This is a genomic window from Pseudomonas serbiensis (genome assembly GCF_030580745.1).
In the GTDB taxonomy this organism is placed as follows: Bacteria; Pseudomonadota; Gammaproteobacteria; order Pseudomonadales; family Pseudomonadaceae; genus Aquipseudomonas; species Aquipseudomonas serbiensis.
In genome coordinates, this window is sequence record NZ_JAUQOO010000002.1 from 228,143 (window position 1) to 283,551 (window position 55,409).

Sequence of the window (55,409 nt, forward strand, 5' to 3'; positions counted from 1 at the left end):
CCATGGTATTTCTCCTGCTGTGATGAGTACGTGTGTTGTTTCCGACTGCGCAGGTTTTGGAAAGTGCGATGGGATTTATGCAAAGTGCTGAACTTTTGTCCGCATTTTCCTGACAGAACCAATGAGCGTCGCCACTGCTACGCTCCTGAAGGCTACCAAGGAGAACTGCCATGAGTGATCACCACACCTACAAGAAGATCGAGCTGGTTGGCTCGTCTACCACCAGTATCGAAGACGCCATCAACAATGCGATTGCAGAGGCCAGCAAGAGCCTTCAGTTACTGGAATGGTTTGAAGTGACCGAAACCCGCGGACACATCGAGAACGGCAAGGTTGCGCACTATCAGGTAACCCTCAAGGTGGGCTTTCGCATCGCCGATAGCTGACAGGTTCTGACGCTTTTAACTGGCCGTTTGCCATAAATTCCGCTACAGATAGAAACCGCTGCCACGCATCAATGCGTGGCGGTTGCCATTGAGCGCTTCATTTTGGAGTGCCTGTATTTGTCAACACGAGGGAGTGTCATTGATGAAGAAGCTTCTATTGGTAGTAGGCTTGCTGAGTTTTGCTGGAACCACCATGGCGGCGGGCAAGAATTGCGAAGAGCTGAAAGCGGAGATTGACGCAAAACTCAAGTCGCTCAAGGTTTCGTCCTACACGCTGGAAATTATCCCGACCGACGATCTGAAGGATCAGAAAGTCGTAGGCTCCTGCGATGTGGGCAGACACAAGATCATCTACACCCGCAACTGATCCGGGTACGCGCCACCGCCGTGCAGGAGCGGATTCATTCGCGAAAGGCCGATCCTTACCGTCAGGTATGCCGCCTTCCCGGATAAATCCGGTCCTGCACTGTGCGGTGTCCTTATCCCTGCGCAACCTGCGCCAGAATTTCATACGAACGTAGACGATCCTCGTGTTCGTACATGTCGCAGGTGAAGATCAATTCATCGGCATCGGTCTGCTCCAGCAGCACATCCAGCTTGGCGCGGATCTTTTGCGGACCGCCCACCATCGCCAGCCCCAGAAAACTCGCCACGGCCTCTCGTTCGTGAGGCAGCCACAGCTTGTCCATGGATTCGACGGGCGGACGCTGCACCAGGCTGTGCCCACGCATCAGCGCCAGAATGCGCTGATAGACCGAAGTCGCCAGATACTCGGCACGCTCGTCAGTGTCGGCCGCCGCCAGCGGCACACCCAACATCACGTAAGGCTTGTCGAGCACCTCTGAAGGCTGGAAATGATTGCGATAGACGCGAATCGCTTCATGCATGTAGCGCGGCGCGAAATGGGAGGCAAAGGCATAAGGCAGCCCACGCATCCCGGCGAGCTGGGCACTGAACAGGCTCGAACCCAGCAACCAGATCGGCACATCGGTGCCGGAACCCGGCACAGCGATCACTTTTTGATCAGGCGTGCGTGGCCCGAGGTAGCCCATCAGCTCGGTGACATCATCAGGGAAGTCATCCGCGCTACCGGAGCGCTCGCGTCGCAATGCCCGGGCCGTCATCTGGTCCGAACCCGGCGCACGTCCCAGGCCCAGATCGATACGACCGGGATAGAGACTGGCAAGGGTGCCGAACTGCTCGGCAATGACCAATGGCGCATGGTTGGGCAGCATGACGCCACCAGCGCCTACGCGAATCGTCGAAGTACCGCCAGCCAGATAGGCCAGCAGCACAGAAGTCGCCGAACTCGCGATGCCATCCATGTTGTGGTGCTCTGCAACCCAGAAACGGTTGTAACCCAGCTTCTCGACGTGCTGAGCCAGGTTCAGGGAATTACGCAGTGATTCTGCGGGACCTTTGTCCTGACGCACAGGCACCAGATCAAGGGTGGAAATCTTTACATCCGTCAAACGTTTCATAGGCCGCTGCTTCTCCTCGAAATGTGTTGGGCTGAGCCCATGATGAAACAGCAGTGCGGGCGCAAGCGCTGCTTTTCAATGGCAACCCCGAAAAAGACCTACCAAAACACTAGGACTTATACGTTGAACTTTCCAAGACCGTCTATCCTCAGAAACTTGGTTACGGCCGGAACATTACCGATTTAATCAGGAGGCACCATGAGCATCGTCAAGAAAGCATCAGCCCATTGGGAAGGTGATCTGAAGAGTGGCATTGGCAGTATCTCCACTGAAACGGGCGTACTGCGCGAAGCGCCTTACGGTTTCAAGGCCCGCTTCGAGGGCGGCAAGGGCACCAACCCGGAAGAACTGATCGGCGCAGCCCATGCTGGCTGCTTCTCCATGGCCTTGTCGATGATCCTCGGGAACGCGGGCTTCACTGCTGAAAGCATCGATACTCAGGCTGAAGTGACCCTGGATCAGGACAGCGGCGGATTTTCGATCACAGCCGTTCATCTCGTGCTCAAGGCCAAGGTCCCGGGTGCAAGCCAGCAGCAGTTCGATGATTTGACCAGGCAAGCCAAAGAAGGCTGCCCGGTTTCCAAGGTGCTGAACGCCAAGATTACCCTGGACGCCACGCTGCTCGGTTGATCGATAGCGTGACACCTGATGACCCGTACAACCCGGTTGTACGGGTCATTTTTTTGCCCGTCAGAACCAGATGCGGGGCCGGACGGTCGTATGAAGGACTACAGCACAGACAAGGTTCTGTGCGTCTTATCGAAGGAATCGGGCATGAAACGTTTTGTTTTGGCTATGAGCTGTATCCTGCTGACGACCGGCGCCCTGGCTGCGCCGAAATCCTGCGAAGAACTCAAGGACGAGATCGAGGCCAAGATCCAGGCCAACAACGTCACGTCCTATACGCTGGAAATCGTCCCCAACGCCGAGGTCCACGACCAGAACATGGTGGTGGGCAGCTGCGAAAACGGCACCAAAAAAATCATCTATCAAAAAAACGATAGCTGATCAGATGCAGCGGACATCCCCTTCATGGGCCAGCACCTTGCGCTCGGCGTCATAAAGTTTGGCGGTAATGTCATTGGCAAGCGTGCGGGCTTCGATCATGTAACGCTGCCCGGCGACAAAATGGTCGTACTCGATATCGATGAAACAGGTGATGTCGGTGTAGTCATCACTTATCAGGCCCAGCCCGCCCGAGCGATATTCATAATCGAAGCGTATCTGTAGCTCGTGGCGACCGGGAGTGACCTGAAAGTAGCGGCCATCATAGGTATTCTTGCCATCAAGCTTGTCTGCCATCACCAGCCTGCCGGTCATGGTGCGCATGTCGATCCAGGCCATGTCCGGGTCCACGGCAGGTAAAGGCGTAGTACACCCCAGAAGGGTGCCAAGGGCGAGAGTCAATGCTATCAGGCGCATGTCAGGCTCCGAAGATGGGCGGATGACGATGATAGTTGCGTAATACCCTGGCTGTCCTGCATAACCCGTTCTATCCCTGTCTTGAAGGCCGTGTATGCCACGACTCAATGTTTTACGTCTCTGGCACAGTTTGCCGATAGCGACGATGGTTTTGCTTTGTGGATGCTCCAGCCTTTCGTATTACGGCCAGTTGGCCAGTGGTCAACTGCGACTGCTACAGGCTCGGGAGCCGATCCAGGACATCATCTCTGACCCTGCGCGCGACCCGAAATTGCGTCAGCGTCTGGCATATGCCCAGGAAGCTCGTACCTTCGCCAGCGAGCATCTGCATCTGCCGGACAACAAGAGTTATCGCCTGTACGCCGATCTGGGCCGTCCTTATGTCGTCTGGAACGTATTCGCGACCGATGAGTTCTCTCTGGACCCTGTCACTCATTGCTTTCCGATTGCCGGTTGCGTGGCCTATCGCGGTTATTACAGCCAGGGCGGTGCGCGAGGTGAAGCCGCTTTACAGCGTCAGGCCGGCAAGGACGTGTACATGAGCGGCGTCGAAGCGTATTCAACGCTGGGCTGGTTCAACGATCCGATTCTCAGTTCCATGCTGGGTTGGGGTGACGAGCGACTGGCAACGCTGATCTTCCACGAACTGGCCCATCAACGTTTCTATGTGAAGGACGACACCGAGTTCAACGAATCCTACGCCAGCTTCGTGGAGCAGGAAGGCACTCGCCAATGGCGTGCTGCACGAGGCCTGGCACCGGAAAACGTCTCACAATCCACACGCCGGGATCAGTTCATTCGATTGGTGCTCGATACCCGGGAGCGGCTCAAGACCTTGTATCGCCAGCCGCTGACAGCCGAGCTGATGCGTGAGCGCAAAGCCGCCGAATTCGAGCGCTTGCGCCGTGAGTACCGGCAATTGCGTGATGAGCAATGGAGCGGCGACAAACGCTTCGACGGGTGGATCAACTCACCGATGAACAACGCCAAGCTGCTGCCCTTCGGGCTTTATGACCAGTGGGTGCCAGCGTTTGAGGCGTTGTTCAAGCAAGTGAATGGTGACTGGGTGGCGTTCTTTGATGCCGTGGAAAAGCTGGGGGATTTGCCTGTGGTGCAGCGCAAGGCCAAGTTGCAGGAGCTCAGCGGCTTTCGCGAATGAATTCGCTCCCACACCGTAGGAGCGAATTCATTCGCGAAAAGCCTCATGCATCTGGGCCATCGTCACAAAATGATAGGTCGGCGATTGCGCTGTCAGTTCCTCATGGCTGCCAAAACCATAACCTACTGCTGCCACATCCAGCCCGTTACGCGACCCGCCGATCAGGTCATGCTTGCGGTCGCCGATCATCAAGGTCTGGCTTGGGTCCAGACGCTCCTGCTCCAGCAGATGGGCGATCAGTTCCACTTTGTCGGTGCGGGTGCCGTCCAGCTCACTGCCGTAGATCACCTTGAAATGCCTGGCGAAGTCGAAGTGCCGGGCGATTTCATGGGCGAAAACCCAAGGCTTTGAAGTCGCGATATACAGCGTTCGACCTTGACCACCCAAGGTTTCAAGCAGCTCGGGCACGCCATCGAAAACCAGATTTTCATAAAGCCCGGTGACTTTGAAGCGCTCGCGATAGAAACCCACAGCCTCCCAGGCACGGGCTTCGTCCATCTCATAAAACTGCATGAAGGCTTGCAGTAGCGGTGGGCCGATGAAGTGTTCCAGTTTAGTGATATCCGGCTCGTCGATGCCCAGACGCCCCAAGGCAAACTGGATCGAGCGAGTTATCCCCAGGCGCGGGTCAGTCAGTGTGCCGTCGAGGTCGAACAGAATGTTTTTGTAATGCATGGGTTCTCGCCAGTGAATGCGTAAAAAGGTCTGTGGATAACTCAGGGCTGGTCGTAACCTTCGGCCAGGTGCTGATCCTTGAGCTTCACGTAATTGGTCGCGCTATAGGGGAAAAAGGCGATCTCCTTTTCAGTCAGTGGCCGTGCCTGTTTGACCGGACGCCCCACGTACAGAAACCCGCTTTCCAGCACTTTACCCGGCGGCACCAGGCTGCCAGCGCCAATGATGACTTCATCCTCGACCACCGCGCCATCCATGATGGTGGTGCCCATGCCGATCAGGATCCGGTTGCCGATGGTGCAGCCATGCAGCATCGCCTTGTGGCCGATAGTCACTTCGTCACCGATCAGTAGCGCAAAGCCGTCAGGGTTGAACGGCCCTGCGTGGGTGATGTGCAACACGCTGCCGTCCTGCACGCTGGTACGGGCACCGATACGGATGCGATGCATGTCGCCACGGATGACGGTCAGTGGCCAGACGGAGCTGTCGGCACCGATCTCGACATCGCCGATCACCACAGCGGAATAGTCGACGAACGCTCGCTCGCCAAGGGCTGGGGTGTGGTCCTGGAACTTGCGAATGGCCACGATAGGCTCCTTCTTTGGTGGTGATAGATGCGCGATACCGGTTTGAGTGCTGCGGTCGGCGTCGATTGTAATTAAGATGCGTGAGTGTTTCTTCCAGCCAAGGTGCAAAACCGTGAGCGCGAACAACCCTCTTTTGCAATCGTACGACCTGCCTCCTTTCTCGGCGATCCGTGCCGAGCACGTAAAACCTGCCATCGAACAGATCCTGGCCGATAACCGCGCCGCGATTGCCGACATTCTTGCCAGGCAGGGTTCGACACCCACCTGGGCCGGACTGGTCCTGACGATGGATGAATTGAATGACCGCCTGGGAGCCGCCTGGAGCCCGGTCAGTCACCTGAATGCCGTCTGCAACAGCGCAGAACTGCGCGAAGCCTACGAGTCGTGCCTGCCTGCATTGAGCGCTTACTCCACCGAAATGGGCCAGAACCGTGAGCTGTTCCAGGCCTATGAAGCCCTGGCCAACAGCCCGGAAGCGGCAAACTTCGATGTTGGCCAGAAGACTATTCTGGAACAATCGCTGCGCGACTTCCGCCTTTCGGGTATCGACCTGCCACCCGAGCAGCAGAAGCGTTACGCCGAAGTGCAAAGCAAGCTGTCGGAGCTGGGCAGCCAGTTCTCCAACCAGTTGCTCGATGCAACCCAGGCCTGGACCAAACTGGTCACTGACGAATCTGCCCTGGCGGGTCTGACCGAATCGGCCAAACAGCAAATGGCTGCCGCCGCCAAGGCCAAGGATCTGGAAGGTTTCCTGATTACCCTGGAGTTCCCGAGCTACTACGCGGTAATGACCTACGCCGAAGACCGCGCCCTGCGCGAGGAAGTCTATGCGGCGTACTGCACACGCGCCTCGGATCAAGGCCCGAATGCGGGCAAGAACGACAACGGCCCGGTCATGGCGCAGATCCTCGACCTGCGTCAGGAACTGGCACAACTGTTGGGCTTCGCCAGCTTCTCCGAACTGAGCCTGGCGACCAAGATGGCCGAGTCCAGCGATCAGGTGCTCAGCTTCCTGCGCGATCTGGCCAAGCGCAGCAAGCCTTTTGCCGAACAGGACCTCAAGCAGCTCAAGGCGTATGCCGCCGAACAGGGTTGCCCGGATCTGCAAAGCTGGGACAGCGGTTTCTATGGCGAAAAACTGCGCGAACAGCGCTACAGCGTTTCCCAGGAAATCCTGCGCGCCTATTTCCCTATCGATAAAGTGCTGAGCGGCCTGTTTGCCATTGTTCAGCGCCTGTACGGAATTGAAATCGCCGAACAGAAAGGTTTCGACACCTGGCACCCGGATGTTCGTCTCTTCGAGATCAAGGAAAACGGCCAGCACGTCGGGCGTTTCTTCTTCGACCTGTATGCCCGCGCCAACAAGCGTGGCGGTGCCTGGATGGATGGTGCACGCGACCGTCGCCGTACCGCCGAAGGCCGTATGCAGAACCCGGTGGCGAATCTGGTGTGCAACTTCACGCCAGCAGTCGGCGGCAAGCCTGCCTTGCTGACTCACGATGAAGTCACCACCCTGTTCCACGAATTCGGCCATGGCCTGCATCACCTGCTGACCCGCGTCGAGCATGCCGGTGTTTCCGGGATCAACGGCGTGGCGTGGGATGCAGTCGAACTGCCAAGCCAGTTCATGGAAAACTGGTGCTGGGAGCCTGAAGGCCTGGCCCTGATTTCCGGTCACTACGAGAGCGGCGAAGCACTGCCTCAGGACCTGCTGGAAAAAATGCTCGCAGCCAAGAACTTCCAGTCGGGGCTGATGATGGTTCGTCAACTGGAGTTCTCGCTGTTCGACTTCGAGCTGCACGCCACCCATGGCGACGGCCGTAGTGTGCTGGAAGTGCTCGAAGGCATTCGCGATGAAGTCTCGGTCATGCGACCGCCAGCCTATAACCGCTTCCCGAACAGCTTCGCGCATATCTTCGCGGGTGGTTATGCAGCCGGTTACTACAGCTACAAGTGGGCTGAAGTGTTGTCTGCCGACGCTTTCTCCAAATTCGAGGAAGACGGTGTACTCAACGCCGAAACGGGTCGTGCCTTCCGCGAAGCCATTCTGGCGCGTGGCGGTTCCCAGGCGCCGATGGTGTTGTTCGTCGACTTCCGCGGACGCGAGCCTTCAATTGACGCACTCTTGCGCCACAGTGGCCTGAGTGAGGAAGCGGCAGCATGACCGATACACCGGTAGTCATTACCAAGAAACGCTTTATCGCCGGGGCTGTCTGCCCGGCGTGCAGCGAACCCGACAAGTTGAAGATGTGGAGCGAAGACGACGTGCCCCATCGCGAATGCGTGGGTTGCGGCTACAGCGATACGCTCAATGAACAGGGCCTCTCGATTCCCAAGGAACTGGGAACGCGGGTCAACAAGGCCACGCCAAAACCGGCAGATCCAAAGGTTCAGGGCGTGCAGTTCTTCCCGAATCCAAAGCTGAAAAAGCCGGTTGATCCGAGTTGAATGGCTGATGATGAAAAGGGCGCTCTACTGAGCGCCCTTTTTATACGATCAAGAAAAAATCGCCTTATTGTTTGCCATTGAAATAACCAAACGAGATCTTGCCATCAATCGATTTGCTGGCCTCGACTTTTACATCACTGTTTTCATAAGAGGAATTAAACCCTGGAATCGTGACCGGCCATCTAATATCACGTTTGATAGTGACGATTGTCCGGCCCTGTGAAAAATCACCATAAGGATGGCCGACCAGCGTAAAAGACGTACCCGCTCCGGCCTTGAGAATTCGGGCAGAACGAATCTCGTCGTTTGAGCAGCCAAAACTGTTGTTTTTCATCTTGACGTTATGCACACGATTGAAAGGAACCGTACAGTCGAGATTTTTTTCGAGGTTGTTTCCCTCATAGAATGCAATGGCCGCATCAGAGAAGTTACCCGGCGTCCGACCTACTTCAATACGGGAAATCTTCCCGTTCAAACCATTATTGCGAACATGGATGATCTGATAGTCTGCGTTATTGCGATTCTGTTCAAAACCTGAAACCACAACATGCTCTTTGATCCCGATGTCTCGCTTCACGTCGATAATGGCGTAATCATCTTCGCGGCTACCACCGCCATTGTCGAATACCGTGATTCGGGTGCCTTTGGTAACGCCGGATAACGACATGGATTGAGCCTCATCGTTTTCACAGCCTTGGGTCGGCAGAAGAAGAGTCCGGGAACCGCTGGGAATGGCGCAGACGGTGTCTCTTTTCCTGTCGGCATCAGAGCCCTCCCATAAATAAATGCCACCCTGGCTCAAGGTGCGAGCATAGGAAAAGGCATCGCCGTTCTGGTAATTATTGATACCGATGAAATTCGGCTCATTCCCGCAGTTGGCCGTACGCCGCATCAGGTAGGTCAGGTTATTGTCGTACTTGGCAGAATCAGGAATGGTAGAAGTGGCGGTATGAAACTGGTTCATCAGGAACAGGCGATTCCATTGCTTGCCTGTAGAGCTGGCGACTTTTCTGGTATTCAGAGGTACATCTGACCAGCGTGTGGAGCAGGAAAAATTGTGGGCGGCATAAATATTGGAGGCCGCCCCACCCAAGGTGTCCCACTTGTTCTGCGTCAACCAGTCCTTATCGAACAGGACGGTAATGGTCTTTGATCCGACCCGGTACTGCCCACTGACTTCACGCTTATCGGTCATCATGATAAGACGGTTATTTTTCTGGGTCATGGCGGCCAGGGTTGGCCAACCCGAGGTATCGAAATTCGCCGGGTTGAACGAGTAGTCTGCAAGCTCGGGTATCGCATTGAAGACTTCCTGCAAATCGTCACGGCTGACATAAGTCTCGAAAAATATAGTCACAACTTCCGACGTGTTGTTTTTCAGAAAAGGAATGAACTCATTCTTTAGCTGATTGCCCAGCGGGCCGTAGCAAGCAATGGTTTTATGGCAGACCTTGATACGGTTGAAGCCTGACTTCTTGTCGGTATAGAGATCCAGCATGAAACCCCGAACACCGTCTTTCAGTTGCCTGGGCAGTTCTGCCAGATTCTGATTGATCTTCTCGTAGGAATTATGGGTTGTGACCCAGTGATACTGATCAAAGGGTTTATTCTTATCCGCGAAGCCGGACGCTTGCGCAGTTGTCAGTGCAAGAGACAGGAGCGATGCCCCAACCAGGGTATTAAATACATATTTCGTGTTCACGATTGAAATCCTTTTCAATAGTTGTCAGTTTCTATAACAGGAACTGCCCAAGTGCTCATCCATGAGTGTTGCTGGCGACAATTAATAAATTAATAAGATGTTCAGTGGAACCGGCTTATTGTTACAACGCTTTAAGAAGCGTTTCTCGGCAGGCAGAACCACCGGTCAGGTGGGAAGCATTTTTTCCTGGGCGATGTGAATTTTGATGTACTGTATGCATAAACAGTATTCGAGTCGTTCCTCATGGTCAGCACACCCCCGATTCGCGGCCGCGGTACCGCCACCAATCCGCACAATCGCTTTGCTCCCAGCAGGTCCGTCGCCGAGGACGATGGCTGGTATCAGGAGGTTCCGCTGACCCAGGGCACTCAGGTCATCAACGAAACGGCCAAGACCATCATTACCCGCAACACGTCACCGGACATTCCCTTCGATCGTTCCATCAACCCTTATCGCGGGTGTGAACACGGCTGCATCTATTGCTTCGCAAGACCCAGCCATGCCTATTGGGACATGTCGCCAGGGCTGGATTTCGAGACCAAACTGATCGCCAAGACCAATGCAGCAGCCTTGCTGGAGCAGCAGCTTTCCAAACCTGGCTACCGTTGCGCGCCAATCACGCTGGGCGCCAATACCGATCCGTATCAACCTATCGAACGCGAGCACCGGATCACTCGCGCCACCCTCGAAGTCCTGCTGCGTTATCGCCATCCGGTATCCATCATCACCAAAGGCTCGCTGATCCTGCGCGACCTCGATCTGCTGGCCGAAATGGCGAAGTTGAATCTGGTTTCAGTGTTCATCAGCCTGACCACGCTGGATGACGAACTCAAATGCATTCTTGAGCCCAGGGCGGCGGCCCCCAAGGCTCGCTTGAGGGCGATTCGGGTACTGCGGCAGGCCGGCGTGCCAGTGGGCGTGTTATGCGCGCCGATGATTCCAATGATCAACGACAGCGAGCTTGAAGCGCTGCTCAGTGAGGCCAAGGCGGCCGGGGCACAAAGTGCGAGCTATGTGATGCTGCGCCTGCCGCTGGAGGTGGCGCCACTGTTCGATGAATGGCTCAAGACACATTATCCGCAACGTGCGGAACATGTGATGAGTCTGATACGTCAAAGCCGAGGCGGTGAGGTCTACAACAGCGAGTTCGGGTCGCGCATGCGGGGTGAAGGGCCTTTTGCCGATCTGTTGGCCAGGCGTTACGCCATAGCGACTAAACGTTTAGGCCTCAATCGTCGTGAGAGTTTTCATCTGGACTGCAGCGCTTTTTGCCCGCCGGGAGGGCAGATGTCGCTCCTTTAAATACAGGAACTGCGTCCTAGAGCTGTCGCATTCAGTTTCACTTAAGCTTGGGTGGCTAATCTGTAAATCGGAGTGATGCCCGCGATAGCGTTCAATGGACTTGTTCGCTATGCCACACAAAGAGGGCTCAGGTCCGTTTCCGTTTAGATAACGCATGAAAAATCCACATCAATCCGTCAGAGAGGATGAAGACATGAGAGACATGGATAAACAGCAGTCGGCTACCTCAGCCAGTGAGCAGCCTGCATTGAATAGTGCTGAGGTAGCGCTGCAGCAAATCGTGAGTGGCTTCGTGCATTTCCGTCATGAGGTCTTCCCACAGCAGGAAGAACTGTTCAAGAAACTGGCCACGGCGCAATCGCCTCGCGCCATGTTCATCACCTGCGCAGACTCGCGCATCGTGCCTGAACTCATTACCCAGAGCTCTCCGGGCGATCTTTTCGTCACCCGTAACGTCGGTAACGTCGTTCCACCTTACGGCCAGATGAATGGCGGGGTTTCAACAGCCCTCGAGTACGCGGTTTCGGCTCTGGGCGTGCAACACATCATCATCTGCGGTCACTCCGATTGCGGCGCAATGCGTGCCGTACTCAACCCTCAAAGCCTCGATAAAATGCCGACGGTCAAAGCCTGGCTGCGTCATGCAGAGGTTGCCCGTACGGTGGTAGAGAACAATTGCAGTTGCGGCAGCGAAAAGGAAACCATGCACGTCCTGACTCAGGAAAACGTGATCGCTCAGCTCCAGCACCTGCGTACCCACCCTTCGGTTGCATCAAAACTGGCCAACGGTCAGTTGTTCATCCACGGCTGGGTCTACAACATCGAAACCAGTGAAATCCTGGCTTACGACTCGGACCGGGATGCGTTCCTGCCACTCGATGGCGAGGGTCCGACACCCATGGCTACCCCGAAACCGCGTTTCTAGTCGCCTGACTTAATTCACGACTGACGGTAAACCCCTCTTTGAGCCTATGGCGGTTGCGCAGGATGCGCGCCGCCAGGCTTTGTTACATCTGAAGAGATCCCGGAGAAGCATCATGGGTACTACAGAACTGAAATCCGTTTTACCACGGGAGCTGCTCGCTTCCGTGGTGGTGTTCCTGGTTGCCCTGCCGCTGTGCATGGGGATTGCAATTGCTTCTGGCATGCCTCCGGCCAAGGGATTGATTACTGGCATCATCGGTGGCCTGATCGTCGGCTGGATCGCGGGGTCGCCCTTGCAGGTCAGTGGCCCTGCCGCAGGTCTGGCCGTATTGGTATTCGAGCTGGTACGTGAGCATGGAATGGCCATGCTTGGCCCGATTCTTCTGCTGGCCGGCCTGCTTCAACTACTGGCCGGACGCTTCAAGCTCGGCTGCTGGTTCCGGGTGACGGCACCGGCTGTGGTGTATGGCATGCTGGCCGGCATCGGCGTGCTGATCGTCCTTTCACAAGTGCATGTGATGTTTGATAGCGGCCCGAAACCGTCCGGGCTGGATAACCTGTTGGCATTCCCTGAAACTCTGGTACAGGCCATCGGGCCTGGACCGGCCATGCAGGCAGGCCTGCTGGGTCTGGGAACCATGCTGGTGATGTGGTCCTGGGAAAAAATCCGTCCACAATCACTGCGTTTCGTTCCGGGAGCACTGCTGGGTGTCGGTCTTGCAACAGGCATAAGCCTCATCATGGCGCTGGAGGTCAAGCGCGTGGAGGTCCCTGACAATCTGGCCGACGCCATCGACTGGCTACGCCCTGCGGACCTCATGAACCTCGCCGATCCTGCGATCCTGATTGCTGCCATCGCCCTGGCCTTCATCGCCAGTGCCGAAACGCTGCTTTCGGCCGCTGCCGTCGACCGCATGCACAACGGCACGCGCTCTGACTTCGACAAGGAGTTAAGCGCACAAGGCATAGGTAACATGCTGTGCGGCCTGGTGGGTGCGCTGCCAATGACCGGCGTTATCGTGCGTAGCTCGGCAAACGTTCAGGCAGGTGCCACAACCCGATTCTCGACGATTTTCCATGGCCTCTGGCTGCTGGCTTTCGTGCTGATTCTGTCGAGCGTACTGCAAAGCATTCCGGTGGCGAGCCTGGCGGGTGTGCTGGTATACACGGGCCTCAAGCTGGTAGATCTCAAGGCATTTCGCGGTCTGGGCCGTTATGGACGCACGCCGATGTTCATCTATGCCGCCACGGCTTCGTCAATCATCCTCACTGACCTGCTGACTGGCGTACTGGTTGGTTTCGGTCTGACTCTGGCCAAGCTGGCACTCAAGGCTTCGCGCCTGAAGATCAGCCTGGTTCAACTGGAGGGTGACGGTGAAATGGAGTTGCGTCTGGTGGGTGCGGCTACCTTCCTCAAGGTTCCGGCGCTGACCAAAGTGCTGGGCAGCATCCCTCAAGGCAGCACCGTGCACGTGCCGTTGAACAACCTGACCTATATCGATCACTCTTGCCTGGAATTGCTGGAAGAGTGGGGGCGGACCAATGCCGCTCAGGGGACGAAACTGCTTATCGAGTCGCGGGGCTTGAAGCGTCGTCTGGAAGGTCGGATCTATACGACAACCGGTATCGGAGCTGCTGCCAGGTAGCTCGCGTCAGCGGTGGGCGTCTTCGCGAAGCAGCGGAGCGCCTGCCGACTCTCCTTCCTTTGCTCGCAAAGACATTATTACAACGACCGACAGCATCAGGCCTCGGGGCGATCCAGCTCCAGGCCGATGCCCAGTTGACGTGACAGACACGGCCAGCGTTTCCATGCTTCTTCGGTGTCGGGGCTATCAAGGCGCTCACGGTAGGTTTCGACCGATTCCAGTGCAAAGCTCTCATCATCGAGTAACTGGTCAACTGCATGATGTACGGCTTCATCGAGCTGGTTGGCGAACTCTTCGCCGATCAACTGGTGGGCAATCACACTGGCGACGACAGTGTTCGAAGGGATCAACGGCCGGCCGAAATGCTTGATGTAGAGGTCATTCACCTCTTCTACAAGGCGATGTGCCAGATACGCTTCATCCAACAGACTGTCGAGCCCTTCATGACCGGCCATGATGGCTGGCGGACTAACGAAAAACTGCTCGGCAATTTTCAGGACAGGCTTTATCTGTCCTTCTATACCCGCCTGAACTGCAACTTCGTGAGCAGCGTCCAGCAGGTCCGGTACCAACTCGATATAGGCAGAAACAAAGCGCGTCAGCACACCTTTTGCGTCGACATCCGGAAGATCAATCGCGGGATGCAGATGGGGTAGCTGGATTTCCAGTTGTTGTAGCAATTGGCCTGTTTCGGCTTCGTGTTGATGTGCACGCTGAATCTGCTCGCGCAATGCGGCGGTGTTCATGAAGGCTCCTGAGGGCTTAAAACCAGGTAGTTATTAGGGGAAGTCATACGTTAGCCTGATTGGCTGACTCCCTAAGACGCATTTTTCATAACTAAGTAACATTTATGTGTATTAGTTATTAAAAGACTCTTTCAAGACCTTTATCTTACGATCTTAATAAAACCCCATACATCTATATGGATGGTTCTCCCATCGCGTTGCGCACTCTCTGGCTATGTCTATACTCGGCTGTGAGAGAAGTTGGCTGAAGGCCGCAACGCTGTAGACCTGGGTCATCCGGGCATGATGTCAGTGAATTCGCAAGCCGCTCCTTGGCCGCAGACAAAGTCTGCCGGATAACAAGCTGGGGGACCCCGCGATGAAGCGACGTCCATACGTTTGGATGGGGCTCGTGTTGTGGCAAATATTTGCTCAGGCGCAAGCAGCCTGGACAACGAATATGGCGCCTGGCGCCTCTGCCGTCAGCAACGCGGTGTTCGATCTGCACATGACCATCTTCTGGATATGTGTCGTGATCGGCCTTGTGGTGTTCGCTGCCATGTTCTGGTCGATGATCATGCATCGACGCTCCCTCGGGCAGAAAGCCGCCCACTTTCACGAAAACACCACCGTCGAAATTCTCTGGACCATCGTCCCCTTTCTGATTCTGGTCGCCATGGCGATCCCGGCGACCCGGACCCTGATCAGCATGTATGACGCCAGTGAGTCTGATGTCGATATCCAGATCACGGGCTATCAGTGGAAATGGCACTACAAATACCTGGGACATGATGTCGAGTTCTTCAGCAACTTGGCGACCCCCGCCGACCAGATCCAAAACCGTGAAGCCAAGGGCGAACATTATTTGCTGGAGGTCGACCAACCGCTGGTGCTGCCGGTTGGCGAGAAGATCCGCTTTCTGGTGACCGGCGCCGACGTGATCCACTCCTGGTGGGTACCCGCTTTCGCCGTCAAACGCGATGCCATTCCGGGGTTCGTCAATGAAGCCTGGACCCGTATCGAAAAACCCGGCATTTACCGAGGCCAATGCACCGAGTTGTGCGGCAAGGACCACGCCTTCATGCCCATTGTGGTGGAAGCCAAGGCCCCAGCGGATTACCAGGCATGGCTGGCCGAACGCAAGGAAGAAGGCGCCAGGCTCAAGGAACTCACCGACAAGAACTGGACCCGGGAAGAACTGGTCGCCCACGGCGACAAGGTCTATCACACCGTTTGCGCCGCCTGCCATCAGCCTGAAGGACAGGGCATGCCGCCACTGTTCCCGGCGCTCAAGGGCTCGAAAATCGCCACCGGCCCCATCGAAGATCATTTGAAGATTGTGTTCAACGGCAAGCCGGGGACAGCCATGGCTGCCTTCGGCAAACAACTCTCGGAAGTCGATATCGCCGCAGTTGTGACCTACGAGCGCAATGCGTGGGGTAACGACAAGGGCGACATGCTGAGCCCCAGGGATGTACTGACCCTCAAGCAGTCACAGCAATGAGCGCGCAGGAGACCGGAACATGAGTGCAGTGATCGATGACCATGGCAAGACAGACCATGAGCATGCGCATGGACCCGCCAAAGGCCTGATGCGCTGGGTACTGACCACCAATCACAAGGACATCGGCACGATGTACCTGTGGTTCAGTTTCACGATGTTCCTGCTGGGCGGTTCATTCGCCATGGTGATTCGCGCGGAACTGTTCCAGCCGGGCCTGCAAATCGTCGAGCCTGCCTTTTTCAATCAGATGACCACCATGCATGGCCTGATCATGGTTTTCGGCGCGGTGATGCCAGCCTTCGTCGGCCTGGCCAACTGGATGATTCCGCTGATGATCGGCGCGCCGGACATGGCCTTGCCACGCCTCAACAACTTCAGCTTCTGGCTATTGCCTGCCGCGTTCCTGTTATTGGTTTCCACGCTCTTTCATCCTGGCGGCGGCCCCAACTTTGGCTGGACCTTCTACGCACCGCTCTCGACGACTTATGCACCCGAAAGCGTGACATTCTTCATATTGGCCATCCATATGATGGGAATAAGCTCAATCATGGGCGCTATCAATGTCGTCGCGACCATCCTCAACCTACGGGCACCGGGCATGACGCTGATGAAAATGCCGCTGTTCGTCTGGACCTGGCTGATCACGGCGTTCCTGTTGATCGCGGTCATGCCGGTGCTGGCAGGCTGCGTGACCATGATGCTGATGGATATCCATTTCGGCACCAGCTTCTTCAATGCTGCCGGGGGCGGCGATCCGGTGCTGTTTCAGCACGTATTCTGGTTTTTCGGCCACCCCGAGGTGTACATCATGATCCTGCCGGCCTTCGGCGCGGTCAGCTCGATCATCCCTGCTTTCTCGCGCAAGCCGCTGTTCGGCTATACCTCAATGGTCTACGCCGTGGCGAGCATCGCCTTCCTGTCGTTCATCGTGTGGGCACACCACATGTTCGTGGTGGGAATCCCTTTGGTGGGCGAATTGTTCTTCATGTACGCGACGATGCTCATTGCCGTGCCGACGGGGGTCAAGGTGTTCAACTGGGTCAGTACCATGTGGCAAGGCTCGCTGACGTTCGAGACGCCCATGCTGTTCGCCGTGGCGTTCGTGATCCTGTTTTCCATTGGCGGGTTTTCGGGGTTGATGCTGGCGATAGCCCCGGCAGATTTCCAGTACCAGGACACTTACTTCGTGGTCGCGCACTTCCACTATGTATTGGTGCCCGGCGCGATCTTCGGCATTTTCGCCTCGGCTTATTACTGGCTGCCCAAGTGGACCGGACACATGTATGACGAAACCCTGGGCAAGCTGCATTTCTGGCTGTCATTCGTGGGGATGAACATGGCGTTCTTTCCGATGCACTTTCTTGGCCTGGCAGGCATGCCGCGTCGTATCCCGGACTACAACCTGCAATTCGCGGACTTCAACATGGTGTCGTCCATCGGGGCTTTCACCTTTGGCGCGACACAAGTGTTCTTCCTGTTCATTGTGATCAAGACCATTCGCGGCGGGCCGCCTGCGCCTGCAAAACCCTGGGATGGGGCTGACGGGCTGGAGTGGACACTGCCTTCGCCCGCGCCTTATCACACCTTCAGCACACCGCCCGAAGTGAAGTGAGTACCGCCATGAGCAACGTGCATTCGATCAAAGGCCTTGTCACTCGCCTGCTGCTGATAGTGGCCGTGATGTTCGCCTTTGGTTTCGCTCTGGTGCCTCTGTATGACGTGATGTGCAGGGCATTTGGCATCAATGGCAAGACCGGTGGCCAGTATCAAGGCTCGCAGGTGATCGATCAGCAGCGGCTGGTGCGTGTGCAGTTCATCTCGACCAATGCGGTGGACATGGTCTGGGCGTTTCATCCCCGGACCGAAGAGATCGAGGTTCACCCAGGCGCAGTCAACGAGATGATTTTCGTGGCGCAGAACCCCACCGACAAAGCGATGACGGCGCAGGCCGTGCCGAGTATTTCCCCAGGTCAAGCGGCGGCTTATTTCCACAAGACCGAATGCTTCTGTTTTACCCAGCAAATGCTGCAACCGGGAGAGCGGATCGAAATGCCGGTGCGTTTCATTGTTGATCGCGACCTGCCCAAAGACGTGAAACACCTGACCTTGGCCTACACGCTGTTCGATATCACTGCACGCCAGCCCCCCGTTCTGCCTGTCGTGAAAAACGGTGGCTGAAGGAGACGCTCAAATGGCTACGCCCCATGAGCACTACTACGTTCCGGCGCAAAGCAAATGGCCCATCATTGCCACGCTGGCCTTGCTGGTCACGATGTTCGGCCTGGGTACCTGGTTCAATGACCTGAAGGCGGCGCGGCCCGAATCCAACGGGCCTCTGATCTTTTTCATTGGCGGCCTGCTGGTGGCCTACATGATGTCTGGCTGGTTCAGTACGGTCGTCAAAGAAGGACGGGCCGGACTGTACAGCGCGCAGATGGATCGTTCGTTCCGCTGGGGCATGGCCTGGTTCATCTTTTCGGAAGTGATGTTTTTCATGGCCTTCTTCGGGGTGCTGCTTTACGTGCGGGTCTGGACAGGTCCGTGGCTGGGCGGCGAGGGCGCCAACGGTATATCGAACATGCTGTGGCCGAACTTTCAATTCCAGTGGCCGCTGCTGGAAAACCCGGACCCGAAACTGTTCCCCGCCCCAAAGGGCATCATTGATCCGTGGCATTTACCGCTGATCAATACCATTTTGCTGGTCAGCTCCAGCGTCACCATCACCTTTGCCCACCACGCCTTGAAAAAGGCCCATCGCGGCGCATTGAAAGGCTGGCTGGCCGTCACCGTGCTGCTGGGCTGCAGTTTTCTGGTGCTGCAGGCTGAAGAGTATGTACATGCCTATAAGGAGCTTGGCCTGACTCTGGGCTCGGGCATCTATGGCGCGACCTTTTTCATGCTTACAGGTTTTCACGGCGCCCACGTCACCATCGGCACGATCATTCTGTTTGTAATGCTGGTGCGGATTCTGCGCGGGCATTTCGATGCCGAGCATCAGTTTGGCTTCGAGGCCGCAAGCTGGTACTGGCATTTCGTGGATGTGGTGTGGATCGGCCTGTTCACCTTTGTGTATGTCTTGTGAGCCCGTCACCAGTTCACATGTGAAACCAGTTGGCCGCTGTAGAAGCCCCAGGTAATCAGCGCCAGGGTGAGGGCGGCGAGAATGACCCGCAGGGCCAGGACCTTGAGCAGGCGGGTCGACTGGTTGTCGTCCTTGATAAGAAAGAACAGGCCGCTGAACAGGCAAGTCACGGTGGCCGCCAACATAAAAACAATCGCTGCTTTGAGCATGAGAAGACTCCAGGAGCAATCGCCATGATGCAATGGAGTATAGGCATGGCCCTACGGCCAGAACGGACGGCAGGATGAAACGCTTCATCCTGCGTTCGGGGCCTGCACTGCTGATGCTGGCAGTGCTGCCACTGCTGGTCATGCTCGGTTTCTGGCAATTGAACCGGGCCGAAGAAAAGCGCGTGATTCTCGACCATTACGCCGGGCACCGTGCGGCTGCGCCCGTCGATATCGCCCGCTTGCTGGATATCGAAGAACCTGCCTACAGGCGCGTGCAACTGCATGGGCAATTCGATGCGGCCCACAGCCTGCTGCTCGATAACAGCACTCGCGACGGCAAGGCTGGCGTCGAGTTGCTCCAGCCATTTAAGGACCAGCCCAGCGGATTATGGTTGTGGATAAATCGTGGCTGGTTGCCCTGGCCGGATCGACGCACGCCGCCGGTATTCAGCACCTCAAACCAGCTGCTGAACCTGAATGCCTGGGTCTATGTCCCCCACGGCGAGAGCTTTCACCTGCAAGCCGATGCGGTGAGCAACTCATGGCCCAGGCTGGTGACCGCCTTCACGCCAGGCAAGCTCTGGGCTGAGCTGGATCGCCAGGGTTATCCCCACGAACTGCGTCTTGAACCGGGCGAGGCAGCCTATCGCACTGACTGGCCGGTGGTGGCAATGGAGCCGCAAAAACATATGGGTTACGCCGTGCAATGGTTTGCCCTGGCCACGGCCCTGCTCGGTTTTGGTCTGTACCGGGGTTGGCGCAACAGAAAACACCGGGAGAAGAATCATGAACACCGTCGGCGTATCTGAATTTCGCAAGCAACGACGAGGACGCCTGCAACTGTTGGTCTTGGTGCTGGTGGCTATCGGGCCAATGATCCTGGCCACCTGCATGTACCGTTTCAACTTCTGGGTACCGGACAGCCGCAGTTATCACGGCCAGTTGATCGGCAACGGCCAAAACCGCGCCGACCTGGGTGTACAGGCCGATGAACAGCGCTGGCAATTGCTGGTCAGCGCGCCTGGGCAATGCGATGCCGATTGCCAGCAACTGGTCTATCTGGCGCGGCAAGTCCAGATCGGCCTGGGCCGCGATGCAACCCGCGCCAGTCATGCCCTGGCCACGACGACGCCGCTCAGTGACGACTATGCCGAGAAACTTCGGCAGGACTATCCACAATTACGGCGATATCCACTGGATCTTGCCCGCTATCAGAAACTTGCCCCCGGGCTGAATGCGCCGCAACTGTGGATCATCGATCCCCACGGCAACCTTGTGCTGCGCTATGACGCCAGGGTCAAAGGCAAGGATCTGCTGATCGATCTGCGCCAACTGCTGAAACTGTCGAACATCGGATAAAGGGAGGTCGTCATGACCCGACCCGGATTTCGTATCGCCTTGCTTGCCACGCTGCTGGCGTTGTTCGTGGTGCTACTCGGTGCTTACACACGACTGACCCATGCCGGTCTGGGTTGTCCTGACTGGCCGGGCTGCTACGGATTTATCAGCGTACCCGCCAACGACCGACAACTGGCTCATGCGCAGCTGCATTTTCCAGACTCACCCGTGCACCGGGGGAAAGGCTGGAGCGAGATGACCCATCGCTATTTCGCAGGCGGGCTGACCCTGACCATTATTCTGTTGGCAGTAAAGGCCTGGCAGCGTCGGCACCTGGCCGGGCAACCGTTGAAGCTGCCCTTGCTGCTTCTGGGCGTGGTTTTCGTCCAGGCGGCATTCGGCATGTGGACCGTAACGCTCAAACTCTGGCCGCAAGTGGTCACGGCGCATTTGCTGGGAGGTGTGGCCACCTTGAGCCTGCTGTTCCTGCTGACCCTGCGCCTGAGTGGCGCCTTCGTGCCCTTGCCCCAACTGCCCACCCATTTAAGACGCTGGGCGGCGCTCGGGCTGATGCTGGTCACGCTACAGATCGCCCTGGGTGGCTGGGTCAGTGCCAATTATGCAGCGCTGGCCTGCACCGACTGGCCAACCTGCCAGGGCCAATGGTGGCCGGATGCGGACTTCGCCAATGGTTTTCACCTGACCCAGCATATCGGTCCCGATTATCTGGGCGGCAAGCTCGACAACGAAGCGCGCACAGCGATTCATCTGGCCCATCGCGTCGGCGCCATGCTGGTTGCGTGCTCATTACTGACTCTGGCCTGGCAACTCAAACGCGCCAGGCTCAAGGGGCTGGCGACACTGCTGGTGCTGGCGCTTGGAATACAGATCAGCCTGGGGTTCGGCAATGTGCTGCTAAGTTTGCACTTGCCCGTTGCACTGGCCCACAACGCAGGAGGCGCGGGTTTGATGTTGACGCTGACATTGATCAATTTTTGTACACGCCGCACGCCTGACCGAATCCGCCTGCCTGTCCCGTGGGCAAACGTGCTACCTGTGAAGAAGGACACGATGCAATGAGTGTACTGAGCCAGGAGCGTCAGGCGTTGTGCCGTGATTACCTGGAACTGACCAAGCCCAAGGTGGTGGCGTTGATGTTGATCACTTCGCTGGTCGGCATGCTGCTATCCAGCCACACCCATGTGCCATGGACGATTCTGCTGTTCGGCAATCTGGGGATAGGGCTGTGTGCAGGCAGTGCGGCAGTCATCAATCATGTGCTGGACCGCCATATCGATGCGCTGATGGCCCGCACGCATAAACGACCGGTTGCCCAAGGGCGGATCGCACCGGAAAACGCTTTGATCCTTGCCTTGCTGCTGACGCTTCTCGGGCAGTTTCTGCTGCTGGCATTCACCAATCCGCTGACCGCCTGGCTGACCCTGGCGTCGTTGATCGGCTATGCCGTGATCTACACCGGTTTTCTGAAACGCGCCACACCACAGAACATTGTCATTGGCGGGCTGGCCGGGGCTGCGCCACCCTTGCTGGGCTGGGTGGCGGTTACCGGGCAGGTTACCGCCGAACCCCTGTTGCTGGTGCTGATCATCTTCGCCTGGACCCCGCCGCACTTCTGGGCTCTGGCCATTCATCGCAAGGCCGAATATGCCAAGGCCGATATCCCGATGCTGCCGATCACCCATGGCGAGCAGTACACCAAGGTGCATATCGTGCTGTATACCTGCATCCTGTTCGCGGTCAGTCTGCTGCCTTACGTGATTCACATGAGCGGCCTGACGTACCTGTTTTGTGCATTGATACTGGGTTTGCGCTTCCTGCACTGGAGCCGGGTGCTGTACCGTGGCACTCGACCGCACGTGGCAATCGACACCTTCAAGTACTCTATCCATTACTTGTTCCTGCTGTTCATTGCCCTGCTCGCAGATCACTACCTACTGTTGAAACCATGACTCGAACCCAGAAAACCGTATTCATCCTCGTCGCCATCGTGGCCTTGATCCTGGGCCTGACCTTCAACCGTGTGCTGTCCGGCAAAGGAGCAGCCGATCAGACAGCCCTGATCGATGCGGGCATTATCCTGCTGCCGCAAAGCCGCAACCTGCCTGACCTGACGATGATCGACCAGAACGGCGGCTCGGTAGCCATCAATCAGTTGAAGGATAAGTGGACGCTGCTGTTCTTCGGTTACACCTTCTGCCCGGACATCTGCCCGACCACGCTGGCGCAGATCCGCCAGATCAAGAGCGAACTGCCCAAGGACGTCGTCGGTAACTTGCGCGTGGTGCTGATCAGCGTCGACCCGAATCGCGACACGCCGCAACAGCTCAAGCAATACCTGGGTTATTTCGACAAGGAGTTCGTCGGGCTCACCGCCTCGGTGGCGGATCTTCAGAGGCTGGCCAATGCGGTGAGCATTCCGTTCATTCCTGCCGATACCAGCAAGCCGAACTACACCGTTGACCACAGCGGGAACCTGGCACTGCTGGGGCCGGACGGCACTCAGCGGGGCTTCATTCGTGCACCGTTGAGCAGCCAGAAGCTGGTGGTGCAATTGCCAGGGTTGTTGCAGAGAAACCAGTAGGAGCGAATCGGGCGGCGCTCCGCCCGATTCGCTCCTACTCGGTTTTTATCAGAACGCCGGAACAACAGCGCCTTTGTACTTCTCGACCAGGAACGCTTTCACTTCAGGAGTGTTCAGCGCAGCAGCCAGTTTCTTGATGGCAGCTGAATCCTTGTTGTCCGGACGGGCAACCAGAATGTTGGCGTAAGGCGATTCAGCACCTTCGATCACCAGCGCATCCTTGGTTGGATCAAGCTTGGCGCCCAGCGCGTAGTTGGTGTTGATCAGCGCCAGATCGACCTGGGTCAGCACGCGCGGCAGGGTTGCAGCTTCCAGCTCGCGGAACTTCAGGTTTTTCGGGTTGTTCGCAACGTCTTTAGGCGTAGCCAGGATGCTGGTCGGGTCCTTGAGGGTGATCAGACCGGCCTTGGCCAGCAACAGGAAAGCACGGCCTTCGTTGGTGGCATCGTTTGGCAGCGCGACGGTTGCGCCGTTTGGCAGGTCTTCCAGTTTCTTGAACTTGTCCGAGTAAGCGCCGAACGGTTCTACGTGAACCTTGGCAACGGTAACCAGATCGGTGCCTTTACCCTTGTTGAACTCATCCAGGTACGGCTGGTGCTGGAAGAAGTTGGCGTCCAGGCGCTTTTCGGCAACCTGTACGTTCGGCTGGATGTAGTCGGTGAAAACCTTGATTTTCAGGTCTACGCCTTCCTTGGCCAGTGTTGGCTTGATGAACTCCAGAATCTCGGCCTGCGGTACAGCAGTCGCGGCGATACTCAGGGTTTCGTTGGCCTGCGCAGACAATGCTGTAACGGCGGCAAATACGGCCAAAAGTTTTTTCATGCAACAGCTCCTTTTATGAGGCCCGCACCAAGCAGGCCCTTACCAACAAATTCGGTTAACGATGGGTGAAATGGGCAACCAGCTTGTCGCCGACGGTTTGCAGTATCTGCACCAGCACCAGCAGCAGTACGACCGTCACGAACATCACGTCGTTCTGGAAACGCTGATAACCATAGCGGATCGCAAGGTCACCCAGTCCGCCAGCACCCACGGCGCCGGCCATGGCAGTGAAGGACACCAGCGCAATGGCGGTCACGGTAATGGCCGCCAGAATGCCGGGGCGCGCTTCGGGCAACAATGCCTTGACGATGATCTGCCGGGTCGTGGCACCCATGGCCTGGGTCGCTTCGATGATGCCTTTGTCCACTTCACGCAGAGCGGTTTCCACCAGACGGGCGAAGAACGGCGTGGCACCGGCAATCAGCGGCGGCAGCGTACCGAGGATACCCAGCGATGTGCCGGTGATGACTTCGGTCAGCGGCATCATCACGATCAACAGGATGATGAAGGGCAGGGCGCGCAGCATGTTGACGATCAGCCCGACCGTCGCATACAGCTGCTTGTGTTCCAGCAACTGACGCGGCGAGGTCAGGAACATCAGCACGCCCAGAGGCAGGCCCAGCAAGATGGTGAAGCCCAGCGAAACACTGAGCATGATCAGGGTATCGCCCGTGGCGACCCAGATTTCATACCAGTCGACGTTGGAAAACAGATTCAGGAAAGCGTCCATCAGCGCAGCACCTCCATGTGAACGTCAGCGGCGGTGAAGCGAGCGAAAGCGGCGTCAATGTCGCCGCCGGTAATGGCCAGCGTCAGTTGACCATAAGGTGTGTCCTTGATGCGGTCGATACGGCCCGCCAGGATGCTGTAATCCACGCCGGTTTCCCGAGCGACCGTGCCCAGCAATGGCGCGTAAGTCGATTCGCCCTGGAAGGTCAGGCGCACGATACGACCCTGAACATGAGCAAAATCGTCACGCTGCTCGTTCTCGTCGATCTGCTCATGCTCCTGCACGAAACGCTTGGTGGTCGGGTGCTGCGGATGCAGGAACACGTCGGCCACATTGCCCTGTTCGACAATCACGCCGGCGTCCATCACGGCCACCTGATCGCAGACACGGCGAATCACGTCCATTTCATGGGTGATGAGCACGATGGTCAGTTTCAGCTCTCGATTGATCTCGGCCAACAGCTGCAAGACCGACGCAGTGGTCTGCGGGTCCAGGGCGCTGGTGGCTTCATCGCACAGCAGAATCTTTGGCTTGGTCGCCAGGGCGCGGGCAATGCCAACACGCTGCTTTTGTCCGCCGGACAATTGCGCCGGGTATTTCCTGGCATGGGCAGACAGTCCGACCCGCTCCAGCAGCTCGGCGACACGCTTGTCGATCAGCTCACGGGACAGGTCGCCCGCAAGTGTCAGCGGCATGGCCACGTTGTCGGCCACGGTCTTGGAAGCCAGCAGATTGAAGTGCTGAAAAATCATCCCGACCTGCTGACGGAAACGCCGAAGGCCGTTGGCGTCGAGTGCCGTGACATCTTCGTCGTCAACCACGATCTGCCCGCCACTCGGGGTTTCAAGGCGGTTGATCAGGCGCAGCAAGGTACTTTTGCCCGCGCCGGAATGGCCGATCAGGCCGAATACCTGGCCGTCTTCGACACGCAGGCTGGTGGGATGCAGAGCCGGAATATCCTTGCCTGCAACCCGATAGGTTTTGTGGACGTTATGAAACTCGATCACGGAGCGAACCTTGTGGGGGCGCGTTAAAAAATCAGCGCAGTGACCTGGGGCAGCCACTTGCTTCGTTACCTCGGCGGGGTAAGCCGGGCGCGCATTTTAGCCTGTCCGCACAGCACTGCTTAGCATTTATTTGCCAGCACACATGCTCAATTGGCATAACGCGACCGGTGGTGCCAATGACCGGAAAATTTAATGAACGGCACTTTTCCAGACGGGTCACTCCTTTAACGCCGTGATTCCCTTGGCTTGCCAAGGGAGTTGAATCATAGAGCCTGACATGAAAGCCGGGCCAGAGAATGAGGAGCATGTCTGATGTCTACCCCGAGAAAACCACCCCTTACCTCTACGCCGAAAAGCGAACTGGCAGGAACAGACACTCTTGACCGAAGCAATACCAACGAAAAACTGGAAAACCTTGAGCCGTTTCGCTCCGATGCCACGGAGCAGGCGCTGCGCACCAATCAGGGCGTCAAGATCGCCGACAATCAGAACACGCTCAAGGCAGGCAGCAGAGGTCCTTCGTTGCTGGAAGACTTCATCATGCGCGAAAAAATCACCCACTTTGACCATGAACGCATCCCGGAGCGGATCGTTCATGCGCGAGGTACGGCCGCGCATGGCTACTTCCAGAGCTATGACGATCACGCCACCTTGAGCAAGGCCGGCTTCCTTCGCGACCCAGGCAAGAAAACCCCGGTATTCGTGCGCTTCTCCACCGTGCAGGGGCCAAGGGGGTCGGGCGATACGGTACGGGATGTTCGCGGCTTTGCGGTCAAGTTCTACACCGACGAAGGCAACTTTGATCTGGTCGGCAACAACATGCCGGTGTTTTTCATTCAGGATGCGATCAAGTTTCCTGACTTCGTGCATGCGGTAAAACCCGAGCCTCACAACGAAATCCCGACCGGGGGCTCGGCTCATGACACCTTCTGGGATTTTGTGTCGCTGGTTCCTGAGTCGGCGCATATGGTGCTGTGGACCATGTCCGATCGCGCCATCCCGAAAAGCCTGCGCACCATGCAAGGCTTCGGTGTCCACACCTTTCGCCTGATCAATACCGAGGGCAAGTCGACCTTCGTGAAGTTTCACTGGAAACCCAAGTACGGCGTCTGCTCACTGGTGTGGGACGAGGCCCAGAAACTGGCGGGCAAGGACACCGACTATCATCGCCGGGACCTGTGGGAATCCATTGAAACGGGCGATTACCCCGAGTGGGAGTTAGGCGTACAGATCGTGGCCGAAGAGGATGAACATGCCTTCGACTTCGATCTGCTGGACCCCACCAAGATCATTCCCGAAGAGCTGGTACCGGTGACGCCACTGGGCAAGATGGTGCTCAACCGCAACCCGGACAACTTCTTTGCCGAGACCGAACAGGTTGCGTTCTGCCCTGGGCATATCGTGCCCGGCATCGATTTCTCCAATGACCCGCTGCTACAGGGTCGACTGTTTTCCTATACCGATACCCAGATCAGTCGCCTGGGCGGTCCGAACTTCCACGAAATTCCGATCAACCGCCCGGTTTCGCCCAACCATAACGGGCAGCGTGATGCGCAGCATCGCATGACGATCAACAAGGGGCGGACATCCTACGAACCGAACTCAATCGATGGAGGCTGGCCGAAAGAAACGCCTGCCGCTGCGGTGGACGGCGGTTTCGAGTCGTATCCGGAGCGCATCGACGCCCACAAGATACGCGAGCGCAGCGAGTCCTTCGGGGATCATTTTTCACAGGCCACGCTGTTCTTTCAGAGCATGAGCACACACGAGAAAGAACACATCATCTCGGCTTACAGCTTCGAGTTGGGCAAGGTTGAGCGTGAGCATATCCGCGCCCGGACGGTGAACGAGATTCTGGCCAATATCGACCTGGAGCTGGCCAGCCGCGTGGCACAGAATCTGGGGCTGCCAGCGCCAAAGGCCGGGACTGTGGCCGCCAGATCCTCGTCTGTCAAACAGTCACCTGCATTGAGCCAGGCCAATCTGCTATCCGGCGACATCGCATCGCGCAAGGTCGCAATCCTGGTGGCCAATGGCGTGGACGGGAAAGCTGTCGAGGCCATGAAAGCCGCACTGCAAGCCGAAGGTGCTCACGGCAAGGTATTGGGGCCGACTTCTGCCCCCGTGGTGACCGCCGACGGCAAGAGTCTGCCGGTGGATGCGTCGATGGAAGGGCTGCCATCGGTGGCGTTCGATGCAGTGTTCATCCCCGGCGGCAAGGACTCGATAAAAGCCTTGAGCACCGATGGGGTTGCCTTGCATTACGTGCTGGAGGCTTACAAGCACCTCAAGGCCATCGCGGTATCCAGCGATGCCAAGGCATTACCGGATTTGCTGCATCTGGATCAAGACGCTGGATTGCTGGTCGTACAAGACGGCTCATACGATGCGTTCTTCAAGGCCATCGCACAGCATCGAGTGTGGGATAGAGAACCGAAAGCCAAGGCTGTACCTGCCTGATTGCGCAGGTTTTTTTCGCAAATGAATTGGCTCCTACATCTGTAGGGGCCAATTCATTCGCGAATAGGCCTGGCCGGCGTCAAGACAATCTGCGCTGACTCATTACGCTCGATCTGACGGCGCAGTTCCAGCTCGAAATCAGGATTGATCTTGACCACGCGCTTGGTCAGCAATGTTGCCAGCCATGGGTAGTCATCGGTGCGAGGAACCTGCAACAGCACTTCGCAATTGAATGCCACGGTATCCGAGGCAATCGCATCCAGTTGGCGACGCAATTGCGGCATATCGCCGATCTTGAGATCGATGGTGGTGCTGTCGGCTGCCGGGTCGATCAGTTTCGCAATGCGTCTGGCTTCGGCAGCGCGCAGTTCGGCTTCGGCCTTGTCCAGCTCGGCCTTGCGGGCATGAGCGATGGCGCCATTGACGCCGCTGGTGAGCGCCGGAGCCTTGGGCATCAGCGCACGGGCACGACTCAATGCAGCGGCGGCAGCATTCATGTCGCCCTTCTGCAAACCGATCTGGCTACGACTCAAATAGGCTTCCGCCAGCCGACGCTGAAAGGGCTCCAGCCGGATATCGGTAGGCGCCGCAGCTTGCAGAGCCGTCAACTGGTCTTCAGCAGTCGCCAATTCATTGCTGGTAATGCTTTGCTCAAGCTGTGCAAACCCGTCTGGCTTTGCTTCGGCCACAGGTGTTTCAACGGTTGGGGCACTCTGGCAGGCACCCAACAGGATGGAAAATGCGACAAGCAGCAGATAACGGGAGGCGAGCGGCTTCATTCCTGCGATTCTCTAAGTTGCGCAAAAAACGAGCAAGTCTACACCGCTCGCTTGGGGAGAACAAAGCTGAGCAAGAACAGTGCCGCAGCGGATACCACAATAGACGGTCCTGCCGGGGTGTCCTTGAACCATGACAACGATAGCCCAATACACACAGCCGTCACGCCCAGCACGCTTGCACCCAGTGCCATTTGTTCAGGCGAACGGGCGTGACGCTGTGCCGCAGCGGCGGGAATGATCAACAACGAAGTGATCAGCAGAACCCCGACGATTTTCATTGCGACGGCAATCACCACGGCAATCAGCAGCATCAGCGTCATGCGCAACGAGGCCACCGGCAGGCCTTCGACCCTGGCCAGTTCCTCATGCACGGTTACCGCCAGCAGCGGTCGCCACAGGCAGACGATCAGCACCAGAACCAGTGCGCTACCACCCAGAATCCAGGCCAGATCCGTCGGGCTGATCGCCAACAGGTCACCGAACAGGTAAGCCATCAGGTCGATACGCACTTCATGCATGAAGCTCAGGACCACCAGCCCGAGTGACAAGGTGCTCGGAGCAAGAATCCCCAGCAGCGTGTCCGAGGCCAGCGGCTGGCGCTGTTGCAGGGTGACCAGCAGAATCGCCAGCAGCAGGCAACCGACGGTCACGGCAATCGTCGGGCTGACGTCCAGCAGAAAACCCAGCGCCACGCCAAGCAGGGCGGCATGGGAAAGGGTGTCGCCAAAATACGCCATGCGCCGCCAGACCACGAACGACCCGAGAGGCCCCGCGACCACTGCCAGGGCCAGACCTGCGAGCAAGGCGTAGAGAAGAAAATCAGCCATGCTTGCAGTTGTCTCCGTGGACATGGGTGTGAATAGGGGATGCAGGCGCTGCATCGCCACTCACGACTTCGCCATGCAGGTCATGGGCGTGGTCGTGATGGTGGTGATAGATCGCCAGGCTTTGTGCGTTCTTGCCGAACAGTTCGACGAACGCCGGATCGTTGCTGACCTGTTCAGGATGGCCGGAGCAACAGACGTGGCGATTCAGGCACACCACCTGATCGGTGGTGCTCATCACCAGATGCAGGTCATGGGAAACCATCAGCACGCCGCAACCGTGACGATCACGCAAACGGGTTATCAGGCTGTACAGCTCGGCCTGACCTGCCACATCGACGCCCTGCACCGGTTCATCGAGAACCAGTAGCTCAGGCTCGCGCAACAAGGCACGGGCCAGCAGGACGCGCTGCATCTCACCGCCGGAAATACCCTGAAGCGGGCTGTCGATGACTTTTTCGGCACCGACTTCCTGTAGTGCTGCCAGCGCGGCCGCCCGATCCACACCCGGCACCAGACGCAGAAAGCGCAGCACCGAGAGCGGCAGAGTCTGGTCCACATGCAGCTTTTGCGGCATGTAGCCCACTCGCAAGCCGGGCTTGCGCCAGACCGTCCCGGCATCGGGCTTGAGCAGCCCCAGCACGGCACGCACCAGCGTCGTCTTGCCTGCGCCGTTGGGGCCGATCAGGGTGACGATTTCGCCGGGGCGAACATTCAACTGAATGTTGTGCAGAACGTTTTGCCCGGCAAGCGTGACGCCAACCTGCTCCAGGCGAATCAACGCATTACTCATCAGGCGGCCTTGCAGCCGGAACAGATGCCGACGATTTCGACGGTCTGGCCTTCAACCTGAAAACCGACTTCTTTGGCAGCATTGATCACGGCATCGCTGATGGAAGCATGCTGCAGTTCAATGGCGGCGTGGCACTCGCGGCAGATCAGGAACTGGCCCTGATGCGCGTGAGTCGGGTGATTGCAGCCGGTAAAGGCGTTGAGGGATGCGATCCGGTGGACCAGGCCGTTTTCCAGCAGGAAATCCAGCGCCCGGTAGACGGTTGGCGGCGCGGCGCGACGGCCGTCTTCGTCGCTCAACACGGCAAGAATGTCGTAGGCACCCAGCGGCTTGTGGCTTTGCCAGACCAGTTCCAACACGCGACGACGCAAAGTCGTCAGGCGCAGACCTTTGCTGGCGCACAGCGCATCGGCTTCTGTGAGCGCAGAATGCACGCAATGAGAGTGATCATGAGGACGGCTGGCCAGCGGTGTAATAGGCATGAGCGGCGACGATATTTGCTAGAGACGTTATTATGTTACCCGTTCCTGTCTTATATGAGTGGTCCAAGTGCGCCGTCTTTTTAACCTTTTTGTCGTTTTGTCGGCCAGTTGGCTGGCTGTTGCCCCCGTCCAGGCAGAGGTTCGGGTCCTGACCAGCATCAAGCCCCTGCAGTTGATTGCAGCGGCTGTACAGGATGGCGTGGGTACACCAGAGGTGCTGTTGCCGCCCGGAGCATCACCGCATCACTATGCCTTGCGTCCATCCGACGTACGGCGTCTGAACGAGGTCGAACTGTTCTACTGGATCGGCCCGGACATGGAGAGTTTCCTGCCGCGTGTCATTCAGGGTCGCAAACTGCCTGCCGTTGCCGTGCAGTCCTTGCCCGGCATGCATTTGCGTCATTTCGAGGCAGACAATGCGTCACATGACGATCACGATCATGACCATAGTCATGGTGCAGACGAGCACGACCACGATCACCGACCGGGCAGCCTGGACTCGCATTTGTGGCTGTCCTCGTTCAACGCCAGGGTGATTGCCGCGAAGATGGCCACCGACCTCGGTACCGCCGATCCGGACAACGCTGCTCGCTACAAGAGCAATGCCGAAGCCTTCGCCAAGCGTCTCGATGCGCTGGATACCCGGATCAAAAGCCGCGTCAGCGCTGTGGCAGGCAAGCCGTATTTCGTCTTCCATGAAGCCTTTGATTACTTTGAAGAGGCTTATGGGCTCAAGCACACCGGCGTGTTCAGCGTCGCAGCAGAGATCCAGCCGGGTGCCCAGCATGTCGCAGCCATGCGCGAGCGTTTGAAGGAAGTGGGCAAGACCTGTGTGTTCAGCGAGCCGCCATTGCGTCCGCGCCTGGCCGAAACCCTGACAGCGGGCTTGCCGGTGAAACTGGCTGAACTGGATGCGCTGGGCGGCTACACGCCAGCCACTGCTCAGGGATACGAGCAGGTATTGCAGAAGCTGGGTGATGATCTGGCGGGGTGCCTGGAAGGTTTGTAGCTTGCTTCGCGAATGAATTCGCTCCTACGCCGGTAGGAGCGAATTCATTCGCGAGACGTCATTCCAGACGATGCATTTGCTGGGGATGTACCGGCCTCTCGCGAATAAATTCGCTCCTACGGAAATTTCATTTAATTCATGATGTTGTGTTTTGTGGTGATAGCGACTTCATTCGAGAAAAGCCCGTTTACAAGGCAAACGGCAACGGCAGATGAACATCCTGTCGCTGTGCCAGACGCTTCTCGAACTCTGCCGGGTCATGGATCAGCACGTCCTGTCCGGCAAAGGACTCAGCCGCAATCAGGCGTGACAGCCAGAAACGTACGCATCCCACGCGCAGCATGGTTGCCCAGAGTTTCGTTTCAGCCGCCGTAAACGGCCGCAAGGCGGCGTAAGCGCCCAGCAAAGCTCTGGCGCGTACCGGGTCGATCTGACCGCCTTCCAGCGAGCACCAGTCGTTCAACGCAATGGCCAGGTCATACAGCATCGGGCCGGAGCAGGCGTTGTAGAAGTCGATCAGCCCGGTCAGGTGCGTACCTTCAAACAGGGCATTGTCACGGAACAGGTCAGCGTGCAGGTTGGCGCGAGGCAGCGCCATGATCTGCGGCTTGAGCTCTTCGATTTCCTGCAAGACGTTTTCCAGCAGTGTTCTTTGCGGCTCGTCCAGGTGCGAAAGGAAATTCCTGCCCTCGCTGAGCATCCAGTCCAGGCCACGATCGGTCTTGCGCTCCAGAACATTGGCACGTGTCGCCAGATGCAGGTTGCCCAGCAGCTCGCCGATCTGCACGCAATGCTGAGTGTTGGGCTCGCTGATGTGCTTGCCCGGTAAACGCGGTTGCAGCAGCGCCGGCTTTTCCGCCAGCTCACGCAGCGCCTGGCCGTCAGTAGTGCGCAGGGCGTAAGGCACCGGCAAGTCGGCGTCGTGCAGTACGTCCAGCAGTTCGATGAAGAACGGCAAATCCTGAATCGGGCCACGCTCAACGAGGGTCAGGACGAATTCGCCCTGTTCCAGGCTGATGAAGTAATTGGTGTTTTCACTACCTGCGGCAATGCCTTGAAAGTCGAGCAAACGGCCGAGCCCGTACGGGGCAAGAAATGTTTCCAGCTCGGGCCGAGCCAGTGGGGTAAAAACGGACATATCAGGACTGCCAGCAAAATTAAGTGAATTTAGGGTGTTACCAGCTGAATATTTCCCATTGAGGGATCAGCATGTCCGGTTGGTCCGAACGGATGAAATTGGGACTCGTACCATCGGCGCGCACCAGAAAATAAGGTTTCCCGTTCTTGGGCGTGATTTTCACCGCATAAAGAAAGCCGTTCTGGCGGTACTCCTGAATGGTCTTGTCGCCGTCGGTGCGAATGGTAACGTCTGGAGCGTCCGCAGGAGAATCCTCAGCTGCAACCACCAGGGGACAAAACACCAACAGCCCAGCCAACAACAGTCGATTTGCCGTGCGCATGATAACCTTGTCCCTTTGTCGTCAATGGTCCTCGCATTCTAGCGCCGACCCCGCCGAAAAGGTTGATTCTGCTCATGAGCCAAGCGCCCCTCGTCCTGGTGGACGGTTCTTCTTACCTGTACCGCGCCTTTCATGCGCTGCCACCTCTCACCACGTCCAAAGGTTTGCCGACGGGTGCGGTCAAGGGCGTGCTGAACATGCTCAAGAGCCTGCGCCGGCAATACCCGAAAAGCCCGTTCGCGGTGGTTTTCGATGCCAAAGGCGGGACTTTCCGGGACGAACTGTTCGCCGAGTACAAAGCCAACCGTCCGAGCATGCCGGATGATCTGCGCGTACAGGTCGATCTGCTGCATGCCTGTGTCAAAGGCATGGGTTACCCGCTGCTGTGCGTGGAAGGTGTCGAAGCCGACGACGTGATCGGCACCCTGGCGCGCAGCAGCGCGGCGGCGGATCGACCGGTCATCATCTCCACCGGCGACAAGGACATGGCGCAACTGGTCGATGGGCACATTACGCTGGTCAATACGATGACCGGTAGCGTGCTGGATGTCCCTGGCGTTAAAGAGAAGTTCGGTGTCGGCCCTGAGCACATCATCGATTATCTGGCGTTGATGGGCGATAAAGTCGACAATATCCCCGGTGTTCCCGGCGTTGGTGAAAAGACAGCCGTAGGTCTGCTGGTCGGTGTGGGCGGTGGCTTGAAAGAGCTGTATGAAAATCTCGACTCGGTGGCGGGCATGGCGTTCCGGGGGGCCAAGACCCTGGCACCCAAGCTTGAAGAGCACCGTGCCATGGCGTTTCTGTCCTATGAACTGGCGACCATCAAGGTCGATGTGCCACTGGACATCACTCTCGACGACTTGCAGGTGGGTGAGCCAGATCTGGAAAAGCTCACGGAGCTTTACACCGAGCTGGAATTCAAGAGCTGGCTTGAGGATCTGCAACGGCAAGCCAAGCGCGCAGGCGTGGAAATCGTCAAGGAAGAAGTGGTTTCCGAGATCAAGCTGGACTATGTCACGGTCCTCACTCAGGAACTCTTCGACGTCTGGCTGGAAAAACTGCGCACCGCCAAACTGATCGCCTTCGATACCGAAACCACCGGGCTGGATGCGCAGAAGGCGCAACTGGTGGGCCTTTCCTTTGCGGTCAAGGCCGGTGAAGCCGCCTACATTCCGCTGACCCATTCCTACATGGGCGTGCCGGACCAACTGGACCGCGACACCGTGCTGCTGGCGCTCAAGCCGCTGCTGGAAGACCCGGCCATCCTGAAGGTCGGGCAAAACGCCAAGTTCGACATGAACATTCTGGCCAACTGTGCCATTGGTGGTGATCAGGAAAATGGCATTACCGTCCAGGGCGTTGCCTTCGACACCATGCTTGAGTCCTATGTGCTGAATTCCGTAGCGACCGCCCATGACATGGACAGCCTGGCCAAGAAATATCTCGGCCACCAGACCACCAGCTTTGAAGACATTGCCGGCAAGGGCAAAAAGCAGCTGACGTTCGACCAGATAGCTCTGGAGCAGGCCGGCCCGTATGCCGCTGAAGATGCTGACGTGACCCTGCGCCTGCATCAGACCCTGATTGAAAAGCTGGACGCTGCGCCGGAGCTGCGCCGTGTCCTGAGCGAAATCGAAATGCCACTGGTGCCGGTACTGGCGAAGATCGAACGCGAAGGTGCAAAAGTGGATGCCAACCTGCTCGGCATTCAAAGCGTCGAGCTGGGCAACACCATGGTCGACCTGGAGCGTCAGGCTTTCGCAGTTGCGGGTGAGGAGTTCAACCTGGGTTCACCGACTCAACTCGGGAAAATCCTCTATGAAAAACTGAACCTGCCGATTCTGGGAAAAACGCCCACGGGCAAGCCTTCAACCTCCGAAGATGTGCTGGTCAAACTGTCCGAGCAAGGCCACGAACTACCTACCGTGCTCTTGCAGTACCGCTCGATCAGCAAGCTGAAAAGCACCTACACCGACAGCTTGCCAGGGCAGATCAACCCAAGAACCGGGCGCGTTCACACGTCCTATAACCAGGCGGGCGCTGCAACGGGACGATTCTCATCCAGCGAGCCCAACCTGCAGAACATCCCGGTGCGTACCGCAGAAGGGCGCCGGATTCGTCAGGCGTTCATTGCCCAGCCGGGCTACAAACTGCTGGCAGCGGACTACTCGCAGATCGAATTGCGGATCATGGCGCATCTGGCCAGCGACGAAGGGCTGCTGGATGCCTTCCGCAATGGTCTGGACGTACACCGTGCGACAGCGGCCGAGGTTTTCGGGGTCGAACTGGATCAGGTCACCAACGATCAGCGCCGCAGCGCCAAGGCGATCAATTTCGGGCTGATCTACGGTATGGGCGCATCGGGCCTGGCCCGGCAGATCGGCGTAGATGGCAAGCAGGCCAAGGCGTATATCGAGCGTTACTTCGCTCGCTACCCAGGCGTGCGGGAATACATGGAACGCACTCGGGAGAAAGCCAAGGAGCAGGGCTACGTCGAAACATTCTTCGGACGTCGGCTCTACCTGCCGGACATCAACTCCGACAACGGCATGAAACGCGCCGGAGCCGAACGCACAGCGATCAACGCACCGATGCAAGGTACAGCCGCCGATATCATCAAGAAAGCCATGGTTGCAGTGAACAGCTGGCTGGAAGAGTCGGGCCTTGATGCCCGGGTCATCCTGCAGGTTCACGACGAACTGGTACTGGAAGTGCGCGAGGATCTGGTCGAGCAGATCAGCGAGCAGATTCGTCCGCACATGAGCGGCGCGGCACAACTGGCCGTGCCATTGCTGGTTGAAGTGGGCGTGGGCAACAACTGGGACGAGGCGCACTGATCGTCGCGCCAACATGAACTTTTCGGCTGGCCGGGAACTTAACCGGCCAACCATCAGTCAGAGAACTCGATTGGTTGAAAAACCCGTCATGCTCCTAGTTGTGTTAAGTGTTGGCAGATATCCGGATCCCGCCCTAAGGGTCTGGACCTTGAACCCCGAACTTCCCCCCTCCCCATATGAAGTCCGGGGTTTTTTTTGCCTGCGATTTACCCCTCGGCAGGCGCTTTGTCTTCCAGTTCCATCCAGTCGGCCAGAACGGTATAGGCTTCTTCCAGGCCCATACGCTTTGGGGCCGAGAACAACTGGATCGTGACAGCTTCGCCCCAGCCCTTGCGGATCTGTGACTGAACCTTGAGCAGCGTGTTCTTTGCTGCGCCGTAGGTCAGCTTGTCGGCCTTGGTCAGCAGGACATGCATCGGCATCTGGCTGGCGATTGCCCAATCCAGCATCAGGATGTCGAAGTCGGTCATTGGATGACGGATGTCCATCATCAGGATCAGGCCTTTCAGGCTTTCGCGGCTGCCCAGATAGGCTTCCAGGTGGCGCTGCCAGTGCTGCTTGAGCGGGATCGGCACTTTTGCGTAGCCGTAACCGGGCAGGTCCACCAGACGACGGTCTTCATCCAGTTTGAAGAAGTTCAGCAGTTGCGTGCGCCCCGGCGTTTTGGAGGTGCGTGCCAGGCTGGCGTGGGTCAGCGTATTGAGTGCGCTCGACTTGCCCGCGTTGGAACGCCCGGCAAACGCGACTTCATAGCCTTCGTCATCAGGGCACTGATCGACCTTGGCGGCACTGAGCATGAACGTGGACTGTTGGCACAGGCCGAGGATGGGGTTCTTGAGTTGCATGTGATTTCCGGTGAAGGCCTTGCCTGCAAGGGGTGCGGCAAGAGGTGTCGTTTCCGTTTGGGTAGCGCGAGTATATAATGCCGCAAATTTTGTGTGTGAATTCCCGGGTGCAACAAGGGAAGAACACTGAAGCGAGAACTAATATGCGCATTAGAACGCAGTCCGCTTTCAACCTGAAAGGTTTTTACTGCGCAAGAGGGCTTTGGGGCCCCTTTTGCCAGAATCGTGACAATGCCGCGCGTGAAATGTGCAAGGACCGCAGTAGTCAGCATTTGCGAACCGTCATCCTGGAGATGAGCAAATCACCTGCTACCTAACTTTTCACCATTAGCCGATCTGGATTACCTGATGAACAAATTATTCGTGAGTCTGCTGTTGACGCTTGGCATCTGTGGAACAACCCAGGCCGCCGACGTCACCGGTGATGCGGCCGCCGGTCAGGCAAAGACGGCCGTATGTGGCGCCTGCCATGGACCGGATGGCAACAGCCTGGCTCCCAACTTCCCGAAACTGGCAGGCCAGGGCGAGCGTTACCTGCTCAAGCAATTGCACGAAATCAAGGATGGCAAGCGCACGGTTCTTGAAATGACCGGGCTGCTGACACCGCTCAACGATCAGGATCTTGCAGATATCTCCGCCTATTACGCCAGCCAGAAAGGCAGCATCGGCGCGGCTGATCCCAACCTGGTCGCCCGCGGCGAAGCCTTGTTCCGTGGCGGCAAGCTGGATCAGGGCATGCCTGCCTGCACCGGTTGCCACTCTCCTGACGGTACAGGCAACGTCTCGGCCGGCTTCCCGCACCTGGGTGGCCAGCATGCCGATTACATCAAGAAACAATTGACCGCATTCCGCGAAGGCGATCGGGTCAATGATGGCGACACCATGGTCATGCGCTCCATCGCTGCCAAGCTGAGCAACAAGGATATCGAGGCTCTGGCGCAATATATCCAGGGCCTGCACTGATCGATGCGCTAGCATTCGGGCAGGCAATCCGGGGCGCTCGCGTGACGTGCTTCATGGCACATGTAAAAAGGGTGGCCCGCGCTGCCCTTTTTTTTGATCGTCAGCGTTACACTAAGAACTCAAGCCTTGGTGACCGGTCGAAAAACCCGTCGTTTGAAGGCGACTCAATCTGCCCAGGAGTAAAGCATGCGTAATCTGATCATCAGCGCCGCTCTGGTTGCTGCCAGCCTGTTCGGTATGTCCGCCCAGGCTGCCACCCCGATCGAAGCTGGTAAGCAATATGTTGTATTGGCCAGTGCTGTGCCTGTTTCCGAGCCAGGCAAGATCGAAGTGGTTGAACTGTTCTGGTATGGCTGCCCGCATTGCTATGCATTCGAGCCGACCATCAACCCATGGGCTGAAAAACTGCCTGAAGACGTCAATTTCGTCCGTATCCCTGCCATGTTCGGCGGTGCCTGGGATGCCCACGGCCAACTCTTCATCACCCTGGACACCATGGGCGTAGAGCACAAGGTTCACGCGGCTGTATTCAACGCCATCCAGAAAGACCGCAAGCCTCTGCTCAAACCCGAAGAAATGGCTGATTTCGTTGCCACCCAGGGCATCGACAAAGCCAAGTTCCTCGAAACCTTCAACTCCTTCGCGGTGAAGGGCAAGATCGCCCAGTACAAGGAACTGGCCAAGAAGTACGAAGTGACCGGCGTACCGACCATGATCGTTAACGGTAAATACCGTTTCGACCTGGGCAGCTCCGGTGGCCCGGAAGCGACCTTGCAGGTTGCTGACCAGCTGATCGCCCAGGAGCGAGCGGCCGGCAAGGCAAGCAAGTAAGAGCAGCCCGCCATGCGCCGCTGGGGCAAGGGCACGGAGCGAGTCGTTGGCCTGCATGATCCGCAGGTCAACGAACATCATCTGCTGCAAAGCGGATTGCCAGCCGATGGCAGGCTTCGGTTGCTCAGCTTCAATATTCAGGTCGGTATCAGCACAGAGCGTTACCGGCATTACCTGACGCGCGGCTGGCAGCATCTGCTGCCACACGGCGGACGGGCAGGCAATCTGCAAAAGATTGGCGACCTGCTCAACGATTTCGATCTGGTGGCATTGCAGGAAGCCGATGGCGGAAGCCTGCGCTCAGGTTTCATCAACCAGGTCGAACATCTGGCTCATCTCGGTTCCTTCCCCTACTGGTATCAACAGCTCAATCGCAACCTGGGGCGTCTGGGACAACACAGCAACGGCGTTCTCAGCCGTCTGCGTCCCGGCAAGATCGAAGACCATCCGTTGCCTGGGCCTGCCGGACGCGGTGCTATTCTTGTCCGTTTCGGGGAAGGCGAGGACGCGCTCGTGGTGGTCATGATGCATCTGGCCTTGGGTCCGCGTACTCGAACACGGCAACTGGCCTATATCCGTGAACTGATTGGCGGTTATCGCCATCAGGTACTGATGGGCGACATGAATACCCATGCCAACGACTTGCTGGAGCATTCGCCACTGCGCGATCTCGGCCTTCTGGCACCGCAGGTCGAGGCAACCTTTCCCAGTTGGCGGCCGCAACGCTGCCTTGATCATATTTTACTCAGCCCGACACTGACGCTTGAACGTGTTCAGGTACTGGCGCAACCCATTTCCGATCACCTGCCCGTTGCTGTAGAGATTCGCCTGCCGGCTTCGCTGTGTGGTGATTCGCTACCCGTGCTCTCTGGTAGACCCCTTGAATGAGCGAAGAAGCCGAGCGCTGGAAAGAGAAGTATCTCAAGGGTATCGAGCAGCAGGACAGGCTCGCAGAGCGCTGGAACGCCAGGCTCGACTTGCTGCGCCGAGGCCTTGTACGCAGTAGTCTCGCGGCGGAAGGTACGGACCGCTCTGTCGACGAATGCATGAAGGAAATGCGCGAAATCGTGCGCAAGGACGACATGGATGCGGGTCTGGCAGCACTGATACCGCGCCTTGAAAAAGCCGTGCTGGATTCCGAGCAGCGTCGTGAAGTCAGGGTAGGGCAGATCAGCAGCGCTCTGGGTGCGCTGGTGACCCAACTGCAAGCCTTGCCGCTGCCTCGGGAAGTGCGCAAGCCGCTCAAACGGTTTGCCAAGGACCTCGAAGACCGCGCCTCCCAGGCCCGGGAATTACCCTTGCTGCTGAGTGAGCTAAGCGGCTTGCAGGGCAAGGCGCTGACCCTGCTTGAAAAACACGAAGAGGGACCTCGTCCCGGAATCCTGCAACGTCTGTTCGGCACCCGTGAAGAATCGAGCGATGCGGCTCATGGCCCGGAAAACGCTCAGCCAGCCAATGCGGCTACACCTGCCGCTGCCGAACCTGAGCCTGAGCCTGAAAGCGTTAACGAGCCAAACGCAGCGACCGTACCGACACCGGCCCAACCTGCGCAGCCAGCACCAGCACCAGCACCAGCACCAGCACCAGCACCAGCACCAAAGGTTGAGGCTGAAGCTCCCAAAGTCGAGCAACAGCACGTAGAGACTCCCGCTCCCACTCCTGTGGTTGAGCCAGTAGTTGAAACGCCGCAACCCGTTGAAGTGGCAACCGTACCGCCCGCGCCCGCCGAGAAAGCGGCACCCGCACCGGTTCCGGTTCCCCCGCAAGAGCTGCTTACGCCTACGCCCTCTGTTCCCTACGAGCATGTGCCGGTTGTGCAGGCACTCGCCGAGAGCGACAGCGCAGAAGCTGACGAATCACCGGATGATGAACCGACCGATGAGCAAGAGGCCGGTGAAGGGGACCCGAACTATTCTCTGCCTTACTCTCCGGAGCCGAGCTACAGTTCGGTGGCCGCTCATATCGAAGAGACCTTGCTGGGGTTGCTCAAGGACCTGACCTTGTCCGAGCATCATCGCCCGCAAGTCGAAGACATGCAGTCACGCCTCAAACACGGGCTTAACTGGTACGAACTGCTGCCGATCCTCGACGATCTTGCCATTCTGATGCTGGCGATCAATAACGGTGGCCAACAGGAATTCGGGACCTATCTCAAGCAGCTCAACGAACGACTGGAGTCGTTTCAGAGCCATTTGCAGGCTGCCAGTGAAGACCATGCCGAGAACCAGTCCACCGCACGTGACCTGAACGAGCAATTGCGTGAGCAGGTCGGCGGCTTGCAGAGCAGTGTCCAGGACGCCTCCGACCTGACCAGCCTCAAGCAAGTGCTCGACAACCGGCTGGAAGGCCTGCTCAGCACAATGGATCACTACCAGCGCAAACGGGATGATCGCGAACAGGAAGTCGCCTCGCGACTGCAAGGCCTGGCCGCCCGTGTCGCCAGCATGGAACAGGAAGCTCTGGGCTTCAGGACGCACCTGGAAGAGCAGCGGCAAAAAGCGCTGATCGACCCGCTTACAACCCTGCCCAACCGTGCGGCCTGGGGAGAACGGCTTGAACGGGAAATGGCGCAGTGGCAACAGGACAAGACCAGCCTGCTGGTCTGCATACTGGATCTGGATCACTTCAAGCGAATCAACGATGGCTATGGTCACCTGGCCGGTGACAAGGTGCTGAAGATCGTTGCCAGTGTGCTGAGAAAACGCATGCGCCCCACAGACTTCCTGGCGCGCTTCGGTGGCGAAGAGTTCGTCATGCTCATGCCGGCCACCCATGTCACGACGGCTTTGACACTGCTTGATGAACTGCGGGCTGCCGTCGAGCTTTGTCCTTTTCACTTCAAGGGTGAGAGGGTGACGATCACAGTATCCATGGGCGTGACCGCCTTTCGGACCGGCGAGCGCAGCGATGTCGCCCTCAAACGGGCCGATCAGGCGTTGTATCGCGCCAAGGAAAATGGCAGAAATCGTGTCGAGCAGGGATGAATGAAACATCTGGAATCCATCGGCGCTTCACGGATGAAGCAATTTTGCCGCGCTTTGTTATGATGTTGCATTTGCTGCCGACGTAATCCGATTTCCATGAAGCTGATTTTCACTGCATTTCTCCTTCTGGTCCTGACTGCCTGCTCCAGCGGGCCAAAGCTCGACACCAGCCATCCCTCGGTCAACCATGACGGCCGGGTCCAGTACGTCATCATGCATTACACCTCCGCCTCGCTTGAGCGCTCGCTGGAGTTGCTGACCCATGGCGAGGTCAGCAGCCACTACCTGATCGGCGACGACAATCCGGCAACGATCTACAAACTGGTCGATGAAAGCGCACGCGCCTGGCATGCCGGAGAAAGTGAATGGGAAGGCCGTACCTGGCTCAACTCAAGCTCCATCGGCATTGAAATCGTCAATCCCGGCTACACGGATACACCCACGGGACGCCTCTGGTACCCGTACACCGAAAGCCAGATTCAGGCGATCACCGTACTGCTCAAGGACATCATCAAACGCAACAATATCGACCCCAGGCACATCATTGGGCACAGCGATATCGCACCGATGCGTAAACTGGACCCAGGCCCGCTGTTTCCCTGGAAACGACTGGCACATGAAGGCATAGGCATCTGGCCGGACGAACGGCTGGTCGCCCAGCGTCAGGCGCAGATGATGAATAACCTGCCAAGCATCACCTGGTTCCAGCAACAATTGGCACGCCTGGGTTACACGACTCCTCAGACCGGTGAGCTGGACACCGCTACACGCCACGTTCTCGCTGCCTTCCAGATGCATTACCGTCCAGAGCGCTTCGACGGCCAACCGGACATTCAGAGCGCGGCCATCTTGCAGGTGCTCAACCGGGCCGACTAGATCAGCCTTCAGGGCTGCGTTCTTTACCAAGCTATTTGCGCGCTTGTTGCTATACCTGAGGGATATTCCACTCGGATATCCACTGATGCTCATCGCGCAAACGCGCTTTCGCATTCACCTTTCCCACCCTTGGTTGCTGGCGTTGCTGGCAGCCTTGCTAAGCGCGGCTGTATTTTTGTTCGGCAGCTTCGGGCTGGCGATGCATCAGGCACGGCAGAACGAAAGCCTGCAAATGAACGCTCAGGGCGAGCGCTTCCTGATTCGACTGGAGCAGCTTTTCGGTCAGTTGCGTGCAGGGCTGGATCAGCTGGAACACCAGCCACTAAGGCGTTGCAGCCCGGAAATGGTCGGGCGCTTGCGTGAGGTCATTTCCAGCAACCGCTTCATTTATGAAGCCGCTTATGTCGGGGGCGCGCGCAGTTGCTCCAGCTGGCCACGTCCCAAGGTGCTCGACGAACCTCGGCCACCTGACATTCGTGGCCCGACCTACGATTATTGGCTCAATACCTCGGCCCAGCCGGACGACAACCTGGCCGCACTGGTGCTTGGGCGTGGGGATTTTCGGGTTTCGACTTCACGCGGCCATTTGACGGATGTGGTCGATCTTCCGGCTGGAGGCAGCCTGCTGGTGGTGCTCGATAACGGCACCCGAGCGATACCGGTGCTGGGGCCTGCACAAGCCTGGCCTCCCGTGCCGGACTGGTTGCCGAACAGCGATACAACGCTCATTACGGCACAGACCCAACTGATTTACCGCATGCCCACCCAAAGCCCGGAATACCAGTTGGTGCTGATAACACCGCGTATCGACTTGCAGGAAAAAATCACGGGAGCCTGGTGGTTACTGGTACCGGCCAGCCTGTTGATGTCCTTGTGCATCGCAGCGCTGGTCCTGCAATTGATGCAACAGCGCAAATCCCTGGGGGCCGAACTCTCGGGGGCGTTGCGGCGCGGGGAATTGAAAGTCCTCTACCAGCCCATTTTCAACCTCGAAACCCGCTTGTGCGTCGGCGCCGAAGCCTTGGTGCGCTGGCGCAGGCCGGACGGCACGCTGACCAGCCCGGACCTGTTCATCCCGTTAGCTGAAAATACCGGGCAGATTCGGCAGATCACCGATTTTGTCTTGCAGCAGTCACTGGAAAAACTCGGGCCGCTATTGCGCGCCAACCCGCATCTGTACGTCTCGATAAACCTGGCCGCCTGCGATGTCATCGCCCCGCGCATTGGCCGCGTAGCCGCCAGATTGCTGGCCCTGCACAAGGTTGCTGCCCGCCAGATCGCGTTTGAAGTGACCGAGCGCGGCCTGATCGACGTGGTCGTGGCGCGCAACCACCTGCAACTGCTGCGCGACCGTGGCCACCAGATCCTGATCGATGACTTCGGCACCGGCTATTGCAGCCTGGCCTACCTGCAGACCTTGCCGGTGGACTGCCTGAAAATCGACAAGGCCTTCATCGATGCATTAGGGCACGACGCCGCCAGCAGCGGCGTCGCCCCCCATATCATCCGCATGGCTCACGCCCTGCAATTGCGCGTAATTGCTGAAGGGATCGAGTTCGAGTCCCAGGCCCATCTGCTCAAGAGCGAAGGCGTGGTCTACGGCCAGGGCTGGCTCTTCGCCCGCCCTTTGACTCCCACCAAGTTCTGCGAACTGGTCACGGGTGGTCGAAGAGGGACTGGGCGACGCAAGGATGATGTGGCGTGAAGACAGCGACCATTTCAACGACACGCTACGCTGCTGTGCTTACAGTTCTTAATCAAATTGCCAGCAGAATCTTGTAAGTGGGCTGACTGGTACAATCTCGATCTTTGAGGTGTCTGGCTCTCTCGCAATGCAATGGAATGATCTGATAATCAATGGAACAACTTACAGTCTGGCGCATTTGCAGCCATTCGAGCGGGTATATGACATTGCTGGAGAGCAGGTCACCATTCATTTTGAATTTGGATTTCATTGCTTCACAGATGACAAGGGCAACGGCAAGCAGCTTTATTACAAGCGTGAGCATCGCTATTTTTGCCTTGCGCGCTATCACTACAGCAGCCAATTGCGTGACTACATTGATCGCCGTTTTTTTGAGGGGCTTGCTGTGCCGCATAACAGCAAGAAAAGTGGACAGCGCTACTTCTGCCTTGATCTGCATGACTACGCAATATTCTTTTCAATCACAAAGCCACAGGGCTCAGTCAACCGATTGAAGCTGCATGTGATCTCTGCATACGAGGTCGACCAATGGGGCCGACACTCTCTGCCCAGAGGCAAACCATTCAACGTGCGCTTCATTCTGGAGAAAAGGAATAAAGGGGAATCTGTGTAAAGCAAAAAGCCCCAATACTTTCGTATCAGGGCTTTTTGTGAATCTCTATATCGGCCTGTTCTTTCGGCTTTCGCCTATCCCGCTCACTGGCTAGGAGGGTTTTCACCCCGAAATCAACACCCCTTCCGAAGAAGGTTCCGGTCTGTGCTGACGATCAAAAGCTTAGCAAACAGTTGCTCTCCATTCAACGATTGGTTGAATGCCCCTCCACAACCCTCTAGAGCGGCAACGCCATATAAAACTGCGTCCCCTGTCCTGGCCGTGAATAGACGCCCATGCGCCCACCGTGCAGTTGCACGATTTCCTTGCACAGTGCCAACCCAAGACCGGCGCCACCTTTCTTGCGGCCAACCTGTACGAAGGGCTCGAAGATTCGGCCTTGTTGTCCGTAAGGAATGCCTTCGCCATTGTCTTCGATGCTGATGATTGCACGCTCGCCATGACGGCGGGCCTGTAAGCGGATCAGGCCGTTTTCAGGGGTATGGCGCAATGCGTTGTCCAGCAGGTTGTCGAGCACCCGTTCCAGTTGCGTCTGATCGGCATGCAGATGTGGGACTGGTTCCTGAATGTCCAGCATCAAGGTGATGTTGTGTTCCCGGGCTTGCTCCTCGAAACGGCCTCTGGCTTCTTCAAGCAAGTGCTTGATAGGGCAGGGGGCAAGCTTGAGTTTTTGCAGACCGTTCTGATAACGCGAGAAATTCAGCAGGTCGTTGATCAGTTGCATCAGGCGCTGCATTTCTTCGGTGATGGTATTGAGCAGGTCCGCTTCGCGGGACTCTGCCGCAAAATGCAGACGCTCCTGCAAAAGCCCGAACGCCATATGAATGCCGGTCACCGGCGTGCGCAGCTCATGAGAAGCACGCAGGACGAACTCGCTGCGCACGCGCTCGAAAGCCCGTTGCTCGGTCACATCGCGCAGCACCATCACTGCACCGAGAATGTGGCCTTTGGTATGACTGACGGGGGTCAGGCTGTAGGTCAGCAATCGGGACTCGCCGTCGATTTCGATGTTCAGGTCTTCCGGGGCGTGCTCCAGAGTCCCGCCACGCAAGATCAGGAATAACTGCTCATCCAGCTCGGGATGCTCAAGCGCTTCGCCAAGCCCACGACCAAGACGGCTCTCGTCCCAGCCAAGCTGGCGCTGAGCCACGGGATTCAAGTGCTCCAGGCGACCTTGCCGGTCGATCATCAGCAGGCCATCGTCGATACTGTCGAGCACCGCTTGCAGACGTTGCTGGCCGGCCAGTAACTCATCGACATTGGTGGCCTGATGCTGACGCAAAGCCTCGGCCATGATGCCGAAGCGCCGGGTCAGAAGGTTCATTTCGGCTGCCGAGGAGATGGGCAGCGTTACTTCATAGTTGCCCTGGCCGATATGGTCCGCCGCCTTGGCCAGAGCCTCGATGGGGGCGCCAAAGCGCTGGGCGATACCATGGGCAGTGATGAAGCCGATACACAACACGGCAATGCCTACCAGCCCAAGCAGCCCGGCTATCCACAGCGCCCGCTCGCGGGAATAGGCTTCGGCAGTACTGATGTTCTCCAGCGCCTGGCGGTGGGTATCCAGCAAGTCGTTGCGCAAGACATCGAAGCTGCCTCGCAGCTCGGGGTTGTCATGCATTGCCCGCGTGTCGCCCTCAAAGCGCTGGTAGGCATCAATGAAGCGCTGGTAGTACTGACTCGTCTTCTCGAAGCGACCCTGCACCTTGTTTTGCGAATCACGTTCCATGCCCTCGACCAGCAGTTCATGAAACTGATCCTGATACTTCTGCAGCGCGAGCTTGTCAGGTGACGGGCTGATCATTATCACCAATTGATCGCCGAGGTTCTGACGCAGCTTCAGGCCCAGTTCGAGGTTGCTGAAGTTACTCTGGATCAGGGACTCCTGACTCTTGGCCATTTGCATGACGCTGACCAGCCCAAGCAGCAACCCAAGTAGCGCAACGGTTATCAGGGCCGAGATGCTTAGAAACAGACGGGTACGTAACTTCATTGCCAGTTTCATACAGAACAACTCATAAGTTGTACTGCTTGCGTTTGCGATAAAGGGTCGAAGAGTCGATGCCCAGGGTTTTCGCAGCCTGATCGAGTGTATCGCTGGTCGCCAGGACTGCGCCGATATGGGCCTTTTCCAGTTCGTCCAGGCTCAAGGCTGCGCCCACGCGAGGGGCGTTGTTGGTCGGTACTTCGGCCATGCCCAAGTGACTGACTTCGACTCGCTCCTGCGGGCAGATGATGCTCGCGCGCTCGATGACGTTACGCAACTCACGGATATTGCCGGGCCAGCGGTAGTTGAGCAGCGCAGCACGGGCTTCGTCGCTGAACCCGCGAGCCGGCCGGGCATAATCCTTGACGAAGCGCGCCAGGAACCGATCGGCCAGGGTCATGATGTCTTCGCTTCGCTCACGCAATGCCGGAAGGTGCAGGGTAATCACGTTCAGACGATACAGAAGGTCTTCACGGAAGCGCCCGCCGCGCACCATGTCTTCCAGATTCAGGTTGGTGGCCGCCAGAATCCGCACGTCGGCACGCCGGGTGACCGGGTCACCCACACGCTCGTATTCCTTGTCCTGGATGAAACGCAGCAACTTTGGCTGCAAAGTCAGTGGAAAATCGCCGATCTCGTCGAGAAACAATGTTCCGCCATCGGCCTGATTGACGCGGCCCAGTGTGCTTTCGCTGGCACCGGTAAACGCACCGCGGCTGTGACCGAACAGCTCGCTTTCCATCAACTCGGCCGTCAGGGAAGGGCAGTTGATGGTGACGCAGGATTTCTTGGCTCGTTTGCTCCAGCCGTGAATGGCGCGCGCCAATTCACCTTTACCAGTGCCGGACTCTCCCAGAATCAGAATGTTGGCGTCGGTCACGGCCACCTGCCGCGCCGTTTCCAGAATGGCCATCATCGACGGGCTGTGAGAATCAAGGCCGTCCTTGGGCTGGCGTATCTCGCCTTCCAAAGCTTCCAGACGGGCAGACAACTGCCGTACTTCCAGTTGCTTGGCAGTGGCAAGGCGCAGTTGATCCGGGCTGCAGGGTTTGACCAGGTAATCGGCGGCGCCAGCCTGGATCGCATCGACCGCCGTGTCGACCGCCGAATGGGCGGTAACGATCACTACGCGCATCCATGGTGCCTGGATACGCATTTGCGCCAGGACCTCCAACCCGTTGTCTTCGCCCAGACGCAGGTCCAGAAAACACAGGTCAAACACCTGACGCTGCATCAATGTGTCGGCCTGCGCTGCACTGTTGGCAGTGGCGACACTGTAGCCCTCATCTTCCAGACAGTACCGGAACGTGCGAAGGATTGCGGACTCGTCGTCCACTAGCAGAATACGGCCCTGATTCTCAGTGGCTGTCTCCATTTTTCCTACGCTCCTAAGTAAATGATCTTGGTTAGTCTCGGAATCATCGGGCAAGTTGCATGGTTGATTCTGATTGATTCTGTGACATGCATGTTAGCTATCTGTTCGTGCATTAGCTAACCGGCTGATTTTTCTGGCTATCTGTCTCCAGCCTGAGGCGACCTGAAGCCACCGGGCTGCATCGGCGCGAATTCCTCTCCCTGAACAAGCCTGCGTTGGTTCGTGCAGAACGCACGACCGTGAAGGGGGGATCGTGCAGCTTGCTGGCTGCCGATTTTTTTAAAACATGACAACTCATTGATTTTTTTGGATTTATTCCAAATCCAAAAAATGGCATGCAGTCTGCACTATCTCTTGCACCCAAGGTTGGATCTTACGGCCAGCCAAATTCATCAAGACCATTCAGGTAAACGGAGTTTAGGGATGAACAGCCAGCATATCGCCCATTTGCGTATTTCATCCCTGCACATACAGCAAGGCCTGTTCTTGCTGCTGGCCCTGCTCATTACCCTAATTGCCGTTCAACAGTTCCAGCGCTGGGATCAGTCTCGCGAAGCGACCCAGACCCAGCAGCAAATCATCAAGGTCAGCGCGTCCTATCAAAACCTGACGCGGACAGCCCAGATCACTGGACTCGGACCCCAGCCTGTTGACGGCGTGGTGTCTGTCGATGAAGTAGCAACGCCGCAAAAATGGGTCTTCTGATCCAGACAAACCGAACGAAACGTTCCAAATTCAAATAGCTGTAAAAGGAGTATCACCATGCTGAGTTGGGCTATCACGTTCTTGATCATCGCCATTGTCGCTGCCGTACTGGGCTTCGGCGGTATCGCAGGCACGGCAACGGGCATCGCCAAGATTCTGTTCATCGTGTTCCTGGTCATGTTCGTCGTGTCTTTCTTCTTCGGGCGCCGCGGTCGAGGCTAAGAAATGGGCAAATCTTTTCACTCACTGGCAGCCGCCCTGTTGATGGGCGGCAGTGCCATGGCAATAGCCGCCAACGATGGTCAGGCCCGGGTCAATGAGCTGTTGAGTTCTGCGCCCGAGTACCGTCAGACATGGACCAAGGTCATACAGAAAGAGGAACGCTTGCCCGACTGGATCATCAATCTTTCCGGTACTTCCGAACAAATGACCGCCGTCACCGAGGACCATGATCCCTATATCGTCGGAACACTGTGCGAAACCGCTGAAACCTGTCGCAGCAAACGCCTGATCGTGTCGTTCAGCCTCGATAAGGAAGATGCCTATGCAATGCTGGTCGAAGTGCCTGCCGGACTCCCGGCCGACAAATCGCCTACTAACCATGCGACCTACCGTTTTCTGGGTAAACCGGATGAAGGCATGCAAGAGCTGCTGAAAGAGCAGTTGCGCAAAGATCCGAACTGGTACTGATTCAGCACTCCACACCTATCTCAAGGACCAGGCATCGGGGCACGTTCCCGCATGCCTCGTCTCCCATCCCCTCGCTCTATTTATTCATTTGTGCAAATGGCGCAGGATGTGCTCGCGAGTGCATAAGCGCGGTCTGGCCGTGTACCCTTAATTGCCGCTAACCAATCGACGAGGGTTTCATGGGTTGGCTCAACCGCCACAAATTCCTGCCTTTTCTCGCCTGGCTTCCCAAACAGACTCGCGTCAGCGTCGGCCGTGATGCGCTGGTAGGACTGAGCGGTGCCATCCTCGCCTTGCCACAATCCATCGCTTACGCGCTGATCGCAGGACTGCCTCCCGAATATGGTCTTTACGCCGCCATCGTTCCGGTACTGATCGCTTGTCTGTGGGGCTCTTCGTGGCATTTGATATGCGGACCGACAGCCGCCATTTCCATCGTGCTGTATGCCAGCATCAGTCCTTTGGCCGTTCCTGCCAGCCAGGACTACATCACGCTTATCCTGTTGCTGACGTTCATAGCCGGGGCATTCCAGTTGCTGCTGGGCATGATGCGCTTCGGCGCACTGGTGAACTTTGTCTCGCACTCTGTCGTACTGGGTTTCACTTTGGGCGCAGCCATCGTGATTGCATTGGGACAGATACCGAACCTGGCGGGAATCGATTTACCCAGTCAGAGCACTGCTCTCAACAGCCTGACAGCAGTCCTCGAACACAGCCCTGAGATCGACAAGCCCTCGCTGATTCTGGGCCTGCTGACTCTGGCGCTGGGCATTACCCTGAAATATCTGGTACCGCGCTGGCCAACACTGTTGATCGCCTTGGTATCGAGCAGCCTGCTTGTCTGGTTGTGGCCTGCAATGTTTGGCCAGGTGAAGGTGGTGAAGGCTTTCGCGGGGCAACTGCCACCGTTCAGCCCGCTGCCACTGGATCTGGACCTGATCCTCAAGCTGCTGCCGACTGCAGTTGCAGTGGGTATGCTCGGCCTGGTGAACAGTCTGTCGATTGCCCGCTCGCTGTCGGCACGCTCCCAGCAACTGATCAACGCCAACCAGGAAGTGCGCGCTCAGGGCCTGTCGAATATGGTCGGCTCACTGTTCTCCGGCTATCTGTCTGCCGGCTCCTTTACCCGTGCCGCCTTGAGTTATGAAGCAGGGGCACGCTCGCCATTGGCGGGCGTTTTCTCGGCATTATGGGTCATGTTGTTCGCGGTCGCGGGGGCATCATTGATTGCCCACATCCCGATTCCGGGCATGGCGGCCTCGATTCTGTTGATCTGCTGGGGGTTAGTGGATCATCGCGGTATCGCGGCGCTGTTTCGGGTCAGTCGTTCCGAGTTTTTCGTGATGGCCCTGACCTGTGTCGCGACCCTGCTGCTGGAGTTGCAGACCGCAATCTATGCAGGTGTGCTGGCTTCGCTGTTCTTCTATCTCAAGCGCACGTCTCAACCCAAGGTGCAGCAATGGCGCGAAGGTGACGAAGAGATCATGCGCGTCGGCGGGTCGATTTTCTTCGGCGCCAGCCATTACCTGCAAACCCGCTTGCAGCGCACCGAAGGCAAGCGCGTGGTGATCGATGCCCAACAGATCAACTTCATCGACTATTCAGGCGTTGAAATGCTTCATCAGGAAGCCCGACGCCTGCTCAAGCAGGACCGGACCCTGACCCTGCGTCGCGCCCGGCAACAGGTCGTCGAAGAGCTGCAAAAGCTGGAGGGCGCGGATAAATGCCCGATCCTGTTCGAGGATTAGGCGCTCGCCAACTGCCGCCGCATCTCAGCCAGTACCTGCGCTGAATCCGGTCGCACGCCGCGCCATAGCAAGAAGGCTTCGCCAGCCTGTTCGACAAGCATGCCCAGACCGTCCACCGCCTGTGCCGCACCGTGCTCGGTCGCCCAGCGACAGAATGCCGTCGGCTCCTTGCCATACATCATGTCGTAACAGAAGGTATGACCCGCCTCGATCAGGCTGGAGGCAATCGGCGGCAACTCACCCGACAGGCTGGCGGAGGTGGCGTTGATAATCAGGTCCACCGGCTCTTCCAGCCAGTCGTAACCGCTGGCGAACACCGGGCCGAGGTCGGTAAAGAGCTGGGCCAGGTTTTCGGCTTTTTCCACCGTACGGTTGGCGATCACCAGTGCGGAGGGGTTCTGCGCGAGCAACGGCTCCAGAGCACCACGCACAGCACCGCCGGCACCGAGCAACAGGATACGTTGACCGCGCAGACTGAAACCGTAATTGACTGTCAGATCACGCACCAGCCCGGCGCCATCGGTGTTATCGCCCAGCAAGGTGCCATCGGCCTGTCTGCTCAAGGTATTTACCGCACCTGCGCGCTCGGCACGCAGGGTCAGGCTGTCGGCCAGACGATAGGCCTCTTCCTTGAACGGCACGGTCACGTTGGCCCCGCGCCCGGTCTGGAAAAAGCGTCGGGCGAAAGCCGTGAAATCGTCCAGCGGAGCCAGCGCGGTCTGGTAATCCAGTTGCTGTTCTGTCTGGCTGGCGAACAGGCTGTGGATCAATGGGGACTTGCTGTGGCCGATGGGATTACCGAATACGACGTACTGGTCCATTTGTGTTCCTGTTGATGTATTTATCGCCCGGTACAGCACAGTGGAGCGAATTCATTCGCGAAAAAGTATTCGCGGATAAATCCGCTCCTACAGAAACCAGGGCTCTGTCATTCGGCCAGCCAATCCCGGTCTTGCAGGAAGTACTCGGTCAGGCGCGCCTCTTCGCTGCCCGGCGCGGCCTTCCAGTCATAACCCCAGCGCACTTGCGGAGGCAGGGACATCAGGATCGATTCCGTGCGGCCACCCGATTGCAGGCCAAACAGCGTCCCACGGTCGTACACCAGGTTGAACTCGACGTAACGGCCACGTCGGAATTCCTGGAACTCACGCTGTTGCACGGTATAAGCCGTAGCCTTGCGGCGACGCACGATCGGCAGGTAGGCATTGATGTAGGCATCGCCAATAGCGCGGATGAAAGCGAAGCTGGTGTCGAAGTCCCAGTGATTCACATCGTCGAAGAACAGACCGCCAATCCCGCGCGGCTCATTGCGATGCTTGAGGTGGAAGTAGCTGTCGCACCAGGCTTTGTAACGGGGATAGACGTCATCGCCAAACGGCGCACAGGCACGCTCGGCAACACGGTGCCAGTGTACGCAGTCCTCTTCGACTCCGTAGTAAGGCGTCAGGTCGAAACCGCCACCGAACCACCAGACCGGCTCTTCGCCTTCTTTTTCAGCGATGAAGAACCGTACGTTGGCGTGGGAAGTCGGCACATGCGGATTGTGCGGGTGGATTACCAGCGAAACCCCAAGAGCCTCGAAGCCACGCCCCGCCAGCTCAGGCCGGTGAGCACTGGCCGACGGCGGCAGGTTGCTGCCAAAGACATGAGAAAAGTTGACGCCGCCCTTTTCGATGACAGCACCATTTTCAACGACCCGCGTGCGACCACCGCCACCTGCAGGACGTGTCCAGGCATCTTCGACAAAGTGTGCGCTGCCATCTTCGAGTTCCAGGGCAGTGCAGATTCGGTCTTGCAGATCGAGCAGGTAGGCTTTTACGGCCTCGGTGCGGGTATTCATAGAGATCCCTAAGGCTGACGTCAAACGGCTGAGCACCCCGGATGCAAAGGGGCGCAGGCAAAGTGGCGCGTAGCATACCACTGGCCGACCTGCCTTCGCAGTTGACGAAGATCACCTGAAGGAGTCCGATAGCCCATCCAATGATCCGTTTAGACCAGCATGGAGAAAGCAAATGGCAAAGCGTATCCAGTTCAGCACCATCGGAGGACCCGAGGTTCTTGAATATGTCGACTTTGAGCCAGCCCAACCCGGCCCACAGCAGGTTGTGGTTCGCAACAAGGCCATCGGCCTGAACTTTATCGATACCTATTACCGCAGCGGCCTTTACCCGGCACCTTCATTTCCTTCGGGGCTTGGCACGGAAGGCGCGGGCATAGTCGAGGCCATCGGCAATGAAGTGACACGCTTTCAGGTGGGCGACCGCGTGGCTTATGGCACCGGCCCGCTGGGTGGCTACAGCGAGCTGCATGTATTACCCGAGGCCAATCTGGTGAAGCTGCCCGACTCGATCAGCTTCGAGCAGGCGGCCGCCGTCATCCTCAAGGGCCTGACGGTACAGTATTTGCTGCGCCAGACGTATCTGGTCAAACCCGGCGAAACCTTTCTGTTCCACGCTGCTGCCGGTGGCGTCGGTTCGCTGGCCTGCCAGTGGGCAAAGGCCTTGGGAGCGAATCTGATCGGCACGGTCAGTTCGCCGGAGAAGGCAGAGCACGCCAAGGCGCTCGGTGCATGGGAAACCATCGATTACAGCCATGAAGACGTGGCCAAGCGGGTACTGGAGCTGACCGAAGGCAAGAAATGCCCGGTGGTCTACGACGGCGTCGGCCAGGACACATGGCTGACGTCTCTCGATTGCGTGGCGCCTCGTGGCCTGCTGGTCAGCTTTGGCAATGCGTCCGGGCCGGTTTCAGGCGTGAACCTGGGGATTCTGGCGCAGAAAGGCTCGCTTTACGTGACCCGCCCAACCCTGGCCAGCTACGCCAACAATGCGCAGAACCTGCAATCGATGGCAGACGATCTGTTCGACATGCTCGCCAGCGGCAAGATCAAGGTCAACGACATCCAGCAATACGCCCTGAAAGACGCCGCCCAGGCGCAGATCGAGCTGTCGGCTCGCCGCACCACGGGATCGACGATTCTGATTCCTTAACCTGGACGTACAACCTGGCCGGTCGCGACATCTCGGATGACACTGGGGTTTCGGCGACCGCCCAGGCTGCCGCCAAGCACCAGGTCGATTTGCCCACGGAAATATTGCTCCACGCGCAGCCGTGTGCGGGCAGCCGGGCGACCGGCAGGGTTGGCGGAGGTCGAGATCAAAGGGCCGACCAGTGCGCACAGTTCACGTACGGTCGGATGATCGGTCACGCGCAGGGCCACGGTTTCATGCACACCCGTGATCCATTCAGGCAGCAGGTTCTGATGCGGCACCAGCCAGGTGTTAGGGCCAGGCCAGGTGCTGGCCATGCGGTCGATCCACTGCTCGGGAAAGTCCTCGAACAGAAAATCGAACTGGCGAATGTTGTCGGCGATCAGAATCAGCCCTTTATCCACAGGCCGCGACTTGATCGCCAGCAGGCGATACACCGCTTCCTCATCCCATGGGTCACACCCAAGCCCCCAGACTGCCTCGGTTGGATAGGCAATCACCGCTCCGGCCCGAATATCTCGAGCGGCTTGCTGCACGCGCCAACTGCTGACCATTGATGTTTCTCCGATAAATCCTGCCGGGCAGTTTAACCTCAGGGCGCCCGTGCGAACCATCGTCCAGCTTCATTGCTGATCATTCCATCCAGTTCCAGCTCGGTCAGGGCGGCCAGTACCTTGGGAAGTGGCCATTCACTGGCAACCG

At 57.7% G+C, this 55,409-nt stretch carries 58 protein-coding genes (2 of these 58 running past the window's edge); 34 read left to right on the plus strand and 24 right to left on the minus strand.

What is annotated here, in order from left to right; all coding sequences use genetic code 11:
* A protein-coding gene (locus tag Q6A51_RS03995; RefSeq protein WP_304574180.1) for a DUF883 family protein crosses the window boundary here: on the minus strand, positions 1–4 show its beginning. 323 nt of this gene lie to the left of the window's left edge; only the first 4 of its 327 coding nucleotides appear in the window; the start codon lies at positions 2–4; its stop codon lies off the left edge, out of view.
* Positions 5–170: 166 nt separating this feature from the next.
* On the opposite strand from Q6A51_RS03995, the gene Q6A51_RS04000 reads away from it, so the two are divergent.
* On the plus strand, positions 171–386 hold the full coding sequence (locus Q6A51_RS04000; protein ID WP_201000936.1) for a dodecin: 216 nt from the start codon (positions 171–173) through the stop codon (positions 384–386).
* Between the two features lie 142 nt (positions 387–528).
* Positions 529–753, plus strand: coding sequence for a DUF1161 domain-containing protein (locus Q6A51_RS04005; protein WP_201019519.1), 225 nt, complete (start codon positions 529–531; stop codon positions 751–753).
* A gap of 112 nt (positions 754–865) precedes the next feature.
* Here Q6A51_RS04005 and Q6A51_RS04010 read toward each other — a convergent pair whose 3' ends face one another.
* Positions 866–1,867 (minus strand): LLM class flavin-dependent oxidoreductase, encoded by a 1,002-nt coding sequence (locus tag Q6A51_RS04010; RefSeq protein ID WP_304574181.1) that lies wholly within the window; start codon positions 1,865–1,867, stop codon positions 866–868.
* A 198-nt stretch (positions 1,868–2,065) separates the two neighbouring features.
* Here Q6A51_RS04010 and Q6A51_RS04015 point away from each other — a divergent pair, with 198 nt between their 5' ends.
* Positions 2,066–2,497 carry an OsmC family protein gene (locus Q6A51_RS04015; protein WP_201019521.1) on the plus strand — a complete coding sequence of 144 codons (432 nt, stop codon included), beginning with the start codon at positions 2,066–2,068 and terminating at the stop codon, positions 2,495–2,497.
* A 144-nt stretch (positions 2,498–2,641) separates the two neighbouring features.
* Complete coding sequence (locus tag Q6A51_RS04020; protein ID WP_201019522.1) at positions 2,642–2,875, plus strand: DUF1161 domain-containing protein; 234 nt, start codon at positions 2,642–2,644, stop codon at positions 2,873–2,875.
* Here Q6A51_RS04020 and Q6A51_RS04025 read toward each other — a convergent pair whose 3' ends face one another.
* Entirely contained in the window at positions 2,876–3,289 is a 414-nt protein-coding gene (locus tag Q6A51_RS04025) for a PA0061/PA0062 family lipoprotein (RefSeq protein ID WP_201019523.1), read from the minus strand.
* 94 nt (positions 3,290–3,383) lie between these two features.
* On the opposite strand from Q6A51_RS04025, the gene Q6A51_RS04030 reads away from it, so the two are divergent.
* Complete coding sequence (locus Q6A51_RS04030) at positions 3,384–4,448, plus strand: aminopeptidase (RefSeq protein WP_304574182.1); 1,065 nt, start codon at positions 3,384–3,386, stop codon at positions 4,446–4,448.
* A gap of 27 nt (positions 4,449–4,475) precedes the next feature.
* On the opposite strand, the gene Q6A51_RS04035 is transcribed toward Q6A51_RS04030, so the two are convergent.
* Together Q6A51_RS04035 and Q6A51_RS04040 are read right to left on the minus strand one after the other, a co-directional pair.
* A complete protein-coding gene (locus Q6A51_RS04035; protein WP_201019525.1) occupies positions 4,476–5,123 on the minus strand; it encodes an HAD family hydrolase in 648 nt (215 codons plus the stop codon).
* A 41-nt stretch (positions 5,124–5,164) separates the two neighbouring features.
* The gene (locus tag Q6A51_RS04040; RefSeq protein WP_201019526.1) at positions 5,165–5,710 is read right to left on the minus strand and encodes a gamma carbonic anhydrase family protein; all 546 of its coding nucleotides are present in this window, start codon (positions 5,708–5,710) and stop codon (positions 5,165–5,167) included.
* A 76-nt stretch (positions 5,711–5,786) separates the two neighbouring features.
* On the opposite strand from Q6A51_RS04040, the gene prlC reads away from it, so the two are divergent.
* Positions 5,787–7,874, plus strand: a complete 2,088-nt coding sequence (gene prlC, locus Q6A51_RS04045) for an oligopeptidase A (RefSeq protein WP_201019527.1) — start codon at positions 5,787–5,789, stop codon at positions 7,872–7,874.
* Positions 7,871–8,158, plus strand: coding sequence for a YheV family putative zinc ribbon protein (locus tag Q6A51_RS04050; protein WP_200986376.1), 288 nt, complete (start codon positions 7,871–7,873; stop codon positions 8,156–8,158). The genes prlC and Q6A51_RS04050 overlap by 4 nt, the downstream gene beginning before the upstream one ends.
* A 64-nt stretch (positions 8,159–8,222) precedes the next feature.
* Here Q6A51_RS04050 and Q6A51_RS04055 read toward each other — a convergent pair whose 3' ends face one another.
* A complete protein-coding gene (locus Q6A51_RS04055; protein ID WP_236250244.1) occupies positions 8,223–9,860 on the minus strand; it encodes a PI-PLC domain-containing protein in 1,638 nt (545 codons plus the stop codon).
* Between the two features lie 243 nt (positions 9,861–10,103).
* On the opposite strand from Q6A51_RS04055, the gene Q6A51_RS04060 reads away from it, so the two are divergent.
* The 3 genes from Q6A51_RS04060 (at position 10,104) to Q6A51_RS04070 (ending at position 13,732) form a co-directional block, all read left to right on the plus strand.
* A complete protein-coding gene (locus Q6A51_RS04060) occupies positions 10,104–11,162 on the plus strand; it encodes a PA0069 family radical SAM protein (RefSeq protein WP_201019706.1) in 1,059 nt (352 codons plus the stop codon).
* A gap of 193 nt (positions 11,163–11,355) precedes the next feature.
* The gene (locus Q6A51_RS04065) at positions 11,356–12,087 is read left to right on the plus strand and encodes a carbonic anhydrase (protein WP_201019705.1); all 732 of its coding nucleotides are present in this window, start codon (positions 11,356–11,358) and stop codon (positions 12,085–12,087) included.
* A 112-nt stretch (positions 12,088–12,199) separates the two neighbouring features.
* Complete coding sequence (locus Q6A51_RS04070; protein WP_201019704.1) at positions 12,200–13,732, plus strand: SulP family inorganic anion transporter; 1,533 nt, start codon at positions 12,200–12,202, stop codon at positions 13,730–13,732.
* Between the two features lie 95 nt (positions 13,733–13,827).
* Here Q6A51_RS04070 and Q6A51_RS04075 read toward each other — a convergent pair whose 3' ends face one another.
* Positions 13,828–14,478: a hypothetical protein gene (locus tag Q6A51_RS04075; protein WP_201019703.1), complete on the minus strand. Its 651-nt coding sequence runs from the start codon at positions 14,476–14,478 to the stop codon at positions 13,828–13,830.
* Positions 14,479–14,836: 358 nt separating this feature from the next.
* Here Q6A51_RS04075 and coxB point away from each other — a divergent pair, with 358 nt between their 5' ends.
* The 4 genes from coxB to Q6A51_RS04095 are packed head-to-tail and all read left to right on the plus strand — an operon-like array spanning position 14,837 to position 19,043.
* Entirely contained in the window at positions 14,837–15,961 is a 1,125-nt protein-coding gene (gene coxB, locus Q6A51_RS04080) for a cytochrome c oxidase subunit II (protein ID WP_304574183.1), read from the plus strand.
* 19 nt (positions 15,962–15,980) lie between these two features.
* On the plus strand, positions 15,981–17,573 hold the full coding sequence (gene ctaD / locus Q6A51_RS04085) for a cytochrome c oxidase subunit I (protein WP_201019701.1): 1,593 nt from the start codon (positions 15,981–15,983) through the stop codon (positions 17,571–17,573).
* An 8-nt stretch (positions 17,574–17,581) separates the two neighbouring features.
* Positions 17,582–18,139, plus strand: coding sequence for a cytochrome c oxidase assembly protein (locus Q6A51_RS04090; protein ID WP_201019700.1), 558 nt, complete (start codon positions 17,582–17,584; stop codon positions 18,137–18,139).
* Positions 18,140–18,152: 13 nt separating this feature from the next.
* Entirely contained in the window at positions 18,153–19,043 is an 891-nt protein-coding gene (locus tag Q6A51_RS04095; RefSeq protein ID WP_201019699.1) for a cytochrome c oxidase subunit 3, read from the plus strand.
* Between the two features lie 5 nt (positions 19,044–19,048).
* Here Q6A51_RS04095 and Q6A51_RS04100 read toward each other — a convergent pair whose 3' ends face one another.
* Positions 19,049–19,252: a twin transmembrane helix small protein gene (locus Q6A51_RS04100; RefSeq protein WP_201019698.1), complete on the minus strand. Its 204-nt coding sequence runs from the start codon at positions 19,250–19,252 to the stop codon at positions 19,049–19,051.
* A gap of 74 nt (positions 19,253–19,326) precedes the next feature.
* Here Q6A51_RS04100 and Q6A51_RS04105 point away from each other — a divergent pair, with 74 nt between their 5' ends.
* The 5 genes from Q6A51_RS04105 to Q6A51_RS04125 are packed head-to-tail and all read left to right on the plus strand — an operon-like array spanning position 19,327 to position 23,192.
* Positions 19,327–20,061, plus strand: coding sequence for an SURF1 family protein (locus tag Q6A51_RS04105; RefSeq protein ID WP_304574184.1), 735 nt, complete (start codon positions 19,327–19,329; stop codon positions 20,059–20,061).
* Entirely contained in the window at positions 20,039–20,611 is a 573-nt protein-coding gene (locus tag Q6A51_RS04110) for a hypothetical protein (RefSeq protein WP_304574185.1), read from the plus strand. Before Q6A51_RS04105 ends, Q6A51_RS04110 begins: the two co-directional genes overlap by 23 nt.
* A 12-nt stretch (positions 20,612–20,623) precedes the next feature.
* Complete coding sequence (locus Q6A51_RS04115) at positions 20,624–21,670, plus strand: COX15/CtaA family protein (protein WP_304574186.1); 1,047 nt, start codon at positions 20,624–20,626, stop codon at positions 21,668–21,670.
* Positions 21,667–22,560: a heme o synthase gene (gene cyoE / locus Q6A51_RS04120; RefSeq protein ID WP_304574187.1), complete on the plus strand. Its 894-nt coding sequence runs from the start codon at positions 21,667–21,669 to the stop codon at positions 22,558–22,560. Before Q6A51_RS04115 ends, cyoE begins: the two co-directional genes overlap by 4 nt.
* Positions 22,557–23,192, plus strand: a complete 636-nt coding sequence (locus Q6A51_RS04125; protein WP_304574188.1) for an SCO family protein — start codon at positions 22,557–22,559, stop codon at positions 23,190–23,192. The genes cyoE and Q6A51_RS04125 overlap by 4 nt, the downstream gene beginning before the upstream one ends.
* 48 nt (positions 23,193–23,240) lie before the next feature.
* Here Q6A51_RS04125 and Q6A51_RS04130 read toward each other — a convergent pair whose 3' ends face one another.
* From Q6A51_RS04130 to Q6A51_RS04140, 3 genes are read right to left on the minus strand one after another with little or no spacing between them, the layout of a single operon-like run.
* Positions 23,241–24,014, minus strand: a complete 774-nt coding sequence (locus Q6A51_RS04130) for a MetQ/NlpA family ABC transporter substrate-binding protein (RefSeq protein WP_304574189.1) — start codon at positions 24,012–24,014, stop codon at positions 23,241–23,243.
* Between the two features lie 55 nt (positions 24,015–24,069).
* Positions 24,070–24,744: a methionine ABC transporter permease gene (locus Q6A51_RS04135; protein ID WP_201019692.1), complete on the minus strand. Its 675-nt coding sequence runs from the start codon at positions 24,742–24,744 to the stop codon at positions 24,070–24,072.
* The gene (locus Q6A51_RS04140) at positions 24,744–25,751 is read right to left on the minus strand and encodes a methionine ABC transporter ATP-binding protein (protein WP_201019691.1); all 1,008 of its coding nucleotides are present in this window, start codon (positions 25,749–25,751) and stop codon (positions 24,744–24,746) included. Before Q6A51_RS04140 ends, Q6A51_RS04135 begins: the two co-directional genes overlap by 1 nt.
* 312 nt (positions 25,752–26,063) lie before the next feature.
* On the opposite strand from Q6A51_RS04140, the gene katE reads away from it, so the two are divergent.
* Complete coding sequence (katE, locus tag Q6A51_RS04145) at positions 26,064–28,211, plus strand: catalase HPII (RefSeq protein ID WP_201019690.1); 2,148 nt, start codon at positions 26,064–26,066, stop codon at positions 28,209–28,211.
* A gap of 53 nt (positions 28,212–28,264) precedes the next feature.
* On the opposite strand, the gene Q6A51_RS04150 is transcribed toward katE, so the two are convergent.
* From Q6A51_RS04150 to Q6A51_RS04165, 4 genes are read right to left on the minus strand one after another with little or no spacing between them, the layout of a single operon-like run.
* Complete coding sequence (locus tag Q6A51_RS04150) at positions 28,265–28,990, minus strand: PA5502 family lipoprotein (RefSeq protein WP_201019689.1); 726 nt, start codon at positions 28,988–28,990, stop codon at positions 28,265–28,267.
* 38 nt (positions 28,991–29,028) lie between these two features.
* The gene (znuB, locus tag Q6A51_RS04155; RefSeq protein ID WP_201019688.1) at positions 29,029–29,817 is read right to left on the minus strand and encodes a zinc ABC transporter permease subunit ZnuB; all 789 of its coding nucleotides are present in this window, start codon (positions 29,815–29,817) and stop codon (positions 29,029–29,031) included.
* Positions 29,810–30,607, minus strand: coding sequence for a zinc ABC transporter ATP-binding protein ZnuC (gene znuC / locus Q6A51_RS04160; protein ID WP_201000889.1), 798 nt, complete (start codon positions 30,605–30,607; stop codon positions 29,810–29,812). The genes znuB and znuC overlap by 8 nt, the downstream gene beginning before the upstream one ends.
* Entirely contained in the window at positions 30,607–31,089 is a 483-nt protein-coding gene (locus Q6A51_RS04165; RefSeq protein ID WP_025257811.1) for a Fur family transcriptional regulator, read from the minus strand. The genes znuC and Q6A51_RS04165 overlap by 1 nt, the downstream gene beginning before the upstream one ends.
* Before the next feature lie 67 nt (positions 31,090–31,156).
* Between Q6A51_RS04165 and znuA the strand changes: the two genes are divergently transcribed.
* Positions 31,157–32,098, plus strand: coding sequence for a zinc ABC transporter substrate-binding protein ZnuA (gene znuA, locus Q6A51_RS04170; RefSeq protein ID WP_304574190.1), 942 nt, complete (start codon positions 31,157–31,159; stop codon positions 32,096–32,098).
* 187 nt (positions 32,099–32,285) lie between these two features.
* On the opposite strand, the gene Q6A51_RS04175 is transcribed toward znuA, so the two are convergent.
* Together Q6A51_RS04175 and Q6A51_RS04180 are read right to left on the minus strand one after the other, a co-directional pair.
* Positions 32,286–33,236, minus strand: a complete 951-nt coding sequence (locus Q6A51_RS04175; protein ID WP_304574191.1) for a homoserine kinase — start codon at positions 33,234–33,236, stop codon at positions 32,286–32,288.
* Between the two features lie 37 nt (positions 33,237–33,273).
* Positions 33,274–33,558, minus strand: a complete 285-nt coding sequence (locus Q6A51_RS04180; protein WP_201000884.1) for a DUF2782 domain-containing protein — start codon at positions 33,556–33,558, stop codon at positions 33,274–33,276.
* Positions 33,559–33,632: 74 nt separating this feature from the next.
* Here Q6A51_RS04180 and polA point away from each other — a divergent pair, with 74 nt between their 5' ends.
* Positions 33,633–36,395, plus strand: coding sequence for a DNA polymerase I (gene polA, locus Q6A51_RS04185; protein WP_304574192.1), 2,763 nt, complete (start codon positions 33,633–33,635; stop codon positions 36,393–36,395).
* A 206-nt stretch (positions 36,396–36,601) separates the two neighbouring features.
* On the opposite strand, the gene yihA is transcribed toward polA, so the two are convergent.
* Positions 36,602–37,240: a ribosome biogenesis GTP-binding protein YihA/YsxC gene (yihA, locus tag Q6A51_RS04190; RefSeq protein WP_201000880.1), complete on the minus strand. Its 639-nt coding sequence runs from the start codon at positions 37,238–37,240 to the stop codon at positions 36,602–36,604.
* A gap of 348 nt (positions 37,241–37,588) precedes the next feature.
* Between yihA and Q6A51_RS04195 the strand changes: the two genes are divergently transcribed.
* From Q6A51_RS04195 to Q6A51_RS04225, 7 genes are all read left to right on the plus strand, one after another.
* Positions 37,589–38,203 carry a c-type cytochrome gene (locus Q6A51_RS04195; RefSeq protein ID WP_304574193.1) on the plus strand — a complete coding sequence of 205 codons (615 nt, stop codon included), beginning with the start codon at positions 37,589–37,591 and terminating at the stop codon, positions 38,201–38,203.
* Between the two features lie 186 nt (positions 38,204–38,389).
* Complete coding sequence (locus Q6A51_RS04200; RefSeq protein ID WP_304574194.1) at positions 38,390–39,034, plus strand: thiol:disulfide interchange protein DsbA/DsbL; 645 nt, start codon at positions 38,390–38,392, stop codon at positions 39,032–39,034.
* Positions 39,035–39,046: 12 nt separating this feature from the next.
* Complete coding sequence (locus Q6A51_RS04205; RefSeq protein ID WP_201000874.1) at positions 39,047–39,922, plus strand: endonuclease/exonuclease/phosphatase family protein; 876 nt, start codon at positions 39,047–39,049, stop codon at positions 39,920–39,922.
* The gene (locus tag Q6A51_RS04210; RefSeq protein ID WP_304574195.1) at positions 39,919–42,018 is read left to right on the plus strand and encodes a GGDEF domain-containing protein; all 2,100 of its coding nucleotides are present in this window, start codon (positions 39,919–39,921) and stop codon (positions 42,016–42,018) included. Before Q6A51_RS04205 ends, Q6A51_RS04210 begins: the two co-directional genes overlap by 4 nt.
* Before the next feature lie 96 nt (positions 42,019–42,114).
* The gene (locus Q6A51_RS04215; RefSeq protein WP_201000870.1) at positions 42,115–42,894 is read left to right on the plus strand and encodes an N-acetylmuramoyl-L-alanine amidase; all 780 of its coding nucleotides are present in this window, start codon (positions 42,115–42,117) and stop codon (positions 42,892–42,894) included.
* Between the two features lie 85 nt (positions 42,895–42,979).
* A complete protein-coding gene (locus Q6A51_RS04220; RefSeq protein ID WP_201019681.1) occupies positions 42,980–44,599 on the plus strand; it encodes an EAL domain-containing protein in 1,620 nt (539 codons plus the stop codon).
* Positions 44,600–44,726: 127 nt separating this feature from the next.
* Positions 44,727–45,212 (plus strand): hypothetical protein, encoded by a 486-nt coding sequence (locus Q6A51_RS04225; protein WP_304574196.1) that lies wholly within the window; start codon positions 44,727–44,729, stop codon positions 45,210–45,212.
* A 217-nt stretch (positions 45,213–45,429) separates the two neighbouring features.
* On the opposite strand, the gene Q6A51_RS04230 is transcribed toward Q6A51_RS04225, so the two are convergent.
* Entirely contained in the window at positions 45,430–47,217 is a 1,788-nt protein-coding gene (locus Q6A51_RS04230; protein WP_304574197.1) for a KinB sensor domain-containing domain, read from the minus strand.
* A 10-nt stretch (positions 47,218–47,227) separates the two neighbouring features.
* Positions 47,228–48,574 (minus strand): sigma-54-dependent response regulator transcription factor AlgB, encoded by a 1,347-nt coding sequence (gene algB / locus Q6A51_RS04235; protein WP_201000867.1) that lies wholly within the window; start codon positions 48,572–48,574, stop codon positions 47,228–47,230.
* A 423-nt stretch (positions 48,575–48,997) separates the two neighbouring features.
* Between algB and Q6A51_RS04240 the strand changes: the two genes are divergently transcribed.
* The 4 genes from Q6A51_RS04240 to Q6A51_RS04255 all read left to right on the plus strand — a co-directional run bounded on the left by Q6A51_RS04240 (position 48,998) and on the right by Q6A51_RS04255 (position 51,717).
* On the plus strand, positions 48,998–49,279 hold the full coding sequence (locus tag Q6A51_RS04240; RefSeq protein WP_201019679.1) for a hypothetical protein: 282 nt from the start codon (positions 48,998–49,000) through the stop codon (positions 49,277–49,279).
* Between the two features lie 57 nt (positions 49,280–49,336).
* A complete protein-coding gene (locus tag Q6A51_RS04245; protein ID WP_025257796.1) occupies positions 49,337–49,501 on the plus strand; it encodes a DUF1328 domain-containing protein in 165 nt (54 codons plus the stop codon).
* Positions 49,502–49,504: 3 nt separating this feature from the next.
* Positions 49,505–49,969 carry an inhibitor of vertebrate lysozyme family protein gene (locus Q6A51_RS04250; RefSeq protein WP_201000865.1) on the plus strand — a complete coding sequence of 155 codons (465 nt, stop codon included), beginning with the start codon at positions 49,505–49,507 and terminating at the stop codon, positions 49,967–49,969.
* A gap of 179 nt (positions 49,970–50,148) precedes the next feature.
* The gene (locus Q6A51_RS04255) at positions 50,149–51,717 is read left to right on the plus strand and encodes a SulP family inorganic anion transporter (protein ID WP_201019678.1); all 1,569 of its coding nucleotides are present in this window, start codon (positions 50,149–50,151) and stop codon (positions 51,715–51,717) included.
* On the opposite strand, the gene aroE is transcribed toward Q6A51_RS04255, so the two are convergent.
* Positions 51,714–52,538 (minus strand): shikimate dehydrogenase, encoded by an 825-nt coding sequence (gene aroE, locus Q6A51_RS04260; RefSeq protein WP_304574198.1) that lies wholly within the window; start codon positions 52,536–52,538, stop codon positions 51,714–51,716. The genes Q6A51_RS04255 and aroE overlap by 4 nt on opposite strands.
* A gap of 107 nt (positions 52,539–52,645) precedes the next feature.
* The gene (hemF, locus tag Q6A51_RS04265; protein ID WP_201000859.1) at positions 52,646–53,557 is read right to left on the minus strand and encodes an oxygen-dependent coproporphyrinogen oxidase; all 912 of its coding nucleotides are present in this window, start codon (positions 53,555–53,557) and stop codon (positions 52,646–52,648) included.
* 172 nt (positions 53,558–53,729) lie between these two features.
* Here hemF and Q6A51_RS04270 point away from each other — a divergent pair, with 172 nt between their 5' ends.
* Positions 53,730–54,707: an NADPH:quinone reductase gene (locus Q6A51_RS04270; RefSeq protein ID WP_201019676.1), complete on the plus strand. Its 978-nt coding sequence runs from the start codon at positions 53,730–53,732 to the stop codon at positions 54,705–54,707.
* Here Q6A51_RS04270 and Q6A51_RS04275 read toward each other — a convergent pair.
* Together Q6A51_RS04275 and dprA are read right to left on the minus strand one after the other, a co-directional pair.
* The gene (locus Q6A51_RS04275; protein WP_117180589.1) at positions 54,704–55,261 is read right to left on the minus strand and encodes an L-threonylcarbamoyladenylate synthase; all 558 of its coding nucleotides are present in this window, start codon (positions 55,259–55,261) and stop codon (positions 54,704–54,706) included. The two genes, Q6A51_RS04270 and Q6A51_RS04275, sit on opposite strands and share 4 nt — an antisense overlap.
* Before the next feature lie 38 nt (positions 55,262–55,299).
* Positions 55,300–55,409, minus strand: partial view of a DNA-processing protein DprA gene (gene dprA / locus Q6A51_RS04280; protein WP_304574199.1) — the final stretch only. The gene runs 1,006 nt beyond the window's last position; only the last 110 of its 1,116 coding nucleotides appear in the window; the start codon falls outside the window, past its right edge; the stop codon is at positions 55,300–55,302.

Excerpts from the sequence above, each read along its gene's own strand:
- Q6A51_RS04000 (WP_201000936.1), top strand. The coding sequence starts at position 171 with ATGAGTGATCACCACACCTACAAGAAGATCGAGCTGGTTGGCTCGTCT.
- Q6A51_RS04005 (WP_201019519.1), top strand. The coding sequence starts at position 529 with ATGAAGAAGCTTCTATTGGTAGTAGGCTTGCTGAGTTTTGCTGGAACC.
- Q6A51_RS04010 (WP_304574181.1), bottom strand. The coding sequence starts at position 1,867 with ATGAAACGTTTGACGGATGTAAAGATTTCCACCCTTGATCTGGTGCCT.
- Q6A51_RS04015 (WP_201019521.1), top strand. The coding sequence starts at position 2,066 with ATGAGCATCGTCAAGAAAGCATCAGCCCATTGGGAAGGTGATCTGAAG.
- Q6A51_RS04020 (WP_201019522.1), top strand. The coding sequence starts at position 2,642 with ATGAAACGTTTTGTTTTGGCTATGAGCTGTATCCTGCTGACGACCGGC.
- Q6A51_RS04025 (WP_201019523.1), bottom strand. The coding sequence starts at position 3,289 with ATGCGCCTGATAGCATTGACTCTCGCCCTTGGCACCCTTCTGGGGTGT.
- Q6A51_RS04030 (WP_304574182.1), top strand. The coding sequence starts at position 3,384 with ATGCCACGACTCAATGTTTTACGTCTCTGGCACAGTTTGCCGATAGCG.
- Q6A51_RS04035 (WP_201019525.1), bottom strand. The coding sequence starts at position 5,123 with ATGCATTACAAAAACATTCTGTTCGACCTCGACGGCACACTGACTGAC.
- prlC (WP_201019527.1), top strand. The coding sequence starts at position 5,787 with ATGCGTGAGTGTTTCTTCCAGCCAAGGTGCAAAACCGTGAGCGCGAAC.
- Q6A51_RS04050 (WP_200986376.1), top strand. The coding sequence starts at position 7,871 with ATGACCGATACACCGGTAGTCATTACCAAGAAACGCTTTATCGCCGGG.
- Q6A51_RS04060 (WP_201019706.1), top strand. The coding sequence starts at position 10,104 with ATGGTCAGCACACCCCCGATTCGCGGCCGCGGTACCGCCACCAATCCG.
- Q6A51_RS04065 (WP_201019705.1), top strand. The coding sequence starts at position 11,356 with ATGAGAGACATGGATAAACAGCAGTCGGCTACCTCAGCCAGTGAGCAG.
- Q6A51_RS04070 (WP_201019704.1), top strand. The coding sequence starts at position 12,200 with ATGGGTACTACAGAACTGAAATCCGTTTTACCACGGGAGCTGCTCGCT.
- Q6A51_RS04075 (WP_201019703.1), bottom strand. The coding sequence starts at position 14,478 with ATGAACACCGCCGCATTGCGCGAGCAGATTCAGCGTGCACATCAACAC.
- coxB (WP_304574183.1), top strand. The coding sequence starts at position 14,837 with ATGAAGCGACGTCCATACGTTTGGATGGGGCTCGTGTTGTGGCAAATA.
- ctaD (WP_201019701.1), top strand. The coding sequence starts at position 15,981 with ATGAGTGCAGTGATCGATGACCATGGCAAGACAGACCATGAGCATGCG.
- Q6A51_RS04090 (WP_201019700.1), top strand. The coding sequence starts at position 17,582 with ATGAGCAACGTGCATTCGATCAAAGGCCTTGTCACTCGCCTGCTGCTG.
- Q6A51_RS04095 (WP_201019699.1), top strand. The coding sequence starts at position 18,153 with ATGGCTACGCCCCATGAGCACTACTACGTTCCGGCGCAAAGCAAATGG.
- Q6A51_RS04100 (WP_201019698.1), bottom strand. The coding sequence starts at position 19,252 with ATGCTCAAAGCAGCGATTGTTTTTATGTTGGCGGCCACCGTGACTTGC.
- Q6A51_RS04105 (WP_304574184.1), top strand. The coding sequence starts at position 19,327 with ATGAAACGCTTCATCCTGCGTTCGGGGCCTGCACTGCTGATGCTGGCA.
- Q6A51_RS04110 (WP_304574185.1), top strand. The coding sequence starts at position 20,039 with ATGAACACCGTCGGCGTATCTGAATTTCGCAAGCAACGACGAGGACGC.
- Q6A51_RS04115 (WP_304574186.1), top strand. The coding sequence starts at position 20,624 with ATGACCCGACCCGGATTTCGTATCGCCTTGCTTGCCACGCTGCTGGCG.
- cyoE (WP_304574187.1), top strand. The coding sequence starts at position 21,667 with ATGAGTGTACTGAGCCAGGAGCGTCAGGCGTTGTGCCGTGATTACCTG.
- Q6A51_RS04125 (WP_304574188.1), top strand. The coding sequence starts at position 22,557 with ATGACTCGAACCCAGAAAACCGTATTCATCCTCGTCGCCATCGTGGCC.
- Q6A51_RS04130 (WP_304574189.1), bottom strand. The coding sequence starts at position 24,014 with ATGAAAAAACTTTTGGCCGTATTTGCCGCCGTTACAGCATTGTCTGCG.
- Q6A51_RS04135 (WP_201019692.1), bottom strand. The coding sequence starts at position 24,744 with ATGGACGCTTTCCTGAATCTGTTTTCCAACGTCGACTGGTATGAAATC.
- katE (WP_201019690.1), top strand. The coding sequence starts at position 26,064 with ATGTCTACCCCGAGAAAACCACCCCTTACCTCTACGCCGAAAAGCGAA.
- Q6A51_RS04150 (WP_201019689.1), bottom strand. The coding sequence starts at position 28,990 with ATGAAGCCGCTCGCCTCCCGTTATCTGCTGCTTGTCGCATTTTCCATC.
- znuB (WP_201019688.1), bottom strand. The coding sequence starts at position 29,817 with ATGGCTGATTTTCTTCTCTACGCCTTGCTCGCAGGTCTGGCCCTGGCA.
- znuC (WP_201000889.1), bottom strand. The coding sequence starts at position 30,607 with ATGAGTAATGCGTTGATTCGCCTGGAGCAGGTTGGCGTCACGCTTGCC.
- Q6A51_RS04165 (WP_025257811.1), bottom strand. The coding sequence starts at position 31,089 with ATGCCTATTACACCGCTGGCCAGCCGTCCTCATGATCACTCTCATTGC.
- Q6A51_RS04175 (WP_304574191.1), bottom strand. The coding sequence starts at position 33,236 with ATGTCCGTTTTTACCCCACTGGCTCGGCCCGAGCTGGAAACATTTCTT.
- Q6A51_RS04180 (WP_201000884.1), bottom strand. The coding sequence starts at position 33,558 with ATGCGCACGGCAAATCGACTGTTGTTGGCTGGGCTGTTGGTGTTTTGT.
- polA (WP_304574192.1), top strand. The coding sequence starts at position 33,633 with ATGAGCCAAGCGCCCCTCGTCCTGGTGGACGGTTCTTCTTACCTGTAC.
- yihA (WP_201000880.1), bottom strand. The coding sequence starts at position 37,240 with ATGCAACTCAAGAACCCCATCCTCGGCCTGTGCCAACAGTCCACGTTC.
- Q6A51_RS04195 (WP_304574193.1), top strand. The coding sequence starts at position 37,589 with ATGAACAAATTATTCGTGAGTCTGCTGTTGACGCTTGGCATCTGTGGA.
- Q6A51_RS04200 (WP_304574194.1), top strand. The coding sequence starts at position 38,390 with ATGCGTAATCTGATCATCAGCGCCGCTCTGGTTGCTGCCAGCCTGTTC.
- Q6A51_RS04205 (WP_201000874.1), top strand. The coding sequence starts at position 39,047 with ATGCGCCGCTGGGGCAAGGGCACGGAGCGAGTCGTTGGCCTGCATGAT.
- Q6A51_RS04210 (WP_304574195.1), top strand. The coding sequence starts at position 39,919 with ATGAGCGAAGAAGCCGAGCGCTGGAAAGAGAAGTATCTCAAGGGTATC.
- Q6A51_RS04215 (WP_201000870.1), top strand. The coding sequence starts at position 42,115 with ATGAAGCTGATTTTCACTGCATTTCTCCTTCTGGTCCTGACTGCCTGC.
- Q6A51_RS04220 (WP_201019681.1), top strand. The coding sequence starts at position 42,980 with ATGCTCATCGCGCAAACGCGCTTTCGCATTCACCTTTCCCACCCTTGG.
- Q6A51_RS04225 (WP_304574196.1), top strand. The coding sequence starts at position 44,727 with ATGCAATGGAATGATCTGATAATCAATGGAACAACTTACAGTCTGGCG.
- Q6A51_RS04230 (WP_304574197.1), bottom strand. The coding sequence starts at position 47,217 with ATGAAACTGGCAATGAAGTTACGTACCCGTCTGTTTCTAAGCATCTCG.
- algB (WP_201000867.1), bottom strand. The coding sequence starts at position 48,574 with ATGGAGACAGCCACTGAGAATCAGGGCCGTATTCTGCTAGTGGACGAC.
- Q6A51_RS04240 (WP_201019679.1), top strand. The coding sequence starts at position 48,998 with ATGAACAGCCAGCATATCGCCCATTTGCGTATTTCATCCCTGCACATA.
- Q6A51_RS04245 (WP_025257796.1), top strand. The coding sequence starts at position 49,337 with ATGCTGAGTTGGGCTATCACGTTCTTGATCATCGCCATTGTCGCTGCC.
- Q6A51_RS04250 (WP_201000865.1), top strand. The coding sequence starts at position 49,505 with ATGGGCAAATCTTTTCACTCACTGGCAGCCGCCCTGTTGATGGGCGGC.
- Q6A51_RS04255 (WP_201019678.1), top strand. The coding sequence starts at position 50,149 with ATGGGTTGGCTCAACCGCCACAAATTCCTGCCTTTTCTCGCCTGGCTT.
- aroE (WP_304574198.1), bottom strand. The coding sequence starts at position 52,538 with ATGGACCAGTACGTCGTATTCGGTAATCCCATCGGCCACAGCAAGTCC.
- hemF (WP_201000859.1), bottom strand. The coding sequence starts at position 53,557 with ATGAATACCCGCACCGAGGCCGTAAAAGCCTACCTGCTCGATCTGCAA.
- Q6A51_RS04270 (WP_201019676.1), top strand. The coding sequence starts at position 53,730 with ATGGCAAAGCGTATCCAGTTCAGCACCATCGGAGGACCCGAGGTTCTT.
- Q6A51_RS04275 (WP_117180589.1), bottom strand. The coding sequence starts at position 55,261 with ATGGTCAGCAGTTGGCGCGTGCAGCAAGCCGCTCGAGATATTCGGGCC.